The organism is Lacrimispora sp. (assembly GCF_031982545.1).
Lineage (GTDB): Bacteria > Bacillota > Clostridia > Lachnospirales > Lachnospiraceae > Lacrimispora.
The window spans coordinates 634,387-692,057 of record NZ_DALYXB010000001.1 but is presented as its reverse complement, the minus strand read 5'-3'; the positions used below and the strand labels follow the sequence as shown (position 1 = coordinate 692,057).

54 protein-coding genes (2 of these 54 only partly in view) are annotated in these 57,671 nt (G+C 37.9%); 46 read left to right on the top strand and 8 right to left on the bottom strand.

From position 1 onward, the window contains the following. From ABS301_RS03340 to ABS301_RS03330, 3 genes are all read left to right on the top strand, one after another. A protein-coding gene (locus tag ABS301_RS03340) for a TetR/AcrR family transcriptional regulator (RefSeq protein ID WP_349670850.1) crosses the window boundary here: on the top strand, nucleotides 1-26 show its end. Its footprint begins 535 nt before the window's first position; the window shows 26 of its 561 coding nt (coding positions 536-561); the start codon falls outside the window, past its left edge; the stop codon is at nucleotides 24-26. 128 nt (nucleotides 27-154) lie between these two features. Further along, on the top strand, nucleotides 155-769 hold the full coding sequence (locus ABS301_RS03335; protein WP_349670849.1) for a TetR/AcrR family transcriptional regulator: 615 nt from the start codon (nucleotides 155-157) through the stop codon (nucleotides 767-769). 13 nt (nucleotides 770-782) lie between these two features. Beyond that, a complete protein-coding gene (locus ABS301_RS03330) occupies nucleotides 783-2,111 on the top strand; it encodes a WS/DGAT domain-containing protein (RefSeq protein WP_349670848.1) in 1,329 nt (442 codons plus the stop codon). On the opposite strand, the gene ABS301_RS03325 is transcribed toward ABS301_RS03330, so the two are convergent. Then, the gene (locus ABS301_RS03325; protein ID WP_349670847.1) at nucleotides 2,094-3,026 is read right to left on the bottom strand and encodes a ketopantoate reductase family protein; all 933 of its coding nucleotides are present in this window, start codon (nucleotides 3,024-3,026) and stop codon (nucleotides 2,094-2,096) included. The genes ABS301_RS03330 and ABS301_RS03325 overlap by 18 nt on opposite strands. Before the next feature lie 158 nt (nucleotides 3,027-3,184). Here ABS301_RS03325 and ABS301_RS03320 point away from each other — a divergent pair, with 158 nt between their 5' ends. The 22 genes from ABS301_RS03320 to ABS301_RS03215 all read left to right on the top strand — a co-directional run bounded on the left by ABS301_RS03320 (nucleotide 3,185) and on the right by ABS301_RS03215 (nucleotide 29,631). Next, on the top strand, nucleotides 3,185-3,739 hold the full coding sequence (locus tag ABS301_RS03320) for a TetR/AcrR family transcriptional regulator (RefSeq protein ID WP_349670846.1): 555 nt from the start codon (nucleotides 3,185-3,187) through the stop codon (nucleotides 3,737-3,739). Nucleotides 3,740-4,123: 384 nt separating this feature from the next. Further along, entirely contained in the window at nucleotides 4,124-6,136 is a 2,013-nt protein-coding gene (gene abc-f, locus ABS301_RS03315) for a ribosomal protection-like ABC-F family protein (RefSeq protein WP_349670845.1), read from the top strand. 134 nt (nucleotides 6,137-6,270) lie between these two features. Next, a complete protein-coding gene (locus ABS301_RS03310; RefSeq protein ID WP_349670844.1) occupies nucleotides 6,271-7,155 on the top strand; it encodes a fructose bisphosphate aldolase in 885 nt (294 codons plus the stop codon). A gap of 12 nt (nucleotides 7,156-7,167) precedes the next feature. After that, the gene (gpmA, locus tag ABS301_RS03305) at nucleotides 7,168-7,932 is read left to right on the top strand and encodes a 2,3-diphosphoglycerate-dependent phosphoglycerate mutase (protein WP_349670843.1); all 765 of its coding nucleotides are present in this window, start codon (nucleotides 7,168-7,170) and stop codon (nucleotides 7,930-7,932) included. Between the two features lie 179 nt (nucleotides 7,933-8,111). Continuing rightward, entirely contained in the window at nucleotides 8,112-8,732 is a 621-nt protein-coding gene (locus ABS301_RS03300; RefSeq protein ID WP_349670842.1) for a TetR/AcrR family transcriptional regulator, read from the top strand. Nucleotides 8,733-8,813: 81 nt separating this feature from the next. Further along, on the top strand, nucleotides 8,814-10,565 hold the full coding sequence (locus tag ABS301_RS03295; protein WP_349670841.1) for an ABC transporter ATP-binding protein: 1,752 nt from the start codon (nucleotides 8,814-8,816) through the stop codon (nucleotides 10,563-10,565). Next, on the top strand, nucleotides 10,562-12,292 hold the full coding sequence (locus ABS301_RS03290) for an ABC transporter ATP-binding protein (RefSeq protein ID WP_349670840.1): 1,731 nt from the start codon (nucleotides 10,562-10,564) through the stop codon (nucleotides 12,290-12,292). The genes ABS301_RS03295 and ABS301_RS03290 overlap by 4 nt, the downstream gene beginning before the upstream one ends. Before the next feature lie 39 nt (nucleotides 12,293-12,331). After that, on the top strand, nucleotides 12,332-12,709 hold the full coding sequence (locus tag ABS301_RS03285; protein ID WP_349670839.1) for a metal-dependent transcriptional regulator: 378 nt from the start codon (nucleotides 12,332-12,334) through the stop codon (nucleotides 12,707-12,709). Nucleotides 12,710-12,773: 64 nt separating this feature from the next. Next, the gene (locus tag ABS301_RS03280) at nucleotides 12,774-13,745 is read left to right on the top strand and encodes a helix-turn-helix domain-containing protein (protein ID WP_349670838.1); all 972 of its coding nucleotides are present in this window, start codon (nucleotides 12,774-12,776) and stop codon (nucleotides 13,743-13,745) included. Nucleotides 13,746-13,895: 150 nt separating this feature from the next. After that, nucleotides 13,896-14,837 (top strand): ABC transporter permease, encoded by a 942-nt coding sequence (locus tag ABS301_RS03275; RefSeq protein ID WP_349670837.1) that lies wholly within the window; start codon nucleotides 13,896-13,898, stop codon nucleotides 14,835-14,837. Continuing rightward, nucleotides 14,838-15,638, top strand: coding sequence for an ABC transporter permease (locus ABS301_RS03270; RefSeq protein ID WP_349670836.1), 801 nt, complete (start codon nucleotides 14,838-14,840; stop codon nucleotides 15,636-15,638). After that, nucleotides 15,635-16,429 carry an ATP-binding cassette domain-containing protein gene (locus tag ABS301_RS03265; RefSeq protein ID WP_349670835.1) on the top strand — a complete coding sequence of 265 codons (795 nt, stop codon included), beginning with the start codon at nucleotides 15,635-15,637 and terminating at the stop codon, nucleotides 16,427-16,429. The genes ABS301_RS03270 and ABS301_RS03265 overlap by 4 nt, the downstream gene beginning before the upstream one ends. Next, a complete protein-coding gene (locus ABS301_RS03260; RefSeq protein WP_349670834.1) occupies nucleotides 16,408-17,139 on the top strand; it encodes an ATP-binding cassette domain-containing protein in 732 nt (243 codons plus the stop codon). Before ABS301_RS03265 ends, ABS301_RS03260 begins: the two co-directional genes overlap by 22 nt. Nucleotides 17,140-17,146: 7 nt before the next feature. Next, a complete protein-coding gene (locus tag ABS301_RS03255; protein ID WP_349670833.1) occupies nucleotides 17,147-18,760 on the top strand; it encodes a nickel ABC transporter substrate-binding protein in 1,614 nt (537 codons plus the stop codon). Nucleotides 18,761-19,426: 666 nt separating this feature from the next. Next, nucleotides 19,427-20,239 carry a MerR family transcriptional regulator gene (locus tag ABS301_RS03250; RefSeq protein WP_349670832.1) on the top strand — a complete coding sequence of 271 codons (813 nt, stop codon included), beginning with the start codon at nucleotides 19,427-19,429 and terminating at the stop codon, nucleotides 20,237-20,239. Continuing rightward, a complete protein-coding gene (locus tag ABS301_RS03245; protein ID WP_349670831.1) occupies nucleotides 20,232-20,648 on the top strand; it encodes an ATP-binding cassette domain-containing protein in 417 nt (138 codons plus the stop codon). Before ABS301_RS03250 ends, ABS301_RS03245 begins: the two co-directional genes overlap by 8 nt. A 248-nt stretch (nucleotides 20,649-20,896) precedes the next feature. Next, nucleotides 20,897-22,945: a glycosyl hydrolase 115 family protein gene (locus ABS301_RS03240; RefSeq protein ID WP_349670830.1), complete on the top strand. Its 2,049-nt coding sequence runs from the start codon at nucleotides 20,897-20,899 to the stop codon at nucleotides 22,943-22,945. 53 nt (nucleotides 22,946-22,998) lie between these two features. Continuing rightward, complete coding sequence (locus ABS301_RS03235; RefSeq protein ID WP_349670829.1) at nucleotides 22,999-24,762, top strand: sensor histidine kinase; 1,764 nt, start codon at nucleotides 22,999-23,001, stop codon at nucleotides 24,760-24,762. Continuing rightward, entirely contained in the window at nucleotides 24,755-26,275 is a 1,521-nt protein-coding gene (locus ABS301_RS03230; protein WP_349670828.1) for a response regulator transcription factor, read from the top strand. Before ABS301_RS03235 ends, ABS301_RS03230 begins: the two co-directional genes overlap by 8 nt. Before the next feature lie 155 nt (nucleotides 26,276-26,430). Beyond that, nucleotides 26,431-27,801: an ABC transporter substrate-binding protein gene (locus tag ABS301_RS03225; protein ID WP_349670827.1), complete on the top strand. Its 1,371-nt coding sequence runs from the start codon at nucleotides 26,431-26,433 to the stop codon at nucleotides 27,799-27,801. A 141-nt stretch (nucleotides 27,802-27,942) separates the two neighbouring features. Next, nucleotides 27,943-28,776, top strand: coding sequence for a carbohydrate ABC transporter permease (locus tag ABS301_RS03220; RefSeq protein WP_349670826.1), 834 nt, complete (start codon nucleotides 27,943-27,945; stop codon nucleotides 28,774-28,776). A gap of 3 nt (nucleotides 28,777-28,779) precedes the next feature. Further along, complete coding sequence (locus ABS301_RS03215) at nucleotides 28,780-29,631, top strand: carbohydrate ABC transporter permease (RefSeq protein WP_349670825.1); 852 nt, start codon at nucleotides 28,780-28,782, stop codon at nucleotides 29,629-29,631. 226 nt (nucleotides 29,632-29,857) lie between these two features. Here the strand turns inward: ABS301_RS03215 and ABS301_RS03210 are convergent, their stop codons facing one another. Then, on the bottom strand, nucleotides 29,858-31,747 hold the full coding sequence (locus ABS301_RS03210) for an ABC transporter ATP-binding protein (RefSeq protein WP_349670824.1): 1,890 nt from the start codon (nucleotides 31,745-31,747) through the stop codon (nucleotides 29,858-29,860). A 3-nt stretch (nucleotides 31,748-31,750) separates the two neighbouring features. Beyond that, complete coding sequence (locus ABS301_RS03205) at nucleotides 31,751-33,487, bottom strand: ABC transporter ATP-binding protein (RefSeq protein WP_349670823.1); 1,737 nt, start codon at nucleotides 33,485-33,487, stop codon at nucleotides 31,751-31,753. A gap of 166 nt (nucleotides 33,488-33,653) precedes the next feature. Between ABS301_RS03205 and ABS301_RS03200 the strand changes: the two genes are divergently transcribed. Then, complete coding sequence (locus tag ABS301_RS03200; protein WP_349670822.1) at nucleotides 33,654-34,196, top strand: TetR/AcrR family transcriptional regulator; 543 nt, start codon at nucleotides 33,654-33,656, stop codon at nucleotides 34,194-34,196. Nucleotides 34,197-34,277: 81 nt separating this feature from the next. Here ABS301_RS03200 and ABS301_RS03195 read toward each other — a convergent pair whose 3' ends face one another. Together ABS301_RS03195 and ABS301_RS03190 are read right to left on the bottom strand one after the other, a co-directional pair. After that, nucleotides 34,278-34,820, bottom strand: a complete 543-nt coding sequence (locus ABS301_RS03195; RefSeq protein WP_349670821.1) for a ClbS/DfsB family four-helix bundle protein — start codon at nucleotides 34,818-34,820, stop codon at nucleotides 34,278-34,280. A gap of 73 nt (nucleotides 34,821-34,893) precedes the next feature. Continuing rightward, nucleotides 34,894-35,790, bottom strand: a complete 897-nt coding sequence (locus ABS301_RS03190; RefSeq protein WP_349670820.1) for a helix-turn-helix transcriptional regulator — start codon at nucleotides 35,788-35,790, stop codon at nucleotides 34,894-34,896. Nucleotides 35,791-35,962: 172 nt separating this feature from the next. On the opposite strand from ABS301_RS03190, the gene ABS301_RS03185 reads away from it, so the two are divergent. From ABS301_RS03185 to ABS301_RS03135, 11 genes are all read left to right on the top strand, one after another. Continuing rightward, nucleotides 35,963-36,307, top strand: coding sequence for a hypothetical protein (locus ABS301_RS03185; RefSeq protein WP_349670819.1), 345 nt, complete (start codon nucleotides 35,963-35,965; stop codon nucleotides 36,305-36,307). Nucleotide 36,308: 1 nt separating this feature from the next. Continuing rightward, the gene (locus ABS301_RS03180) at nucleotides 36,309-37,469 is read left to right on the top strand and encodes a YhgE/Pip domain-containing protein (protein WP_349670818.1); all 1,161 of its coding nucleotides are present in this window, start codon (nucleotides 36,309-36,311) and stop codon (nucleotides 37,467-37,469) included. A 218-nt stretch (nucleotides 37,470-37,687) separates the two neighbouring features. Continuing rightward, nucleotides 37,688-38,383 carry a response regulator transcription factor gene (locus tag ABS301_RS03175; RefSeq protein WP_349670817.1) on the top strand — a complete coding sequence of 232 codons (696 nt, stop codon included), beginning with the start codon at nucleotides 37,688-37,690 and terminating at the stop codon, nucleotides 38,381-38,383. A 4-nt stretch (nucleotides 38,384-38,387) separates the two neighbouring features. Then, complete coding sequence (locus tag ABS301_RS03170; RefSeq protein ID WP_349670816.1) at nucleotides 38,388-39,257, top strand: sensor histidine kinase; 870 nt, start codon at nucleotides 38,388-38,390, stop codon at nucleotides 39,255-39,257. Between the two features lie 84 nt (nucleotides 39,258-39,341). Next, nucleotides 39,342-40,268 carry an ABC transporter ATP-binding protein gene (locus ABS301_RS03165; protein WP_349670815.1) on the top strand — a complete coding sequence of 309 codons (927 nt, stop codon included), beginning with the start codon at nucleotides 39,342-39,344 and terminating at the stop codon, nucleotides 40,266-40,268. Continuing rightward, nucleotides 40,256-40,954 (top strand): ABC transporter permease, encoded by a 699-nt coding sequence (locus ABS301_RS03160; RefSeq protein WP_349670814.1) that lies wholly within the window; start codon nucleotides 40,256-40,258, stop codon nucleotides 40,952-40,954. Before ABS301_RS03165 ends, ABS301_RS03160 begins: the two co-directional genes overlap by 13 nt. 293 nt (nucleotides 40,955-41,247) lie before the next feature. Further along, nucleotides 41,248-42,636: a PTS transporter subunit EIIC gene (locus tag ABS301_RS03155; protein WP_349670813.1), complete on the top strand. Its 1,389-nt coding sequence runs from the start codon at nucleotides 41,248-41,250 to the stop codon at nucleotides 42,634-42,636. A 15-nt stretch (nucleotides 42,637-42,651) separates the two neighbouring features. After that, nucleotides 42,652-44,097: a glycoside hydrolase family 1 protein gene (locus ABS301_RS03150; protein ID WP_349670812.1), complete on the top strand. Its 1,446-nt coding sequence runs from the start codon at nucleotides 42,652-42,654 to the stop codon at nucleotides 44,095-44,097. Nucleotides 44,098-44,328: 231 nt separating this feature from the next. Beyond that, complete coding sequence (locus tag ABS301_RS03145; protein WP_349670811.1) at nucleotides 44,329-44,769, top strand: Lrp/AsnC family transcriptional regulator; 441 nt, start codon at nucleotides 44,329-44,331, stop codon at nucleotides 44,767-44,769. Nucleotides 44,770-44,781: 12 nt separating this feature from the next. Continuing rightward, nucleotides 44,782-45,402, top strand: a complete 621-nt coding sequence (locus ABS301_RS03140) for a LysE family translocator (RefSeq protein ID WP_349670810.1) — start codon at nucleotides 44,782-44,784, stop codon at nucleotides 45,400-45,402. 56 nt (nucleotides 45,403-45,458) lie between these two features. Further along, nucleotides 45,459-46,505, top strand: a complete 1,047-nt coding sequence (locus tag ABS301_RS03135) for a lysylphosphatidylglycerol synthase transmembrane domain-containing protein (RefSeq protein ID WP_349670809.1) — start codon at nucleotides 45,459-45,461, stop codon at nucleotides 46,503-46,505. 41 nt (nucleotides 46,506-46,546) lie between these two features. Here the strand turns inward: ABS301_RS03135 and ABS301_RS03130 are convergent, their stop codons facing one another. After that, the gene (locus ABS301_RS03130) at nucleotides 46,547-47,209 is read right to left on the bottom strand and encodes a helix-turn-helix domain-containing protein (protein WP_349670808.1); all 663 of its coding nucleotides are present in this window, start codon (nucleotides 47,207-47,209) and stop codon (nucleotides 46,547-46,549) included. Between the two features lie 246 nt (nucleotides 47,210-47,455). Here ABS301_RS03130 and ABS301_RS03125 point away from each other — a divergent pair, with 246 nt between their 5' ends. From ABS301_RS03125 to ABS301_RS03100, 6 genes are all read left to right on the top strand, one after another. Continuing rightward, nucleotides 47,456-47,758 carry a hypothetical protein gene (locus tag ABS301_RS03125; RefSeq protein WP_349670807.1) on the top strand — a complete coding sequence of 101 codons (303 nt, stop codon included), beginning with the start codon at nucleotides 47,456-47,458 and terminating at the stop codon, nucleotides 47,756-47,758. 335 nt (nucleotides 47,759-48,093) lie between these two features. Further along, a complete protein-coding gene (locus tag ABS301_RS03120; RefSeq protein ID WP_349670806.1) occupies nucleotides 48,094-48,648 on the top strand; it encodes a PadR family transcriptional regulator in 555 nt (184 codons plus the stop codon). Beyond that, nucleotides 48,648-49,892: a flavodoxin family protein gene (locus ABS301_RS03115; RefSeq protein ID WP_349670805.1), complete on the top strand. Its 1,245-nt coding sequence runs from the start codon at nucleotides 48,648-48,650 to the stop codon at nucleotides 49,890-49,892. Before ABS301_RS03120 ends, ABS301_RS03115 begins: the two co-directional genes overlap by 1 nt. A gap of 184 nt (nucleotides 49,893-50,076) precedes the next feature. Then, on the top strand, nucleotides 50,077-51,711 hold the full coding sequence (locus ABS301_RS03110) for an O-antigen ligase family protein (RefSeq protein WP_349670804.1): 1,635 nt from the start codon (nucleotides 50,077-50,079) through the stop codon (nucleotides 51,709-51,711). Nucleotides 51,712-51,744: 33 nt separating this feature from the next. After that, nucleotides 51,745-52,044 carry an MGMT family protein gene (locus ABS301_RS03105; RefSeq protein ID WP_349670803.1) on the top strand — a complete coding sequence of 100 codons (300 nt, stop codon included), beginning with the start codon at nucleotides 51,745-51,747 and terminating at the stop codon, nucleotides 52,042-52,044. A gap of 32 nt (nucleotides 52,045-52,076) precedes the next feature. Next, a complete protein-coding gene (locus ABS301_RS03100; protein WP_349670802.1) occupies nucleotides 52,077-52,376 on the top strand; it encodes a hypothetical protein in 300 nt (99 codons plus the stop codon). Between the two features lie 60 nt (nucleotides 52,377-52,436). Here ABS301_RS03100 and ABS301_RS03095 read toward each other — a convergent pair whose 3' ends face one another. Continuing rightward, entirely contained in the window at nucleotides 52,437-53,159 is a 723-nt protein-coding gene (locus ABS301_RS03095) for a DUF5131 family protein (protein ID WP_349670801.1), read from the bottom strand. Between the two features lie 349 nt (nucleotides 53,160-53,508). Here ABS301_RS03095 and ABS301_RS03090 point away from each other — a divergent pair, with 349 nt between their 5' ends. Continuing rightward, nucleotides 53,509-53,736 (top strand): hypothetical protein, encoded by a 228-nt coding sequence (locus tag ABS301_RS03090; RefSeq protein ID WP_349670800.1) that lies wholly within the window; start codon nucleotides 53,509-53,511, stop codon nucleotides 53,734-53,736. Nucleotides 53,737-53,819: 83 nt separating this feature from the next. Here ABS301_RS03090 and ABS301_RS03085 read toward each other — a convergent pair whose 3' ends face one another. Continuing rightward, entirely contained in the window at nucleotides 53,820-54,713 is an 894-nt protein-coding gene (locus ABS301_RS03085; RefSeq protein WP_349670799.1) for a polysaccharide deacetylase family protein, read from the bottom strand. 210 nt (nucleotides 54,714-54,923) lie between these two features. On the opposite strand from ABS301_RS03085, the gene ABS301_RS03080 reads away from it, so the two are divergent. Next, the gene (locus ABS301_RS03080; protein WP_349670798.1) at nucleotides 54,924-56,663 is read left to right on the top strand and encodes an ABC transporter ATP-binding protein; all 1,740 of its coding nucleotides are present in this window, start codon (nucleotides 54,924-54,926) and stop codon (nucleotides 56,661-56,663) included. Then, a protein-coding gene (locus ABS301_RS03075) for an ABC transporter ATP-binding protein (RefSeq protein WP_349670797.1) crosses the window boundary here: on the top strand, nucleotides 56,663-57,671 show its 5' portion. It continues 704 nt past the right edge of the window; the window shows 1,009 of its 1,713 coding nt (coding positions 1-1,009); its start codon is at nucleotides 56,663-56,665; its stop codon lies beyond the right edge, outside the window. Before ABS301_RS03080 ends, ABS301_RS03075 begins: the two co-directional genes overlap by 1 nt.

Genomic DNA, 57,671 nt, shown 5'->3' with positions numbered 1-57,671 from the left:
CGACAGAAGCAGTACCGAAAAATTAATTAATAACCATTGATTGTGAAAAAAACTGTATTAAGTTGTCTAAGTATCGTGTTGACAAGCTAACAGTTGTTAGTTATACTAAAAACTAACAACTGTTAGCTTTGATTTTTATTAATGAGGTAGAGGAATGGGTAGAAAGATCAATACAAAAGAGATTATTTTAGAAGTTGCACTTAGTTTATTTTCGAAGAAAGGATATAGTGGGGTTTCTATTCGGGATATATCTAAGGAGGTAGGAATTAAGGAAAGTTCTGTATATAATCATTTTAAAAATAAACAGGAAATTTTTCAAACGTTATGTCAGTATTTTATTAACGTAACAAATGAAATGGCTTTGTCATATTATAAGCGAATATCTGAGTCAGCCACAGTAACAGAGAAAGAGTTTCTATCTTTTTGTAAAAGCTATGTAAATGATTATCTTATGGAGAATAAGATTAATAAATTTATTTGTATGCTTGTTATAGAGCAAAGCGTAAATGAAGAGGTGGCGAAGATTTACCATGAGATTTTATTTGACAAGGCGCTGGAAGGGCAAAGGCAGTTGTTTGAGTGGATGATTAAAATCGATTTTCTGAAAGAAATGGATCTGGACGAGTTGGTAATGGAGTATTACGCACCAATTGTGTATTGGTTTCATCGTTATCTTGTAATAAACACCATTTCTCAGGACATAAAAGATATCATAAATCAAAAAATCACAAATCATGTGGAACGCTTTTTAGCTAAATATAAGAAATAAAGGAGGGATCAGATTGAGTCATCAAATACAATTAGAAATGCCTGTGAATGGGCAAGATAAGGCTAATTATATCGGACATTTGTGGAATAAAAATGGACAGATACAGATGGTGCTGAGCTTTGCAGAAAGATTAGATTTTGAGTGCTTGAAAAGAGCCGTTCGATTAACGATCGACGCAGAACCTATCTTAGGCTGCGAATTTGTTATTAATGATAACAAACCTATATGGAGACGTTACAAAGACCTGGATCGGATTGCCTGGTGTAAGTTGATTGAAACGGAAGAACCAGATGATATGTTGCATATTATTTTATGTAAGCCTTTTGAAGTGGAGAAATACCAACTGGAAGTATATTTATTACGTTCTGCAAAAAATGATTTGCTTTGTATAAAAATAAATCATTCTTGCAGTGATGGAGGAGGTGCAAAGGATTACCTGCATTTACTTAAGGAAACATATACACAACTTACTAAAGATGCAAATTATTATCCGAAGATCAATCATAATTTAAATCGTAGTACAAGACAAATCTTTCAAAACCTCGGCGTTATAAATCCAGCTACACTGATAAATCCCCATTTGGCTGAGCTAAAACCAACCTGGGCATTTCCATACCGAAAAAGCGATGTCAAAAACTTTAACTATTTGATTCTTCATCTTACCAGTAGTGAAACGAATCAACTTTTCTTATATGCGAAGGAAAAAAAGGTGACAATCAATGATTTAATACTATCCGCATATTATAGAGCATTATTTACAATCATTGATCCAGCTTTTGATCAACCGATGGAGATATGTGTTACGATGGATTTACGGAGCTATCTGGAAGGGGGTAGAGCAGCAATCTGCAATCTGTCAGGAGTCCTAAATCACAGAATATTCAGGAAAAAGGAAAATAGTGAGGCTACTCTGTCTCGTGTTGCAGATGGGATGAAGGAATTAAAGGAAGATAAGCCGGGACTGCACAGTGCAGCCCTAATCGAGATGCTGTCTGGTATGGATTTCAAAGCAGCCACTGCATCAATTAAAAATGCTTGGGATGAGTCGGTTCATTCTGGAAAGTCGACCATCAATTTATCTAATTTTGGAATTATTTCATCTGAACCACTTTATTTTGGTGAGATCCCCGCAGAGGCTGCCTATATGGTAACCCCTGTTTTTAAAGCACCAAGTTTTATGCTGGGTGCCAGCACGTATCAAAGTAAACTTACTTTTACCGTTGGTTTTTGTGAACCTGAGGTTCGTGAAGAGGATGTGAAGCAGTTCCTTTCAGACCTTAAGAAAGAACTACATAGTTATTATCCTACGACAGGAGATCCTTGTTTATTGTTCCGTAATTAAGTTTTCTACTTCGTAAAGCCGTGGTACCTTTATTCCGTACTTTCTCGCAGCTGTAATAATTTCCTGTACAGCATGGCCAACTTTAAAGTGGTTATGCACCATAAGCGCATAGGCCATGCTTTTTGGAGAAAAAACAACATGAGTCATAATAAAACCTACAGCTTTTGGCGGCAGACTGCTTAACACGAGCGTCAAAGGGTCAAGTTTTGATCCCCTTGCTTTTAAAACAGGGGTTATTTCTTTCAAGTTACGGCCTACTCCATCCAGCGCTTCTCTTGAAGAAATTACTTTTTTAAAACTGCCGCTTTTTAATACTTCAGCTTCCATTGCAGCGTTGAACGCGAAGTGATTCCAGAGCCAGCTTTTTAGATCCTTTTGAACCATGATCTTGAAGCCTGCCTGAGAAAAAAGCTTACGAACCTCTAAATCCCTTTTGGTGGGCTGGGATTCAAAAGTTCCAAACTGAACTGTTTTGTAAAACCCGCCGTACAACGTGTTCCCTTCAAAACCGCCGCCTGCACCCGGGAAGCCGTAAACAATCTGATTGCGCGGAATCGGCGAAACAGCCAATTGGGGGTCTTGCCAAAAGTTGCTGAAAAAAAGGACTGTTGCATTTCCAACTCGCGGTGCCAGGTACTTAACCACACCTGATATCTGTTCGGGATTGACGCTTACAAAAATCAGGTCATAGTCGTGATGTTCCTTTAACTCTTCGTGCATGACAATATCCCATTTTTCTTTAACGATGCGGTCTTTTTTGCTTTTTCTTGTATCCCATAGTTCCAAATTTACATAGGAACCGTATTGTGCCTTCCTGCCTTCCCGAACATAGAACTCAACGGTATGGCCTGCGTTTTCCAATGCCCAGGCATACTGTGTTCCGATAACGCCGCGGCCCCAAATTAGTATTTTCATAAAACAACCTCCTGAATAATCATATGTTGACTTTTCAACACGTGTTTGGTACTGTTAGTGTACTGATTTGTGACTGGAGTTTCAATGGTTATGTTTATTCCAATTGTTGAAAACTCAACATAATATACTGATTTGTTGAATGACTGAAGGAGAACGCTGTGGATAGAAGAATTAAAAAAACAAGGCAGTTGATTATGGATACCTTTATCGACCTGCTATCCGAAAAAGAATTTGAGAAAATTACCATCAATGACATTGCAGAACGCGCAGATATAAACCGTGGAACTGTTTATCTGCATTATATGGATAAATACGACCTACTTGACAAGTGTATTGAAAAATATATTGAGCTGTTGCTAAATCACTGTGCCAATAGTTCCAATACCACTTTGGAGGCCGGTGCAATTCAAAGTGTTTTTGAATATTTGGAGAAAAATTTTACGATCTACAAGTTGCTACTTAACAACGAGGGGTTTGGTTTTTTCCGTAGTCGCTTATATGTAATTATTGCACAAACAGTAACCGAGGTTATAGGGAAAAAGTCAGAAAACAACAAATTTTCAAATGGTATCACCACTCATTTTTTGGCCTCCGGGTTTATTGGAGTATTGGAATGGTGGATCAATAATTCCATGCCTTGCAGTGTACAGGAAGTTACTACGCAGCTCTTGTTCCTGCTGGAACCATACACCAGGCACCTTGCATCACACTGACCTACGGCTTTACTATAGTAATCCCATATCTGCTAAAATCCTCAAAACACTTGACGGGATATATTTTCTGGCTTATTATAAAAGAAATATAGTATTTTTAAACGAGGAAAGGTAATAACAAATATGAACTCCATACTTAAATGGGCAAAATTGGAATCTATTATGATCGCATTATTTCAGGTTAAGGCTAGAAGTGCGTCCAAATTTAATAGATTTAAAGTTAACCATATAAGATTTTTGGAGTATTCAGATTAATTTCATTTGTTATTACGGTGATAATTATAAGAATTGCGACCCAAAGCTTATTGGCTTTGGGTTTTTTTGCGTTTATTTTTAAGAGAAGTCAGAATCAGGTTTTAATTAAAAGAAAGGTCAGGAAGAGTCATGATAGAATTAAGTATTAATAATTTAACGAAATTTTATGGAGCAAACAAGATATTTGAAACAATAAGCTTTGAGGTGAAAACCGGGGAGAGGATTGGGTTAATTGGTAAGAATGGGTGTGGGAAAACCACAATTATGAAGATTGTTATGGGTAAGTTTAAGGAAAGTAATTTAAATTTACAGGGAACGAATGAGAATACGGAGCAGGTGAAGGCTGGAGAAACTTCGTATGTAGAGGAAACCTTTGAAGATCATCAGGCTGGTGAGGTAAATCTTCGTAAAGGGGTTAAGGTAGGGTATTTAAATCAGATCCCTGTTTACAGTGAAGATACCAAAGCCATTGATGTAATTCGCATGGCATTTGAAAAAGTTACTGATTTAAAGAGACGGCTGTCAGAGCTTGAAGAGATGCTTCAGACTTTTTCAGGTGAGAAACTTGAAAAAGCACTGTTAAGTTACGGACGGCTCACGCAGGAGTATGAGATAGCCGGAGGATATGAGCTGGAAACGAAGATAAACAAGATAACAGAAGGACTTAAAATTAATGATAATTTAAAGCAGCTGCCATTTCACAGTTTAAGCGGCGGAGAAAAAACCAGAGTGATTCTGGCAAAGATACTTCTTGAGGAGCCAGATATTCTGCTTCTTGATGAACCGACCAACCATCTGGACTTAGAAACCACAGAATGGCTGGAAAGTTTTTTGGAGGATTATAAAGGTTCTGTCCTGATTATTTCCCATGACAGATATTTTCTAGATCATGTTGCTATGAAAATCGTGGAGTTAGAGTTTAGCCGGGCCAATATTTATCTGGGAAATTATAGCTATTATGTACTGGAAAAAGAGAGGCGGTTCTTAATTGACTACAGGAATTATATCAATCAGCAGAAAAAGATCGAACAGATGGAAAAACAGATTGAGCGCTACCGTATCTGGGGAAATATGAGAGACAGTGAAGCGATGTTTAAGCGGGCAAAAGAATTGGAAAAACGTCTGGAAAAGATTGAAGTATTGGAAAAGCCGGTCCTTGGAAGCAGGAAGGTGCGCCTTAATCAGGATAGTGGAAACCGTTCCGGAAAAATGGTATTGGAAACCCAACACTTAAGCAAGAGTTTTAGTGATACCGTATTACTAAAAGATATTGATATGAAAGTTTATTATCAGGACAGTGCCTGCATTATTGGGAAAAACGGATGCGGCAAATCCACCTTACTTAAGCTGATATTAGGAGAATTAAAACCAGATTACGGAACGGTAAAAATCGGCGCGCAGGTGAAAATCGGTTATCTGCCCCAACAGGTTGTTTTTGAAGATGAGGACCAGACCATACTTGAGTACTTTTCAGGTTTTCACAATATTACTTATGAAGCTGCAAGAAACCAGCTGGCAAGAGTTTTATTCTTTAAGGACGATGTTCATAAGAAAATAAGATTTTTATCCGGTGGGGAGAAGAGCCGATTAAGATTATGTTCTTTAACCTTTGAAAAAGTGAATTTTATGATTCTGGATGAGCCTACCAATCACTTGGATATTGATTCCAGAGAAGTGCTGGAGGAAACTTTATCCGCATTTGAAGGTACCCTGTTATTTGTATCCCATGACCGGTATTTTATCAATAAAGTCGCAGGTAAAATCATGTCATTTGAAAATAACCGTCTTATCACTTATCCGGGAGACTATACTTATTATCAGGAAGAATTGCAAAAGGCGGGAAGATGTGAGGACCTGTCAAATGATAAAACCAGAGCTCTCTCTAATGAAAAAAAGCCGTCCATTGGGACGGTAGTGAATCAATACAGCGGAATGGAAAACAGATCAAGAAAGTTGAATACGAAAAAGTCAGATATTCTTGAGAGTGAAATTGAAGCCATAGAAGCTGCATTAAAAGAGCTGGAACAAGAGATAAATGATAATAGTACCAATTTCTCATATTTACAGGAACTATTCTTGAAAAAAGAAACTATGGAAAAAGAACTGAATTGTGTATATGATAAATGGGAGAACTGTCAGTAATACAATTTATATCAACTGTATTCTTGACATACAAATAAAAAAGATGCATACTTGATATATATAATTGGTTAGCAATGGCTAACAGTTTAAACGAAGTTAAATAGATTTAGAAGATAAAGGAGGTTATGTATAACATGAAAATAGAACAATTAGAACGAATGAAGTATGGTGCAGGATTCATTGCAGCGTTGGATCAGAGTGGAGGAAGCACGCCGAAAGCTTTGAGAGACTATGGAATTGAGACGTCTAAATACCATACAGAGGATGAAATGTATGATCTGATTCAGCAGATGAGAAGCCGGATTATCGTAAGCAAGGCATTTTCGTCCAACCATATTTTAGGGGCGATCCTGTTTGAAAAAACAATGGAGCGTAAAATTGACAACCTTTATACTGCGGATTATCTATGGGAGAAAAAAGGGATTGTCCCATTTCTGAAAATTGACAATGGACTGGATGAACAAAAGGACGGGGTTCAGTTGATGAAGCCCATTCCTAAGCTGAATGAGCTTTTAAGCAGAGCGGCCGCCAAAAACATTTTTGGAACAAAGATGCGTTCCGTTATTCATGAAGCGAACAGGACCGGTATTCATGCGATTGTAGAACAGCAGTTTGAATTAGGACAGAAAATCTGTGATGCCGGATTTGTACCAATCGTGGAACCAGAGGTAGATATTCATAGCAGCAATAAACAAGAAGCAGAGGAAATGCTGGTTGCAGAAATTAAAAGCCATCTGAAAAAACTGGATGATTCAATGAACATTATGCTTAAGGTGTCTATTCCTTCTGTGGCTGGAACGTACAATGATCTAATGAATGATCCAAGAATTGTGCGGATTGTGGCACTATCCGGTGGTTACAGCCGTAAAGAGGCAGATGAATTGTTGAAGCAGAATCCAAAACTGATAGCCAGCTTTTCCAGAGCACTTCTGTCTGACCTTTCTGTAAAGCAGACACAGCAGGAATTTGATGCGGCATTATTGAATTCAATTATTGAGATTTACGAAGCATCCTTATAGGAGGGATTGAATATGAGTCATCAATTAGTATTACTACGTCATGGAGAAAGCATTTGGAATTTAGAAAATCTGTTTACTGGTTGGACGGATGTTGACTTATCAGAAGCCGGCAAAGAGGAAGCAAGAGAAGCTGGCCGGTTGTTTAAGGAGCAGGGATATGAATTTGACCTCTGCTATACCTCCTATCTGAAACGTGCAATCCATACGCAGAATTTCGCCTTGGAGGAAATGGATGCAGAATGGCTCCCTGTAATAAAGGCATGGCAGCTTAATGAGCGCCATTATGGGGCATTACAGGGATTAAATAAGTCTCAGACGGCTGAAAAATATGGAGAAGAACAGGTGAAAATCTGGCGGCGTTCTTTTGATGTACAGCCACCGTCTTTAGAACCCCAGGATCAAAGAAATCCGGCGCATCAGAAAGCATATCATAATGTAGCAGAAAACGAATTACCGTTAGCAGAAAGTCTGAAAGATACCATTGCACGGGTTATTCCCTACTTCGAAACGCAGATCAGACCACAGCTTATAGCAGGAAAAAGAGTACTGATTACGGCTCATGGAAATTCCCTGAGGGCACTGGTAATGTATCTGGAGCATCTTTCCCAGGAGGAAATCGTGGAGCTTAATCTGGCTACGGGCATCCCATTGGTATATGAGCTGGATGATACACTTTCGGTTATAAAAAAGCAGTTTTTAGGAAATCCTGATGTGATTGCCACAAAGATGAAGAAGGTAGCAAATCAGGGAAAAACAAAAACAATAGAAAGACATTGAATGTTGTTAAATGAAAACTTAACATAATAGATCCCCAAACCAAGTATCAGTGGGTTTGGGGATTTTATTTTGCGTATAGTAAAATCAGAATATACAGAATTTACTTGACAATTTAAAATAAAAGCACTATATTTAAAACGGTGTTATGAAACACTGTTTTGAATGCAGGAGGATAATTAATGGCAAAGCAAATCGAAGGCGTTTATGAAAAAGTGTATGAATGTGCGAGGAAGGAATTCTTAAGCAAAGGATTCAAGGATGCCTCTCTTCGGACCATTGCACAGGAGGCGGGTACCAGTACAGGGTCCATATATACACGTTTTCATAATAAAGAAGGATTGTTCCACGCCATCGTATTTACGGTTGTGGATGAATTAAAATTATGGTTCTTAGATGTTCAGGAGTCATTTCACAATAAGGATTCCCAGTATCAGAAGAATAATATGTTCCATTATAGTAGTATGGAAGCTGAAACATTCGTTGCTTATATTTATGACCACTATTATGAATTTAAACTATTATTAGAATGTGCGGAAGGAACAGAATTTTCTAATTTTTTAAATGAACTGGTGGAGATTGAAATGGAGTATACCGTCAAATACATGGAAGCCACTAAGGATGATGCACTTAAAAATGAGATGGTTACATCAGAATTTCTCCATATTGTAACAAGTGCATATTTTTCTGGAATATTTGAAATGGTGCGTCATGATATGAAACGAGAAGATGGCATGCGGTATGCAAAACAGCTAAGAGAATTTTATTATGCCGGGTTTGCTAAAATTTACAATTGGAAATAAGTGAATCCATGCCTGAAATGCGGGGTTACCCGCAATTTTTTAAAACATAAGGTTAGATAAAACTAACCAAAAGGAGGACATATGGAACAAAAAAATCAAAGCCCGCTAAGACGAATATGGGCATTGGCAAAAACAGAACATAAAAAACTGGAGTTTGCAATTTTCATGGCAATTTTAGGGGTATTGTCCGGTTTTATTCCTTATTTTTGTGCTGGAATAATTATTATCAAGTTACTTAATCAGACTGCCAATTTGTCTGACTGCATTCCCTGGCTTGCCCTCGCCTTAGTTGGCAGCATAGGAAAAGTACTGCTTACTACATTTTCAACTGCCTTGTCTCATAAGGCGACTTTTGCAGTACTGGCAGAAGTACGAAATAATTGCGTACATAAACTGGCAAAACTGTCCATGGGAACATTGCAGAATCAATCGGTTGGAAGATGGAAAAGTATTTTGGTTGACCAGATTGAGAGCATGGAAACAACACTGGCACATCTGTTTCCAGAAATGACTTCAAATATTATATCACCGTTACTGCTGATAATTGCACTGTTCTTTCTTGATTGGAGACTGGCATTACTATCCATGGTAACGATCCCAATTGGCATGATATTTATGATGACTACGATGAAAACTTATCCGGCAAAATATAGGGAATCAGTTCAGATTGGTAAGAAAATGAATGACTCCATTGTAGAGTATATCAATGGAATAGAGGTAATCAAGGCTTATAATCAGGGGAATGAAGCGTATGCCGGTTATGAGGAAGCTGTGAATGCCAATGCGTCATTTTTTTATAACTGGATGAAAAGTACACAGTTTGGTATGGCGTGCTATCGGAACTTCAGTCCTGCTGTTTTGATAGGGGTATTGCCTGCGGGATTAGCGTTTTACTTAAGAGGAAACATTACCTCTACTGATTTAATCATGGTTATAATATTGTCCATGGGAATTGTTGGACCGATTATTGCTGCTACAAATTTTATCGACTCCCTGGCACAGGCCGGTACTATAATCGAGTCCATTGAAACTATTTTGAATGCACCAGAACAACATCATCCCAAGGAACCTGCTGTACTTGCAGGAATGGATATTGAAATGAATCATGTTTCTTTTGCTTACGAAAAAGAACAGGGAAATATATTAACTGATATTACATTAAAAATACGCGAAGGAACGGTTAATGCTTTTGTAGGGCCCAGCGGAAGTGGAAAATCAACGATTACAAAGCTGATTGCGGGTTTCTGGGATATTGAAACAGGTAGTATTCAAATTGGTGGAAAAGAAATCAGTGAAATTCCACTGACACAGATTGCAGATCAGATTGCATATGTATCTCAGGATAATTTCCTGTTTGATGATACCATTCGGGAAAATATCAGAATGGGTAAAGAACATGCAACAGATAAAGAAGTGGAAGCGGTGGCAAAAAAAGCAGGCTGCGATGCTTTTATACGAGGGCTTGAACATGGGTATGAAACAAGAGTTGGTGGAGGAGGCACGCATCTTTCCGGTGGCGAACGGCAAAGAATTGCCATTGCGAGGGCTATGTTAAAAGACGCTCCAATTGTCATACTGGATGAAGCGACTGCTTATATTGACCCGGAAAATGAAGCGGTTCTTCAGAAAGCAATCTCAAAATTGGTAAAAGGAAAAACATTGATCATGATTGCACATCGATTATCGACAATTGTTGATGCAGATCAGATTCTTCTGGTGGATCAGGGACAAATACAAGATACGGGAACCCACCAACAATTATTACAAAAATCAGAATTATATCAGAAGATGTGGAATGCACATATAGGAGCAAAGGATGGTGAATTGGTATGATAGAAATTTTTCGTAAAATATGGCTGTTTGCTGGCGAAGAGCAAAAAAATATCCGCAACTCTATCCTTGTGGGATTTTTAAATGCAATCTTTCATATGTTACAGATTGGAGCGATTTTTTTAACCATTCAGGCACTGGTTGAAAAAGATACAAAGAATACTATCATATGGTATGTGCTGGGACTTATGATTGTTAGTATTGCAGGTAAAATTGTCACAAATTATTTTTCCCAGCTTCAACAGACACATGCAGGATATTTTATGGCCGCTAATAAAAGGATATTTATTGGAAACAAAATGAAATTAATACCAATGGGTATTTTTAACCAAAGTAGTCTTGGGATTATTACAGGAATCAGTACAACGGTCTTGGGAGACGTGGAAACGACTGCACCAATGGTCATGGTTCTGACTTTAGGTGGGTTTATCACTACCATTGTATTTACCATTTACATGCTGGTCTTTGACTGGAGAATGGGAATGATTGTAGCGGCGGGTATTCTTTTGTTCTGCATGATTACTTCTGCTATGGAAAAAAAATCAAGAGATACAGCTCCAAAAAGACAAAAAGCCCAGGCGGTACTTGTAGAAAACATATTAGAAACGATTCAGGGAATGGGAATCGTAAAATCCTTTAATCTTAGTAAAATCGATGATAAGAAGGTAGATAAAGCAATAGAAAACAGTAAAAACACCAATCTGGCTATGGAACAGCTGATTACACCTTATACCATTATGCAGGAAGGAATATTACGGATATTCAGCGTGATCATGATGGCAGCAGCATTGTATTTTTACTTTGATGGAACCATGCAGCTTACTTATTCCCTGATGTTTATCGTTGTTTCTTTTATTATTTTTGAACAGATAGAATCAGCAGGACATGGTGTGTCAATTCTACGTGTTTGCGGCAGTTCTATCGAGCAGGCAAATCAGATGGATGAGGTACCATTAATGGACGAAATAGGGGGAATCATAAAGCCGGAAAATCATGAAATTACATTTGAACATGTAGATTTTTCCTATGAGAAGAGGCAGATTTTAAAAGATATGAATCTTCAGATTAAGAACAAAACAATGACTGCCATCATTGGGCCAAGTGGCTCTGGAAAATCCACAATCTGTAATTTAATTGCAAGATTTTGGGATGTAGATAATGGAAAAATCATGATTGGTGGAAAAAACATAAAGGATTATACTCTGGAGTCCTTAATGGACCAAATCAGCATGGTGTTTCAAAATGTATATCTTTTTGGTGATACCATTGAAAATAATATTCGCTTTGGAAGGCCAGATGCAACCAGGGAAGAGGTCATAAAGGCAGCAAAAAAAGCGTGCTGTCATGAATTCATTAGCAGTCTTCCCAAAGGGTATGATACGTTAGTCGGAGATAAGGGTTTTGCACTTTCCGGAGGAGAAAAGCAGAGAATATCTATAGCAAGAGCTATTTTAAAGGATGCCCCAATTATCATTTTTGATGAGGCGACAGCCAATGTAGACCCGGAGAATGAAGCGCATTTACAAAGAGCTTTTGAAGAACTGACCAGAAATAAAACAATCATTATGATCGCACACCGATTAAAAACAGTCCGGCATGCAGATCAGATTCTTGTAGTAGATGGAGGGAAAATTGTACAAAAAGGAAAACATGCGGAACTAATGAAACAGAATGGAATATACAGACGCTTTGTTGGGGAAAGACAAGAAGCTGTTTCCTGGAGTGTTTAAAGATCTACATTTAGATAAATATAAAGATATGAGGTGATGATGGCGGAGTTAGGCAGATCACAAGAGGACTATTTAGAAGCTATCCTGATTTTAAAAATGAGAAAAGGCGAAGTTCATTGCGCTGATATAGCAGATTTTATGAAGTTTTCCAGACCAAGTGTATCCTATGCTATAAAAGAGCTTCGTAAGAAGGAGTTCGTGCAAATGAATAGGGATGCAAGTCTTGAATTGTCAGAAAAAGGAAGAGTGCTGGCAGAAAAGATTTATGAACGTCATGAATTCTTTAAAAAAGTACTCATCGAAGCAGGGGTGCAACAAGATATCGCTGAAAAAGAAGGCTGCTTTATGGAACATGTTTTATGTGATGATAGCTTTCAAAAATTGAAAAAGCATTGGAACGAAAAAAGTAGGAAATAAATTTGCAGGTGCATACGTCGCTATGGACGGGTGCACCTACTTGTAGAGATGGATAAGGCAACGGATGAATGACAGACAAATAACGGATTTTTTTAATTCAGAGGTACAAAAGACAGTGAGTGAAGACGGCTGTTCTGTATATAAGATGCAAAATGAAACAGGAGAGGGCGTTATTACAAGATACGAAATATTGCATGGAATTGAACTATTCTATAATGATTTTCATATGAAAGATGGACAGAATGAAAATAAACTTCCACACCCTGATGTGCTTGAAATCAATCATTGCAGAGAAGGGAGGTTTGAGTGTGTTTTTAGTAATGGTGATTGTCAATATATTGGAGCAGGTGACCTTGCAATCAATCGACTAACAAATGAAACCATATCTACCACATTTCCATTATCCCATTATCACGGAATTTCTATTACGATTGATTTGAATAAAGCAGTAACCACATTAAAGCAGGTTGAAAATGTGCTGGGTGGACTGCACATTGATTTGTGTCAGATCGCGGAGCGCCTTTGCAGAAAAAATACTTGTATGGTTCTGCGAAGTCATAACTATATTGAACATATTTTTTCTGAGTTGTATCGAGTTACTCCAAAAATGATAGCCCACTATTTGAAAGTCAAAGTATTAGAGCTGCTTATGTTTTTGAATGATGTCCAGGTTTGTGAATATGAGGAGGAACGTCGATATTTTTCAAAGAATCAGGTACAAGTGATAAAACAAATGCAAGCATGCATGATTTCGGACTTAAATAGGCATTATACATTGAAAGAACTTTCCAATAGATTTGATATTTCTCTTACTTCCATGAAAGTGTGTTTTAAAGGTGTTTATGGGTGTTCTATCTACTCTTATATGAAATCATATCGTATGCAGGCGAGCATACTTTTATTGCGCAGCACTACACAAAGCATTACAGAAATTGCCATGAAAATGGGCTATGATAACCCAAGTAAGTTTTCAGAGGCGTTTAAAAAAGAATTTGGAGAATTGCCGTCCGAATATAGAAAGAAGTTGTCTAAATAGTTGGATAATGGTCCGTTCAGAGTGGCAAATTAACCTTTAATTGTATAAACTTTTATCTGCGAGAGCGGATGACTTTCGAGCGCTATAATGCGCTCCTTTTTTTGAGTGCAGGTTAGCTCAACCTAACTAAAGCTGAGGAGGTGAATGTACATGAAACAGAGTATGAAAAAGTATATTCTAAAAAAACTGATTGAGTTGATATTTACATTATTTTTTGTGACGCTGCTTTCGTTTCTATTGATGCGCCTCTCAGCCGTTGATCCAGCAACTGCATATGCGAAGCGAATGATAGGAAGTCCAACAACAGAACAAATCGAAGCAATACGGATACAGTTGGGATTTGATAAACCTTTACTGATTCAATACGGATCCTGGGTAATTGATTTACTTCACTTTGATCTTGGAACATCACTGGCAAATGGACATGAGGTTTGGAAGGATATTGCAACAGCTTTTCCCAAAACACTTGGAATTGTTTTCCTGGCATCAGTATTTCAAATTATTACTATTATTGTGTTGAGCTGTACCACATTTTTGTTACCCTGGAAGATTCCTAAAAACGCCCTGCAGATCATTTGTATTTTAGGTGTGTCTATCCCTTCTTTTTACTTGGCAACGGTATATTTAGATTTCTTTGCAGTAAAAAAATCACTGATTTCTGTGACAGGGAATACCAGTTTTCTCAGTTACATATCGCCGGCACTTTGCATTGGGGTATTTGGTGCTTCCTTCTATATCCCGATGTTAATGGATGCACTGGACCATGAAAGTAATGAAGACTATGCATTCTATGCCCGTTGCCGTGGGCTGTCGGAAAGCAGACTTTTATTTTACCATTTTCTCCCCAGAGCCGCAGTTGGGCTGATTCCTAACTTTCTGCAGAGTATAGGTCTGGCGCTGGCAAATGCAACTGTAATTGAGCAGATTTTTTCCATACCGGGATTTGGTTATTTGATTGTCAATCATGTATTGGATCGAGATACGCCTATGATTCATGCAGAGGTGTTCTTCCTTGCTCTGGCTATTGCCCTATGCAATATTGCTGCAGATTTGATTCAGTGGGCAATTCAAATAAAAAAGGAGGTGGCATAAGTGAAAAAGAAGAGAGCAGCACACAGTCTTTCCATTTTAATTACCATGCTTGTGCTTGTGTTATTTTTAATCGGATATCTATTTGCACCTAATAATCCGATGGAATCTAATCTTTTGACAAGATTTCAAAAACCGTCCATTACGTACCCGTTTGGTACCGATCAATTAGGCCGATGTATTTTCTCACGAATTCTTTATGGAGGCTGGACAACACTTGGAATCGTGCTGGGCGGATCGATGATCGTCTTTTTGCTGGGGACAATCATCGGTATGGCAACAAGCCGTGCAGTAATGAAAGGCAATACTTTAATTGACGGACTCATCAATGCAGTCACAGCAATACCGCCTATTGCATACCTGATCGTATTTATAGGCGCATGGGGGAGTGGAGCGAAAACCACGTTATTTGCGCTGACCGTATCCTATATTCTTCGCTATATTAAACTGGTGCGAACCCGCATTGATATGGAAACAGGAAAAGCCTATGTTATGTGTGCAATTGCTTCAGGAGCTTCAAAATTACGAATATTGATGATTCATATCCTCCCTAATTTAATTGCGGAAATGATACGCTTTCTCTGTTTATCTTGTGCAGACATGATACTGGCAATTACTGCTTTCTCCTTCATTGGATTAGGATTGGGAGATAGTGTTGTAGATTGGGGCAGCATGATTCTGGATGCGCGTGGTGCAATGGTTCTCCATCCTGCCATGATTCTGTACCCGATTGGTGCCGTTATTTTATCGACGATTTGTTTTAATATTCTGGGCAGGCGATTGACAGAAATGGAGGTGACATGATGTTGAAAATCAACCAACTAAGTGTAAAGGAAAAAACAGGCCGTCTCCTGTTGGATCAAGTGTCATTGGAAATACCTTCCGGGGCAATCATTGGACTTACCGGCCATAGTGGTTCAGGAAAAACCACATTACTGCGAAGTATATTTGGAATGCTGCACTCGGACTGTCAAATTAAAGATGGTAAAATTTCCATGGATGACACAGATTTACTCTGCCTGTCCCGCAGGGAGCATCGTGGCGTGTGTGGGAAAAAGATTGGTTTTATACCCCAGAACCCAATGACTGCTTTTGACAGCCGATTGAAAATAGGCTATCAAATTCAAGAGACTTTTCGAAGACGGTTAAAGTTGAATCAAACCGATGCAATTGCACTGGCAATTGAAAAACTGGATTTGGTCAATTTAAAGGATACACAAAGAGTGCTGAATGCATATCCTGATGAACTTTCAGGAGGGATGCTGCAACGAGTGGCTGCAGCCATTTTATTAGGAATGTCACCCGATTATATCCTTGCGGACGAGCCAACGGCTGCACTGGATGAAGAAAACCGTAATCTGCTGTTAGATGTGTTGGGAAAGAAAATGCAGGATAAGGGCATTCTGTTTGTTTCCCATGATGTGGACGCACTCCAAAATTTTTGTGATAATGTTTATGTGCTTGGAGCAGGAAGGGTAATTGAACAAGGCAGTATGGATCAACTATTAACGAAACCGCAAACGGATTGGATGAACCGATTCGCTAGTTTAAGCAGGATTGAAAGTAGAGGTAGATGGGAGTGGGAGAAATTGTAATACAAAATGTCAATCAGATTTATCGTAGTGAAAAACAAGGTACATTTCATGCGCTCTGTGATATTAACATCCACTTGGAGAAAGGTGAAAATCTGGCGATAGAGGGGGAAAGTGGTTCTGGTAAAAGTACGTTGGCAAGATTGCTGGTTGGTATGGAAAAACCCACATCCGGAACTATTTTGTTAGATGGTGAAGATATTACACAGTGGAATTATCGTACTTGGAAAAGCCATCGCAGAAAGATACAAGCCGTATTTCAAGATTCTTCCGGTACACTAAATCCAGCAAGATCAGCATTTTCTAATGTTGAAGAAGCGCTGATTAATTTGACTTCCTATAACCGAAAAGAACGAAAACAACGTATCTATGATTTGATGGATGCTGTCCACATGGATCATAAGCTGCTGGATACCCCAGTGCGACGTCTCTCAGGCGGAGAACAGCGCCGCCTATCGTTGCTTCGGGCCATGGCTATAGAGCCTGATTATTTAATCATGGACGAAGTGACAAGCGGTCTCGATTTGATTTCAACCGATGCCGTACTTACCTTAGTAGAGAACGCTTCAAAACTGCACCGCTATTCCTGCATTTTTGTAACGCATAGCCGGAAAGATGCTATGAGAATTTCTGATAAAATTGCAATTATGCAAAAAGGAAGGATTGTGGAGCAAGGGCATCTGATAAAAGAAACCTCAACACAGAAAGGATAGAAATAACATGAAAAATATTTGGAAAAAAACACTTTCGACACTCTTAAGCGGCGTTCTCCTCACATTTTGCCTGGCTGGCTGCGGGCAAAATACAAAAACGCCTGACACAAGTCAGTCATTATCTACAAAGATATTAACTATTTGTACCGCAAAGGAGCTGGATAACCTTACAACTCTGACCATGAATAAAGAAAATAATATTGCCTGCGGTTTGGTATATGAAACGCTGGTGGCCTACGAAAACGGTAAAATTGTTCCAAATCTGGCAAAAGACTGGAGTTGGGACAAGACCAATACGGTACTCACATTCAATCTGCAACAGGGAGTTACATTTACCGATGGTACAGAATTTAATGCTGATAGTGTAGAAGCAATTTTGGAATTTGATCGTTCAAACTCCAATTTTAGTGGCATTAAAGGTATTTATAATATCCAGAGTGTTGAGCCAATTGATAAATACACGGTTGCTGTTCATTATGAGGCTCCATGCTTCTCCTATTTAAATGATTTCTGTTTTCAGAATGTTGCTGGCATGATGTCACCAAATGCTTTCGAAGCTGGTAATTTCCAGACATTCAAGGATGTTGTAGGAACTGGTCCTTATATAAGAAAAGAGATAATTTCTGGAGACTGCACCCGCTTTGTTCGCAACGAAAAATATTGGGGGAAAGCACCGTATTATGATGAGGTCATTGTAAAATATATTCCGGAGGCTTCTTCACGGCTACAGGCGTTACAGACCGGAGAAGTAGATATGATTTATGGCGCAGAGCTGATTACATACGATGATTACAATCAGGCAATTACTTTGGAGGGGATTCGTGGTGAAATAAATGAAGGCAATACGCTGACCCGCAATTTGGTGCTAAATGCCGCCCGCCAGGTATTGGGTGATGTTAAGGTTCGTGAAGCAATTGCGTATGCAATTAATAAGCAGGAAATCACGGAGGGGCTGACCTATGGTTATGAAACTCCGGCCACCACCTTGTTCAGTAAAGACGCACCTTATACAGATATTAGTTACAACACCATACGAAAATTTGATTTAGACAAGACCAATACACTGCTTGATGAAGCAGGCTGGGTATTAAATGAAAAAACAGGGTTCCGTGAGAAAGATGGGAAGGCGCTGACGCTTAATTATACTTATTGGGCAGATATCTCTCTGGCTCAGGAAATGGCATTGGCAATCAAAACCCAGCTTGCTAAAATAGGTATCAATGTTGTGACCACCGGACAAGATCAGATGACCTGGTGGACAGAAGGTGTTGCTGGCAACTATGATATTACTACCTGGAACACGGAAGGTTCATATACAGAGCCCCACAAATTCCTTCAGGAAACTCTGGGTGCTGATCCTCATGCAGTTTCTCTTCAAGCATTAGATGACTTTGCGGATTACTCCGCTGCAGTTAAGCAGTTTTCTACAACTGCGGATATTAACGCAGTTAAGGACGCCATTGCGACTGCATTAAACATATCAAATGACAACGTGATTGACTTGCCTATTTCTTATTCAAAAGATTTGGTAGTGTATAATAGCGCTAAAATTGCAGGATACACTTTTTCTAGCGTTCCGCAGTTTTTTGATATTAATAATGTTCAGCCTGTTCAGAAATAGTAAAAATCCTTCCAGAAATTGAAAAATGAAATTACTAAAGTTTGGTGCGGCATTGATTGAAGCAGTTGGGGAAGCAGCGGTGGAGCAGGAAGAAACAAATAAACTTAAAAGATCCATGGCAGACAGGAGGAGATAATAAGTATTGAATTTGGTATGCCCACATTAATCGAACTGGCCAGTTTGGAGGAAAATGCAAGACTTAAATTTCAGAGTGTTTCAGGATATATCAAAATATTTCCATAGAAAATACAGGAGGTTTTACAGAATTTCAAAAAGAAGCAATTGAAATTTTACTTGATAGTTCCATATTTACACTTACCTGGGATATTGGGCATTCTTATTCTGCCGGTAATGTTGATGAACCGTATATTATGCAAAATGAAACTAAGTTAAAACATTTTCATATACACGATGCTATGGGACACAAAATCATATGACTCTCGGTAAAGGAAATATTAATTTACTTGAAAAGCTTAATATTGCCAGATTTATTTAAAGGTTAAATAGAATAATGGTACACCATATGTAAAGTGTAAGAGCATACCAATGGACAATAAAGTCAGGAGGTATGCTCCTTTTCCATTAGCAAGTAAATGTTCATAAAACACTTGCATGTGACGTTACGTAATGTGGTAAACTGAAATGCGTAAGGAGGGGAGGTATGACATGAATAATCAAAAAATGAAGTTTTTTACAATTGGTGATCTGGCTGAAAAAGCCGGGGTTTCCGTCAGAACACTGCAATACTACGATAAAACAGATCTGCTGAAACCAGTTCTCAGCGAAGGTGGACGTAGAATGTACACACGTGACGATATTTTCAAGCTGCAACAGATTTTGTTCTTTAAGTCCTGTGGATTCTCTCTTGGGCAAATAAGAGAAAGAATATTGAAGTTTAAATCAGCTTCAGATCTTGAAGATGCATTTGTGGAACAGCGTGATATTCTGTCAGGGCAAATTGAGAATCTGAATAATATCGCTAAAATACTCGATTCAGTGATCTGTGAAACCAGGAAAGGCAAGGAAATCAGCCTGGATAAGCTCATGGCCATCATGTACCTGATGAGGCAGGAAAGTCCATATGCTTTCATGCTGAGTTATTTTGGCTCCGAACAATTGAAAAATATATCAGAGAAATTCCAGAAAACTGATTCACAGGATAAAAGCAAGGTTATTATTGAAAATACAAAAGAACTCCTTGCTGAGCTGAATTTACTGTACCCAAAAGGCGCTGATCCTGCATCACGTGAAGGACAGGAGTTGGCAAAACGCTGGTGGGAGATGGTTACGAATTTCACAGATGGTGATCTGGGACTACTGAAAACGCTTGTTAGTGCTGGGATGGATATTAGGAATTGGCCTGATGAAACAAATGATTTCCGGGAAGCAATTGAACGCTTCCTGGGGCCGGCACTCAGAATATACTTAGGCGGCGAAAATATAAATCTATTGGAATTGGGGGGTGATATGAATGAGTGAATTTGCTGTAAGTGTAAAAGGGTTAATAAAACGCTACGGATCGATTACGGCAATAAAAGAAATTTATTTAGATATTAAAAAAGGTGAAGTGTTCGGCCTTTTAGGGCCAAACGGAGCAGGAAAAACAACTACGCTTGAATGCCTCGAAGGAATCAGAAAATTTGATGGGGGAAGCCTCCGTGTGGCAGATTGTGATCCACGTGCAGGTGGCGGATCTCTCCGACGGAAACTTGGTGTTCAGCTACAGTCATCATCACTGCCAGATAATATTCGAGTAGATGAAGCACTGCAACTTGTTTGCGCATTCAGCAGGGTTCCTGTGCAACAAGAACTGGTTACAAAGTTTGGTATCAGACCTTTGCTGAGGTGGTTTTATTATTATGTATATAGAAAAAGATTAGAGAGATAGGTAAAAAACAGGATGATAAGACGACTTTTTTACCTCCTTAAAATATGAATGAGAAGTAGATTGTAGATGCTTCCAAGCGGATTTTAGAATCTGGGTATATAGCAGACGTTTGTTTCTTGTGCTGACATCATAATATCCCAAAGTCGGTTTTTTTCATAACAAATATAGGATAATTACATTTCCTTATTTTATAATTGCGTATAAAATTAAGGTATAACAGGCAAATGCCGGAAAGGAACTGTATTGTGATGGCTGGATTTATATTGGATCAGGGAACAACGATACACTCAAACTATGAAAGTGAACCTGTGAAACGTGGGATAGAACGTTTTTACCGGGATATGGATATGGTTTTTATGCCCCTTCAGAAAGGTGCGGAAACTTTATCAGGAAAAATAATTTTAGAAAAGAAACCGTTTGAGGCTGAGAAATATTTCATACGGGTGAAAAGCTGCCATGAAATTGTAATTGAGGCTGCCGATGATTTGGGTTTTGTTTACGCTCTATTCTACATCAGTGAGTGTTATATGAAAATTCAACCGTTCTGGTTTTGGAATGACCAAAAGTTTGTCAAAAAAGAGAGGGTTGTCATCCCATTGTCCGAGTTGAACTCCTCCTCAAAATGTGTGGATTTCAGAGGCTGGTTTATCAATGATGAAGTTTTACTCAGCCACTGGGATGGAGGGAAGAATAAAGAATATCCCTGGGAGATGGCATTTGAAGCACTCCTGCGCTGTGGAGGTAATGTCGTAATCCCTGGTACGGATTCAAATTCCAAACGATATGCATCTTTAGCGTCTGCTATGGGGCTGTGGATTACTCATCATCATGCAGAACCTCTGGGAGCCGAGATGTTCCTGCGAGCCTATCCAGATAAAAACCCCTCGTTTAGAGAGCATCCAGATCTGTTCCGCTGCCTCTGGAAAGAGGGGATTGAAAGGCAGAAAAAGGAACGGATTATCTGGAATCTGGGATTTCGGGGGCAGGGAGATACGCCCTTCTGGGAACAGGATCCATTATATGATACTCCGAGAAAAAGAGGGGATTTAATTAGCAGCATTATGCAGGAACAGGTTGAACTTGTAAAGGAATATGTAGAGAATCCGGTATTTTGCACCAACCTTTATGGAGAAACCATGGAATTATACCAGCAGGGATTTTTGACTCTTCCGGATGATGTAATCATGATTTGGGCGGATAATGGATATGGAAAAATGGTATCCAGAAGACAGGGAAACCACAATCCAAGAGTTCCGGCGCTTCCTGGTGAAAATTTAAAGGGTCAGAGCCACGGTGTATATTATCATGTTTCTTTTTATGATCTGCAGGCGGCCAATGTACTTACCATGATTCCCAATTCCATGGAATTTGTTGAAAGGGAATTAAAAAATGCTTACAGCTGTGGAGTAAAAAATATGTGGTTGATTAACTGTTCCAATATAAAGCCTCATGTGTATCCTTTGGACTTTATTTCCTCACTCTGGAATGGAAGTATGGATTCACCGGACAAACATCTGGAAAAATATCTAACCGCTTATTATCTAACTGAAAATCACTTGAAAGACCAGAAACAACGGTTATTAAAAGAAATGAAGGCTTGCTTTCAAGGGTATTTTCATACGACGCTTCCTTATGGAATACTGGAAGATGAGCGTGCCGGTGAACAATTTTACAACTACGTTACCAGAGTCCTGATACATGGTTTTATGAAAAACGGAGGTACAAAGCCCTGTGAGGAGCTAGACTGGTGTATACCAGCCAAGCATTTTTCAGATCAGATTAAATGGTATCAGGAAAAATGCAAAAAAGCATATCCCCAATTTAATGAACTTTTGAAATCTTGTATCAGTATAAGCGAGAATGCAGGAACTCTGTGGGCGGATTCTATTTTGCTTCAGATAAAGATCCACGCATGGTGTCTGTCCGGTGTTATTCACTTTACTAATGCGTTTGATGCCTATGCGGAAGAAAATTATATGAAAGCTTTTTATGAACTGGGACAGGCAGCCGATTTGTTTATAGCGGCGGATGAAGCAATGAAGAGCTGCTGTCACGATAAATGGGAGGGCTTTTATGATAACGACTGTCAGACCGATATTAAAGAGACGGCTTATCTATTACGGCAGCTTATGGGATATGTGAGGAATGTGGGAGATGGGCCTTATTTCTATCAGTGGCAGCGGCTGGTTATTTATCCAGAGAAAGACAGAAAGATACTTCTTTTATTAAATGAAGAAAACCATATGACAGATGAAGAATTGTATGGAGCAATGAAAGAAAAAGAAGTCAGGTTGTAACAGAGGATTTAATTATGGTATAATACCATAAATTTTGGAAGGATCCGGCGCTCATGAAGTTAAAACGTGGTTACTGGTATAAAAAATATTGTAATTTAAAATTAGCAGAGAAAATGATCATTGTTTATGTCCTCATGGTTGGAATCTGCTGTGTCTTAAGTATCACAGCACTCCAATACAGTTTTAACATTTATGACGGAAAACTGTATGAAAAATCGCTTCAGGAACTTGACTATTTTACACAGCAGGTAAACAGAAACTTAGATGAGGTGGAGAACCTCTCGTTTAATATTGCAATTGATGTAAAAATCCAGGAGCAACTTGAAAAGATCAAAGGTTTAAAGCATTTCACAGCGGAATATTCATATGAAGTATATCAGCTAAAAATGCTTATAATCAATGAACTGGCCAATTCCAATATTATTTCTAACATTTTATATACGGATGGGGATACGACCCGGTTCTTGATAGGGACAGCAACGGGCACTCTTGGTGAAGAGGAGTATGAATCGGTGATGGGTCGGATTCATGAAGCCAAAGGTGCTTATGTTGTACAGGAACCGGGGAAAGAGTATCCCTTCCTCTTAACAGGGCGGGATATCCGCAAACATATTGATGCCAGTCTTGAGTATCTGGGAAGCTTATTGATTACCAGTGATGTGGCAGGGGTGATTGAGAAGAATATCGATGAATTAGAAGCGGAGAGTTCAGCGCTTTGTGTTTATTCTGATAATGGGATTATTTATGAAAATCAGGTTAATATGATGGACAGCATTCCGGAGCTTCAAGGTGATAAAGGCTATCAGATTATAAAAATCCACGGGCAGCGGTATTTTATGTGCTATTTAAAATCTTCTAAAACTGGTTGGACATATGTAAATATGTTCCCTTATACGGAAATTTACGGACAGAACCAGAATCTGAGATATCTGATATTGGGAGGATTTCTCACACTGTTTATCGTCGTTGCACTGATTTTAAAAAAGATAGCTTATATCATTACAAAACCTCTTGAAAATCTTACAAAAAGTATGAAAATTGTGGAGGATGGAAATTTTAATGGTGCGAAAAATTATCTGGAAATCAATGGTCGCCAGGATGAGATAGGCCTGCTGACACAAGAGTTTAAAGTCATGCTGGATAAGATTGATAACCTGATTCGTGAAGATTATAAGAAGCAGATTCTAATTAAAGATACAAAATATAAGATGCTTCAGGCACAAATAAACCCACATTTTCTTTATAATACACTTAACAGCATCAACTGGATGATACAGGCAAAAAGGAATGACGAAGCAGCTAAAATGACGGTTGCGTTGGGAATGATTTTACGCTCGGCTCTCAGTAAAGAACAGTTCTTTACGATGGAAGAAGAGACTAATATATTGAAACGATATATTACGATACAGGAGTTCCGATACAGGAAACGAGTTGTATTCATTATAGATTCCGATGTTTCCGGTGCCTATCTGATTCCTCACATGACAATACAGCCGCTTGTAGAGAATTCCATCTATCATGGGGTGGAAAAAATGCTGACACCATGTACCATAACTGTTTCCATAAGAGAAGAAATGGAGCGTATACAAATACAGGTCTCAGATGATGGTCCAGGAATGACAGAAAAAGAACTGAGAGCAGTGCGTTCATTCTCGGCAGAAACCCACGGACATGGATATGGGCTGAAAAATATTTATGAACGGCTGATGATGGCATTTGATGTGAAAGCAGAGTTTGAAATAAGCAGCACTCCTGGTGGAGGAACAACCGTAACCATTAGAATTCCGAAAGTAGAGGCAGAAAAAAAGAATGTATAAGGTAATGCTTGTAGATGATGAAGATATTGAAAGAGAGGCTATGGCAGATATTATCCCATGGGAAAAGATAGGGATGCAATTAGTAGATATGGCTTGGAATGGGATCGAAGGTCTGGAAAAAATACAGACTAATTTGCCTGATATCGTCATTACGGATATTAAAATGCCTGTTATGGATGGAATTGAACTAATAAAAAGGACCCACGAATTATATCCAAATATATTTTTTGTGGTCTTGTCCGGTTATGGGGAATATGAATACACCAGCAAAGCCATGGAGTTGGAAATAAGACATTATATTTTAAAACCCTGTGATGTGAATAAAATCGTGGAGGTTCTTTTAAATGTTAAAAAGGAGCTTTTGAACAGAGAAGAAAAATTAAAATCAGAACGGCAATATCTAAACAGTATCGAGCGGATGGTTCCTCAAATCAAGGAACGCATTTTTTATGAATTGATAAGAAAAGAGGAACTCTCAGTATCGGATAAGATACTTCTTTCAACTTTTAAAGAGAGTTTTTCAGATGATGTAATTCTTCTATCCGTTCGTGGTCCCAAGGAATTTGACCAGTTGGACCGATTTGCATTAACGAATATTATAACAGAGTTTATAGGGGAAGATCAGGTATATATGAATGCGGGATTAAATAAGGAGATTGTATACCTTCTGCCTGCTGCGCTTTCATCCCAATTATGTTCTGTGATGCTGAAGGTTTACAGCGAATATAATAAGTACAAAAAAGTCAGGCTTCGTTCGGCGGTAAGCAAAAGAGGAAGGTTAAAAGAATGTTTTCGACTTTATTGCCAGATTCAGGAACTGTTTGATTTTGGAGGGGTGGAGGAAAAACAGGAATTTTTACATTTTGGAATGTACCATGATAAAGCGGAGGATTCTTTCTTAATGGTGGATTATACCAAAATTCGGAATGCGAAAAATATTCAGGACTTGATATTTGAAATTTACTGTTCCTGCGTTAAAATGCAAATGCAGAAAATATCATTGGACAGGATGTCAGAGGTATACGGATTCGTTTTGAGGATCCTGTTTGGTGAGAATGAGAAGAAATTAAAAAAATGCGAACAAGTGTCTCAACTTTTGGAGCAAGTGATCGAGAAGTGTGCATTTCATATGAATCTTTCATTTCCCAATACGAAAGATGGAAATCGTATGAGAAAAATTTTGTACATGGTTTACTGGAATATAAAAAATCCAGATTTAAATCTTCAGTACATGGCCCAAAATGAGTTATTTATGAATGAGGATTATTTAGGACGTTTCTTTGCCAAGAATATGAATGAGCGGTTCTCAGCATTTCTTGTTAGAGTCCGTATTTTACTGATTCAAAGACTTCTGTTGTACCAGACAGATATTAAAGTTTCTGATCTGGCTGAGCAGACAGGTTATCCGTCTGATGGGCAATATCTTACAAAAGTATTTAAAAAGCATACTGGTATGGTCCTGTCAGAGTACCGCAGGATGATAAAAAATAACAATGAGGAGAGGGCAGAATGAATTTTATCTGTGCCTTTCTTTTTTTACAATTAATTATTTGCTTTAGTCGGATTTTTACAAAAACCTAGTCTGTTTATTCCATTTCGTTTTCAAAATTAAGTCTTATAATATAGTATATCAGCGCGATAAAACAACTGAAAAGGAGAGGTGTTATTATGAGAAAAACATTAAAAAGGCTTGCGGCTCTGGGGATGGCGGCCGCCATGGTATTTTCAATGACTGGCTGTAGCTCAGGGAATAAGAAAACCAGTACAACAGGAAGTTCAAAAGAAGCTACAGCAGGAAGCACAGGAGACACAAAGACAGCAAGCGGCGAGTCTGTTACGCTTAAGATTACCTGGTGGGGTGGCCAAGGGCGGCATGATTATACACAAAAGCTTTTGGATCTTTATACAAAGTCTCACCCAAATGTGAAATTTGAGGCGATTCCCTCTGGTTGGGATGGATATTTTGACAAGCTGGCCACCCAGGCGGCATCGGGTTCCATGCCAGATTTGGTCCAGATGGATTATCTTTATATAACTACATATGCAAAGAACAATTCACTGGCAGATTTACAGCCGTTTATTGATGATGGAACTATTAATATTTCAAAAGTAGATGAAAAGCTTCTTAATACCGGTAAAATCGATGGAAAGATGACAGGACTTGTACTCGCCAGTTCCTACCTTTCCATGGGATATAATCCAGATGTGCTGGCAGCTGCTGGAGTGGCTGAACCAGACAGTACCTGGACCTGGGAAGATTTTATTACCATGTCAAAAACAATTAAAGAGAAGACTGGAAAATACGGACTGTCCAATGGACCAGTGGATGATACAAATTTCTTTAATTACTGGGTAAGACAACGGGGAGAAAGTCTGTTTAGTGAAGACAAAAAATCCATAGGGTATGCGGATGATAAGATATTCTCTGATTATATCCAGATGTGGGCTGATCAGATGAAAGAAGGCATTATTCCAAATCCTGATGAGTATGCAGCAATCCAAGCGCTGGGGCAGGAAGCAGGTCCTGTAGTGACAGGCGATGGAGCCATGTTGTCTGAATGGAACAATTATGCATCAAAGGTAAGCAGTGTTAATGACAAAATCAAGATGGTTACTCCTCCGTTACTGGCAGACTCTCAGGTCAAAGGGCTTTGGCTGAAGCCGGGAATGTTTTTCTCTGTAGCGGAAACCTCCAAGGTAAAGAAGGAAGCGGCAGAATTTATTAATTGGTTTGTAAATTCTGAAGAGGCAAATGATCTTATTATGGCTGAAAGAGGAACTCCGGTATCTTCTGATATCCGGGAACACATGATTAGTTCAGGTAAGCTCACGGTACAGCAGAAAGCAATGTTTGAAGATTTGGAAAAGGCACTGGTGCTTTGCGGAGAGACGCCAGACCCGGACCCAGTTGGAATGTCAGAAGTTAATGAGGCATTTAAGAATTCGGCATACAGCGCATTTTATGGGCAGATCACTCCAGAGGAGGCAGCTGCAAAATTCAGAAAAGATGCGGATGCAATCTTATCAAGAGGTAACTGATTAAGCTAAATCAGAGAGGATCACGCCATGCGTGCCTCTCTGCTGTTAAATAAGGAGATATTATGAAGCAAAAAAAAGAAAAAAGCTGCTTACAGCCTCTCGGATAATCTGGTCGCTTACCTGCTGTTAGGGCCTTGGATTGTGGGATTTATTGGTATGTGGCTGATTCCTGCAGTTATTTCACTTTACTATTCATTTACAGATTTTAACCTGCTAAATACCCCAAAAATCATCGGATTCACTAATTATACACGGGCATTCACTCAAGATGATACGTTTGTGCAGGCTTTAAAGGTCACGTTTAGTTATGTTCTTGTTCTGGTTCCTTTGCGCTTGGCCTTTGCTCTTTTTGTCGCTATGCTGTTGAATAAAAAACATAAATTCCTTGGACTTTACCGCACCCTTTACTATGTTCCGTCTATTATAGGTGGAAGCATTGCGGTATCCGTCGTTTGGAAGCAGATTTTCGGAAATAAAGGGGTGGTAATGACATTATTATCTGTTTTTGGCATTGAACAGGGGATGTCTTTCCTTGGAAATCCAAAGACTGCCTTAAGTGTCATTATCCTAATGGGGGTGTGGCAGTTTGGCTCTTCCATGCTCATCTTTTTATCTGCATTAAAGCAGATACCTCATGCGATTTATGAGTCTGCTATGGTGGATGGAGCAAAACCTCATTATATATTTATTAGAATTACATTGCCAATGCTTACTCCTACTATTTTCTTTAACCTGATATTACAGATCATAAATGGTTTCCGGGTGTTTACGGAAAGTTATGTTATTACAGATGGAGGTCCTCTGGACAGTACCTTGTCTTATGTACTTTATTTGTACCGCAGGGCGTTCACATTCTTTGATATGGGATACAGCTGTGCTTTGGCCTGGATCCTTGTGACAATTATAGCAGTCTTTACAGTGATCCTTTTCAGAACACAAAAGAATTGGGTATACTACGAATCAGAGGAGGAATAAATCATGGGAATGCATACAAAGAAAAAGTTAAATTCTATTAAGTTTCATGTTGTAGCATGCATGCTTGGTTTTTTAATGATTTATCCACTGCTTTGGCTGTTAGCCAGTTCTTTTAAAAGTAATGATACAATGTTTTTAGATACTTATTCCCTTATTCCCAAAGTGTGGGATGCGGTGACCAACTACCGCAGCGGATTTGGCGGTGTGAGTGGCGTAGGATTTGTTACATTTTTCATAAACTCTTTGTTCGTAACGGTAATAGGAACTGCTGGCTGCGTGTTGACTTCCCTTTTAGCTGCCTACGCTTTAGCGAGATTAAAATTCAAATTTTCTGGATTCTGGTTTGGTTGTGTAATGCTCACCATGATGATTCCTCCTCAGGTAATGGTGGTACCCCAGTATATTATTTTAAAAAAGCTGAATCTGATTGATACCTGGATGGCCCTTGTTCTTCCTTGGCTTTTTGGAGGTGCATTTTTTATCTTCCTTATGGTACAGTTCTTCAGGGGAATACCAAGGGAACTTGATGAAGCAGCAGAGATTGATGGTTGCGGGAGGATTGGAATTCTGTTCCGTATTTTGGTGCCTGTGGTGAAGCCGGCTATTATTAACGCTTCCATCTTTGCATTCTACTGGATCTGGCAGGATTTCTTCCAGCCGTTGATATTTATGAACAGCGCACGCAAATTCACCATACCTTTGGCATTGAATATGTACCTGGATCCCAATTCGTATAATAATTATGGCGGGTTGTTTGCGATGTCAGTGATATCATTGCTGCCGGTTATTATATTTTTTATAGTTTTTCAGAGATACCTGGTAGATGGAATAGCAACGGATGGGATCAAAGGATAATCAACAAAGGAGAGCAGAATAATGATTAATTCGTTATGTAATAGAAGCTGCTACTATGGATATGAAACTCTGGCCAGAAATTGAATATTAATAAAAATAGAGGTTGGTTAATTTAATTAATCACCTCTATTTTAGTAGTAAAGTCTGGTGCAGCAATGATTGAACCTTAGGGTATCTATGCTTTTCTGCATATAAGTTCGTAATTCTTTTACACATCAATTGCTCTTTATTCCAGTTCAAACGCACCTGTATAAAGCTGATAATAGGTACCTTTTTGTTCAATCAGGCTTTCATGGGAACCTCTTTCAATTATTTTCCCATGATCCAAAACCATAATCGCGTCACTATTTTTTACAGTTGAAAGCCTGTGTGCAATGACAAATACAGTTCTTCCTTTCATCAGGTTATCCATACCTGCCTGAACCAGGGCTTCTGTTCTTGTATCAATGGATGAAGTGGCTTCATCTAAGATCATGGCCGGGGGATCGGCAACGGCTGCACGGGCAATTGAAATCAGCTGCCTCTGTCCCTGGGAGAGACTGGAACCATTCCCTGTCAGAATTGTTTCATAGCCGTCCGGAAGTCTTGTTATAAAATCATCCGCATTTGCTAATTTTGCAGCAGCAATACATTCTTCATCTGTGGCATCCAGGCGGCCATAACGGATATTATCCATAACAGAACCGGTAAATAAATTCACATCTTGTAATACTACGCCCAGCGAACTTCTAAGAGCTGGTTTTTTGATTTTAGAAATATTAATTCCGTCGTAACGAATCTTACCTTCTGAAATATCGTAGAAACGATTGATCAGATTTGTAATGGTAGTTTTTCCAGCACCGGTTGCACCCACGAATGCAATTTTTTGCCCCGGTTTAGCAAACAGGGATACATGATTAAGCACCAGTTTATCAGGTATATAGCCAAAGTCAACATCTTCCAGTCTGACGTCTCCAGTAAGCTCAGTAAGGGTGACTGTTCCATTCTGATGAGGATGTTTCCAAGCCCACATTTCTGTGTTTTCTTTCGTCTCTATTAAGCTGCCTTCGGCATCCTTTTTCACATTTACCAGAGTCACATAACCATGGTCCTCCTCAGGCTGTTCATCCATTAACTCAAATACACGGGTTGCACCGGCAAGTCCCATTGCAATCATAGAGACCTGCATAGATGCCTGACCAATGGTCTGGGAAAGCTGTCTTGACATGCCTAAAAACGAAACAATAATACCGATTGAAACAATGCTGACACCAGTAAGACTAATGTTCGGTGCCTTTAAATAGACCATAATTCCTCCAATGACTGCAAGAAGAACATACATAAGATTTCCTACATTACCCAGAATCGGCATCAGAACATTCCCGTTCTGGTTAGCTTTTTCTCCGTCATTAAAAAGCTGTTCATTCAGTTTTTTAAATGCTTCTTTATTCTCTTCTTCATGGCAGAACACTTTAACAACTTTCTGCCCCTGCATCATTTCTTCGATAAAGCCTTCTTCTTTTGCTAAAGATTTTTGTTGCTGAATCATGAAGGCTGCAGTGATACTACCCAGTTTTTTTGTAATCTTCAGCATCAGGAAGATTACGATCATCACTACGAGGGTAAGCCAGATACTGTAGTATAACATGGTTAGGAACATTACCGTGATAGTTAAAGCAGACTGAAAAAGTGTTGGAAGGCTCTGTCCGATGAGCTGTCTTATGGCATCGGTATCATTGGTATAAGTACTCATGATATCTCCATGTACATGCGTATCAAAATACTTAACTGGAAGTGTTTGCATTTTATCAAACATATCATTTCTTAAATTTCTAAGCGTTCCCTGTGTGACAATTGCCATGATCTGATTATAGATGATTGATGCAATGGTGCCGCAGATATAGATAAAACCCATGGTTAACAGTATTGATGTAAATTTGCCTGCTATCGCTTCAAATCCCTGACTCATGCCAGGAGTGATACATTCATCAATTAATCTTTGAATAAAAATCGTTGCAATTGAAGAGGAAAATGAACTGATCACAATACAGATTAAAGTTACAATTAACTGGAATTTGTAATGTGAAAATAAATAGCGGACCAGGCGCCCGAAACTGTGTTGTTTATTCTGATTCATGGGTTAGTCCTCCTTCTTTCCATTAGTCTGTGACTGATAAACTTCCTGATAGATTCCGTTGTAAGCCAGCAATTCTTCATGAGTTCCCTGCTCCGTGATCCTACCGCCATCCATTACAATGATCTGATCTGCATCTTCCAAAGATGATGTTCTCTGTGCAATAATGATTTTAGTTGTATCTGGAATCTCCTCACGAAGAGCCTTTCGAATCATGGCATCTGTCTTTGTATCCACTGCAGAGGTAGAATCATCCAGAATCAGAATCTTAGGTTTTTTCAGCAGGGCTCTGGCAATACAGAGCCTCTGTTTTTGCCCTCCCGAAACATTGGTTCCGCCCTGCTCTATATAGGTATCATATTTTTCAGGGAACTGCTCAATGAATTCATCTGCCTGAGCCAGCTTGCATATTCTCACAAGCTCTTCATCACTGGCGTCTTTTTTCCCCCAGCGCAGATTTTCCTTAATTGTTCCGGAGAATAAGACATTTTTCTGTAATACGACTGCAACTTCATCACGGAGGGATTCCAGATCATAATTTCTCACATCAATTCCACTGACAGAGACCTTTCCCTCTGTGACATCGTAAAGTCTGGAGATCAGCTGGATTAACGATGTTTTCGAGGAGCCTGTTCCACCAAGAACACCTATGGTTTGCCCCGATTTTATGTCCAGATTGATATTCATCAAAGCGGGTTTCTTACTTTTGTCTGAGTATCTAAATGAAACGTTTTCAAACTGAATGTTTCCGTTCTTTACTTCCGCCACCCCATTTTCAGGGGAGGTTAGCGTACTTTCATGATTTAATACCTCATAGATACGATTGGCAGATTCTGTAGCCATGGAGCAGATAACAAAAACCATGGACAACATCATAAGAGAGGAAAGAATCTGTACCCCGTAGTTAATCAGTGAAGATAGCTGTCCCGTAGTTAATTCGGTTGCATTGCTGTTAATAATTGTCTTTGCTCCAATAAAACATACAAGAAAGATGGCAAGCGAAATACAAAACATCAGGATCGGATTGTTCAGAGCAATAATTCTTTCTGCTTTTGTGAATTCTTTGCACACATCAGCGGCCGATTTGTGAAAGTTCTCCTGTTCATAGTCCTCTCTTACGAAAGATTTCACTACACGGATTCCCTGTATATTTTCCTGAACAGAATTGTTCATAGCATCATATTTCTCAAAAATCCGTTTAAATATAGGGAATACTATAAATACAATTGAGAATAATGCAGCTGCTACAATTGGAATCATAATTAGAAAGATAAGGGACATTTTCACACTGATGGTCAGACTGATAATGACTGAGAAAATAAGCATAAGTGGTGTTCTTACTGCGATTCTGATAATCATTTGATATGCATTCTGCACATTGGTCACATCCGTTGTCATTCTTGTCACCAGAGATGATGTGGAGAATTTGTCGATATCAGCAAAAGAAAAGTCTTGTATCTTATAAAAAACATCCTGTCTTAAGTTCTTGGCGAACCCGCAGGATGCGGTAGCACCAATCCTTCCTGACATGTATCCAAAGAACAGGGATAGCATTGCCATAATAATTAATATAACCCCATAACGTATAATTGGTATTAATGATGAACCGGTCATTTTGTCAATTAAATTAGCCATCACCAACGGTAATAAGCATTCTAATATTATTTCCAGAGTTATATATAATGGTGTTAAAATTGAGGCTCTTTTATATTCTCTAATACTCTTCATCAGCGTTTTTATCATATTACTTTCTCCTTTACTTTTGTTTTGCGAGCGAGTATTATTTTATTGAACTATAGTTGATTAGTCAATCATCAATGACTATATTTGGTTCAATAATAAACGATTTTTTGAATTCGTTGATTAACTCATGGGAAAAGAATCTGTTTGAATAGAAAATGAGGTTTTTATGAAAGAAGATTTGAGAGTAATTAAGACAAAAAGAAATATTAAAAGTGTTATGATGGATTTGTTGAAGAAGAAGCCCATAGAAAAAATCACAGTTACGGAACTTGCTTCCCATGCTTTGATAAACAAGGGAACATTTTACCACCATTACTCCGATATTTATGATCTATATCAGGAACTTGTATCGGATTTTATTGAGAATACGATTGGTTCCCTGAATTATTATGAAGAGTTCTTTACTGAACCTGAAAGTTTCTTACAAAAATTTCTTCATGATTTCAGGGTAAATGATATCAAGAAAACATTTCCTTTTTTTCATGAAGGAACTCATAGTCTTTTTTTACCATATTATGTAACTGAATTACTTTTAGACAGACTTATGTCTGTTAACTGTGTGGAAAATACCATTGAAAATCGTGTAAGAGTGCAATGCTGTATTACGGCCGTTACAGCCTCAAAGTCTCATTTTGATGAGTCATATAATAACATTATTATACAAGTTGCAAGTAAGATAATTCATTCAACATTTCCTCAATTAAAGTAAATCAATTAAAACAACTATATTCACAAAAAATGCACTCGTGTGAGCAACCGTTTGCTGTCACGAAGTGCATTTACGTTTCCCCTACATATTTAGACACCTTTTTTTGTGCGCCTTTAGTTTTTTTACGGCCCAATCGTAATGACTTGCTGTAGTGCTGACAAAATACGAACCTAAAGTGCTTCCGCCAACCCATTTATAAATATCTTTCGAAAAAAGCTCTTCATTAGAAAACTTTTCCGCTAACTTTATCACATCGGCATGTGATTTTTCATACAAGTTCTTTGCATCGTCTAATGATGTGTTTTGATGCTTTTTCCAAAACTCTACATTCATAGCTCCATAAGTTTTCCAGTTATAAGGCTCTGGAATAAATGGTTTGTCTTCTCCATTTATATTTGTCTGAACCCAATTAAGCAGCAGCTGATGCCATTCATAGAGATGTATCAGAACATCTCGTAGATTTTTATCCCTGCCCCAATGCGCTTCTTTCTTATTAATGTCTGCTGTAAAATCAAATGGAGCTGACAATTCTTTCTCTGTCAATCCGGAAATAAGCATATTCAGTTTTTCAAAATTGCTATTTGCCGATGCTATCAGATCTGACTTTGTTGCTGCTCTGCCCATGTAATAATCCTCCTAATATTATAGTTTGTATCGCTATAATAAAATAATAACACATAAACTCTGACATCATCTGTCAAGGTTTATATTTTTCGTAAATTTTCTTTGCTTCATCAGACAAAACCTTACGTAAATAAGCAGGCTCAATCACTTCTACATACACACCATAAGAAAGAAGATATCCAATCAGCCATGTATCCTCCGGCATATAGGCAGCCGCAATAAAATCGCCGTTTTCCTGTTTAGTAATTTCATCCTCAGTAAACTCGTCATAGACACGGTAAGCCATTTCCTTCGGGAAGCGAAGTACAATTTTGTTATAGCCATTCTGCTCTGCATCTTGTAACTCAGGAAATTCAACAGGAATAAAATCCTCATCCAAAATTTCACAATCGATAATACGATTTATTTTAAAAAGACGAAAATCATTTTTTTCTGTACAATAGGCTTTTACATACCATTCTTTTGATTTGTAATAAAGTTTCAGAGGCTGGATGTTTCTCTTTGTTTTTTTGAAGTAGGAACTTACATAAACAATCGTCACGACTTTGTGGTTGATAGTTGCATTTTTTAATTGCTCAAACTTAGCATTATCCTGTGTTTTGCTGCTCCAGCGGCTAAAATCTACTTCAATCCAGTTTTCTGGCTGTGTGTTAAAAAGTGCAGAGAGTTTTGTTAACAGCTCTCGTTCATAGGTGTTATCGATAACGGACAAACTTTGCAAGGCGGATAGGATATCGTGCTTTTCTTTATCCGAAAAAAAGGCTTTATCCAAAACATAGTTGTCAAGAATTTGTATTCCACCACTTCTGCCGGTTGTAACGTAAATGGGAATACCAGCGCTACTAATCACATCTACATCACGATAAATTGTTCTGACGGAAACTTCGAATTTTTCTGCCAGTTCTGGAGCAGTAACCCGTCCTTTTTCTAAAATAAAGTAGATAATCTTAAACAGTCGACTTTCTTTCAAACAACCACCTCCTGTGTCATAATTATAGTATAGGAACCATGACAATATATGTCAAGGTTTATGTATATGCACCTCAGTCTGAATTTTTATAAAATGTTTAAAAAAAATACTTGCTGACGACGTAACGTCACGTGATAGTATGAAAATATAAAAGAGAGGAAAGGTGATCTATATGGAAAATAGCATGGATAAAAGTTTGTCTGAATCGAAAAGAAATATAAGAATTAGAACACAACAGGGAGAAGTGGAAGTTAACGGCGCCCGTCATAACCGGCCTGGTGTGTGTCCGCACTGCCATAAAGCGATTCCGTTGTCGTCAGTGGTCTTCAAAAAAACAGACGTCAATAAAGGTGTGGCTGCATTTACAGGCAGGCAATTAGCAGCAGAGTATGGAGTTGCAATAAGCCAGCAAGATGAGTCTTTTGCCGATACACAAGAAAGTAAATCTGGAGAATGCCCCTATTGTCACGAGCAGATTCCCATAAACGAGATAATATTCAGGGACGGGAGAGGTTAAAATGAAGCTTACTAAGTTTTTGTTAAGTAAAGGTGTTGTCTATGCCATTATTCTGGCAGTTTTTTATCAGATTGCCATGGTGGGACTTTATATTTACGGCTATCACGTTCTGCCAAATGGGGTGAATCAACTTGCGATTAATGTAGTAAATCAAGATGGTGATAAAGGGGAAGCAATCGAAAAACAACTTGTGCCCACTTTGTCCAAATCATTCAGTAAAGTGATTACTGATAAGGAGTTAACCGAGAGCAAAGAGGAACTGGATAGCCGGCGAATACAAATGATTATTGTTATTCCTGAAAATTTTGTGAGTAACCTGGAAACAGGAAAATCCACAATTGATTTTTATATTGATGAATCAAATACGACTACGGTTATAAATACTATGGAGGCGGTTGCCAAATCTGTAACAGATAATTTTAACCAGGCCATCAATCAGGGTAAATTAACGAACATACTGAAATCACTCAATGTCACGATTACGGAGCAGGAGCAGATTACGGAACAATTGAATAATTCCGTAGTACAGAATAATGTTTATATCAACAAAGCACCCGGCAGTATGGATTATGTAATGACACCTTCATTTTTGTCTATTGCAGCTTACGCGTCTTCTATGGTTGTAGCGATTGTACTGATGAATATTTTCCTCGCTTTTATCCCTATTATAGGAACGTGGAAGGCTTTTCAATATGTTGAAATCACAGGATGTGTTATCGCCGTTGTTGCGCCTTTGTTTGGAGTAATTATGGCAAGAATCTTAATTTCAATTTCTATGCAAAAGTTGATAATCATTTATTTACAGCAGGTTTTTATGCAGATAACAGCGTTCCAGTTTACTTTAATATTCTCATTATTCTTTGGGCAAAACGGTATCTTTATCAATATACCACTGATGCTTGCCCAGACAATCGCCGGAGGTGGAACCATGCCACTGCAGATCATGCCGGATCCATTTAAAGTGATCAGCTATTTTACCCCTATGTACCCCAATACTCAAATCAACTTTGGCATATTGTATGGAGGACCCATGTTTCTTTTTGAGATTCGATTACTGGCAATACTGATCACATCCTCCCTTGTACTCGTATTAATTGTATGGCGTAAATGGTCTGAGATGAAAAACAGCAGGGTTTCAGTATCAAATAACGTTATGGGGTAAACCTCAAATTCTCCTCCAATCTGGCTCATTTTCTTTCTTATATTTTTGAGCTATATTTTTATAAAATTAATATATCTTTCTATTAGAGTTATGATAAGATGTTGGTGTAGAGGACAATATAGTCTGAAATTATGATTATACCGTTATAATATAAAGGTGTTCTCAGAATAATATTGGGAACACCTTTTTTTGCTCTATGAAGAGAGGAAAATTGAAAGATGAAGATATTATTGGTAGAAGATGACAGGGAAATCAGTGAGATGCTGATTGATTTTCTCCAGATGGAGGGCTTTGAAGTCCAGGGCACCTTTGATGGAGAACAGGCGGTAAAGACATTTTTCAGCGGTTCCTATGACCTGGTGATTTTAGATCTGATGCTGCCTAAAATCAGCGGACTGGAGGTTATGAAACGGATTAGAAAGGAAAGTGTGGTTCCAATTATAATTCTGTCCGCTAAAGACACCGAATCGGATAAGATTTTTGGATTGGGACTGGGAGCGGATGATTATATTACAAAACCATTTTCCCTTACCGAGGTGCTTGCCAGAGTAAAGGCAAATCTGCGGCGTACTACCCAGTATTCATCCGGAATGGAAACCCCTGAGGTTTGTTTGGGTTTGGGAGATCTGGAAATGAATCTGGAAAATCATACGGTGCATAAAAACGGGCTGGCCGTGGAACTGACGGCAAAGGAATATGAAATCCTTCGTCTTCTTCTTTCCAATCCCAAAAAGGTTTATACCAAGGCGCAGCTTTATTCTTTTATATGGCAGGATGATTATTTAGGTGATGAAAACGCAGTCAATGTTCATATCAGCCGCCTTCGTACAAAGATTGAGGATGATCCCAGGAAGCCGCAGTATATCCTGACCGTTTGGGGAATCGGGTACAAGCTGGGAAGTGCAAAGGAGTAAAACCATGTCTCTGTTAAATAGAAGAACGTTAAAACAAATTCAGACTGTCAGTGATGAACTGGAGCGTATTTTAGATGAGGATACCAATGAAAAAGTGATGTTATTTACAGAAGATAAGGAAATCAAACATCTATTGGTACAGATTAACCGTATCCTGGAAGACAGGCAGAATGCAAATGCCGGTTATCGCAGATCAGAACTGAATATCAAACGGATGCTTTCCAATATTTCACATGATCTGAAGACGCCACTGACTGTTATTATCGGTTATCTGGAAATGCTTTTAATGCAGGAGACATTTGAAAAGAGTATGATAAAAAAGGTCTCTCATAAAGCCAATGAATTAAAAGAACAGATTGACCAGTTTTTCACACTGGCAAAGCTGGAAGCCGGTGATACAATGCTGACGATGTCTAAAATAGATTTAAATGAATTCTGCCGGGAGATCATTGTTGATTTTTATTATATCTTAACGGAGAAAGATTTTAATGTGAGCATCGATATTCCTCAGTCTCCTGTTTTCGTTTATGCAGACCGGGAAGCGTTGGGACGCATTCTTAATAATCTGATCAGCAATGCAATCCGCTATGGGGATGCAGGGCATTACCTGGGACTGACCCTTCGCAAGGAAGATAACTTTGTGTTTGTGGATGTGGCTGATCATGGGAAGGGAATTGCATATACGGAAATTCCCCGCGTATTTGACCGCCTCTATACGTTGGAAGATTCCAGGAACCGGGAGATCCAGGGCAATGGATTAGGCCTTACCATAGCAAAAAGTCTGGCAGAAAAAATCAATGGTACACTGACATTAAGGAGTATTCAGAACGAGGAAACCGTATTTACTTTAAAACTCCAGCAGCTGGATTATTAGTTCAAGAAAGAAATTCGTAAGATTTATTCAAGAGTTTTGAAGAAATCACTTGCTAGAATTATGGGTATGAAAGGAAGTGACAAAATGCAGACGATTTTAACAACCAATCATTTAACCAAACAAATCGGAGCAGAGACCATTGTATCCGATTTGAACATGCATATTGCCAAAGGAGAAATTTATGGCTTTCTTGGACCCAACGGTGCAGGAAAAACTACGGTGATGAAGATGATCACCAATCAATGGAAACCAACTTCAGGAGATATTGTTTTATTTGGTGAGAAACTGCTCCCTGATTCATATTCATTTTTGAAACGTATGGGCAGCATGATTGAGTTTCCAGTGTTTTACAATGAACTGACGGCGGAAGAGAATTTAAAGCTGCACTGTGAATACATGGGGTATTACAGTCCTGACAGTGTAGAAAAAGCAATGTCCCTGCTGTCTTTGTCAGATAACAGGGGAAAAAAGGTAAAAGAATTTTCACTGGGAATGAAGCAGCGGCTGGGTATTGCAAGAGCTGTTCTTACGAAGCCGGAATTTCTGGTGTTAGATGAACCAACAAATGGCCTGGATCCGGCTGGTATGAAACAGTTCCGCGATCTGTTCCGTATGCTGTGTAAAGAGTATGAGATGACCATTCTTATTTCAAGTCATCTGCTCTCTGAAATTGAAAGCCTTGCACATACCATAGGAATCATTCATAAAGGCAGACTGGTAAAAGAAATTTCGATGAAAGAGCTTACGGATAAGGGGCTTGAGTATCTGGAAATCAAAACATCGGAAATAACCAGGGCTTCCTATGTTTTAACAGAGTGCCTCAATATTTCCAACTTCAAAGTTTTAAATAACAGTCTGATCAGGGTCTATACAAAACAAGCTGCGTCACGGGAGATTATGAAGGCGTTAACGGAAAATCAGATAGAAATTCAGGGATTTCATTCTCAGACAGAGTCTCTGGAGGAGTATTTTCTGAAAGTCACAGGGGGTGAGAGCGAATGTGGAAATTAATCAGGCTGGAATGGAAAAAGTATCCTATGAAAAAATATATAATCAAACAGGCAGTTATAATTGTAGTCCTTGGACTTCTTTTATTTGCAATGTGTTTTAACGTTCCCATTGATGAATTAGGAACATCCGAATCAGTGCCTGAGCTAGAGAATATGGCAGTGCAAATTGATTTGCTTACCAATCTCGTGTTTTTGGTTTTTACTTCTTCCATGTTGTCTTCCTTCATTATCAAAGCGTATAATAATAAAACTCAGAGTCTGATGTTTTGCTATCCCATCTCCAGAAAAAAAATAATACTATCTCAGATGATGGCAGTATGGATTTTCTGTGCGGCGGCTCTTTTCCTTGGGAAACTGTTTATTTGCCTGCTCCTGGACTTATCCTCGGGGGTGGGGACTGGCTTACCTCTCGGCTATGATGTGCTAAGTGTAAATTTTTACTTACAGAACATTTTAAAGACGGTTCTTACTGTGACTCTGGCGTTTATCCCTTTATATATAGGGAAATTGATGAAGTCATCGAGAGCAGTTATTATTACTTCATTTTTATTGTTTTCAGTTATGAATGGAAACATAGGAGATCTGACTTTAAGGGCAAATATGATTCTTCCCGTATTTTTATTTGGTGTTTCCCTGATTTGCGGATTTCTTACTGTGCATAACGTTGAAAAAGAAGATGTGATGTAAATTAAGTTTAGTTTAGCGGCAGTGAAAATTGAATATGAGGATTGTATATATTGTACAAAATAGTATTTGTGATTTTATGAAATATATTACATTGACATAATAACTCTTTTCCCCTATACTAATCACAAGATAGTAACAAGAACACCTGTCGTATTAATAAAATAAGGATTAATCTAAGGATTGTCACTCGTAATGGAGGCATAACCGAGGGTAAACGCACTGATATTGTGCGTTCCCTCGGTTTTTTTATTTCCTCGGAGTTTGAAAAGGAACACAAAAAAAGGAGAACGGATATGTCAAAAAAAGAAAAATATGATGAACTGGCTGTAAACGTGTTAGAGTTAGTTGGTGGAAAGGACAACATCAGCTATTTGGGGCATTGTATGACACGTCTTAGATTTCAATTAAAGGATAAAAGCATTATAAATCTGTCTGAAATACAAAAGCTCCCGGGTATTGTTGGAGCACAGTGGTCCAACGAGCAATTACAAATTATTATCGGACAATCTGTTGGTGAAGTATACAGCATTGTTGCTGCTAAAGCTGGCTTTCAGATGGAAAAAGCCATTGATGAAAATTTAGATAAAGGGAAGAAGAAAAAAATCAGCTTTGCTGCAATAATCGATGGAATTACAGGCAGTTTAATTCCTCTGCTTCCTGCCATCATTGGTGCAGGTATGCTGAAAGTTGTGATTATCTTAGGTGAGCTGACTGGATTATTAACTCCGGATATGCCGACTCATGCAGTACTTACTTTTGCATCAGATGCAGGATTTTATTTCCTTCCCATATTTTTAGGTGCAACATCTGCTAATAAATTCAAAGCAAATATGGGCCTTGGTATGCTACTTGGAGCAATTATGATCCATCCTACCATGGTAGCAAATGTGGCAGGTTCTGTACCTATGAGTATTTTTGGAATTCCTGTATACGCAGCAAGCTATACGAATACTATTTTTCCTATTATTATGACAGTCTATGTGATGTCCCATGTAGAACGGTTTTTCAAAAAAATAGCACCAGAATCAATAAAGGCAATTGTAGTACCTCTTGGAACCATATTAGTTATGCTTCCATTAACCTTAGGATTAATAGGCCCCGCAGGTGCTTTCCTTGGAAATTATTTAGCAACAGCAATTATGTGGTTGTATAAAACAACCGGTTTCTTTGGAGTGGCAGTATTGGCAACCATTTATCCACTATTAGTTCTTACTGGTATGCATGGTGCATTATTTCCATATATGTTCCAGTCATTAGTTACCTTTGGTTATGAACCAATTGTTGCCACTGCAAACGTTTTATCAAATATTAATCAAGGTGCCGCAGCTGCAGCAGTCGCATTTAAATGTAAAGATAAAGCAACAAAATCAACCGCGGGATCCAGTGCAATAACTGCCATTTTTGGCGGTGTAACAGAACCGGCTATGTTTGGTATTAATATGAAATTGAAGAAGCCATTATATGCTTCTATGTTTGGTAATTTTTGTTCAGCAGCTTTCGCAGGTTTAATGAAGGTGTATATGTACAGTTTAGGCGGGAGTGCGGGGATCCTTGGTATCACAGGCTTTGTGGGACCCAAAAGTTCTAACTTTATATTTATGGTTATTAGTATTATTCTGGGTATCATTGTAACTTTTGTAACTACTCTGGTTATTTATAAAGGCGAGAGTATATATCAATAATTAGGAGGAATCACAATGAGTTTTCCAAAGAATTTTTTGTGGGGTGGAGCCACGGCGGCCAATCAGTTTGAGGGAGGCTGGCTGGAAGATGGGAAAGGGGATAGCGTTTGCGACCATATTACAGCAGGGACTGTAAGTACACCACGTTATTTTACCAATGAAATTAAGAGCGAAAACAATTATCCTTCTCACGAAGCGATTGATTTTTACCATAGATATAAAGAGGACATCGCATTATTTGCCGAAATGGGCTTCCGGGTATTTCGATTATCTCTTAACTGGACCAGAATTTTTCCAAAAGGTGATGAGGCAGAACCGAACCAAAAAGGTCTGGATTTCTACAGGGAAGTTTTTGAAGAATGCAGAAAATATGGAATAGAGCCATTGGTAACGATTTCACATTACGAAATACCATATTACTTAATGGACAGATATGGTGGCTGGCTAAGCCGTGACTGTATTAATTTTTACCTGAATTTTTGCCAGACAGTATTTAAAGAATATAAGGATCTGGTTACGTACTGGCTTACTTTTAACGAAATAAACTGTATGATGATGGGAGTCGGTGATATTCTGTCCGGGGGAATTCAAAGCGAAGACGGTCCATTACAGGATTTTTCAGCTGTTCCTACAAGAGAACAGAAGCAAAAAAGATTCCAGGCAACCCATCATCAGTTTGTCGCCAGCGCAAAGGCAGTTGTTCTTGGCCATAAAATTAATCCTGCATTCAAAATAGGCTGTATGGTTGCAGGAGGAGCAATCTACCCCTATACCTGTAATCCGGACGATGTTGTATTAGCCCAGAAGGAAATGAGAATGAACTATTTCTGCGGTGATGTGCAGGTAAGAGGCGAATACCCATATTACACGAATCGTATCTTTGAAGAAATGGGAATCTCAATTGTAATAAAAGACAATGATTTAGATGTACTAAAACAGGGAACCGTTGATTTTTACAGCTTTAGTTATTATATGAGTACTTGTACAACAGCAGATGAAGAAGCTAAGAAAACATCAGGCAATGTCGTTATGGGAGTAAAAAATCCATACTTAAAAGCAAGTGACTGGGGTTGGCAAATTGACCCACAGGGTCTCCGTTACCTCCTTAACGATTTATATGGCCGCTATCAGATTCCAATGATGGTAGTTGAAAACGGACTAGGTGCAGTTGATGTATTGGAAGAAGACAACACCATTCATGATTCCTATCGGATCGATTATCTCAGAGAACACATCAAACAGATGGAAGAGGCAATCAGAGACGGCGTTGACTTAATCGGATTCACTCCCTGGGGCTGTATTGATTTAGTTAGTATTTCAACTGGAGAAATGAAGAAAAGATATGGTTTTATCTATGTTGACAAAGATAACGAGGGCAATGGAAGTCTTGGAAGATTGCGGAAAGATTCTTTTTACTGGTATAAAAAAGTAATTGCATCCAATGGAGAAGATATTGAATAGGCTTTCAAAAAAACTATAAAGTTCTTACGAAGAGCGATCACAATAATAGTGGTCGCTTTTTTCTGCAGATGAAAAGCTAAATTGAAGATATGTAAGTGAGCGTATAAAAAGCTGGTGCATTATTTCGTAATTTTAAGTTTATATGTCTGAAACTTAATATTTTATCGTATTTATAACCAATATTTACTAATAGTAAAGAGCATGATAAGATTAACGAAAGGAGGGATGATAATGGATGGGATTGATTATGCCATACTTAATGAGCTTAAAGAAAACGGAAGGGCCACTGCATCTGAAATCAGTAGAAAAGTAAATCTGTCTATTCCAGCAGTTGCCGAACGAATTAGAAAATTGGAACAGGCAGAGGTGATTCAGCAATACACGATTAAAATAAATCGAAACAAAATAGAAAAACGTCTCTTAGCATTCATCTTTGTTAATATAGATGAAACAGAAAATATTGATAGCTTTAGAAATGTCATTGTGCAATATAATTGTGTTTTAGAATGCCATCACGTCGCGGGCAATTATGATTATTTGTTGAAGGTTATCGTCGAAGATACGCAGGCGCTGGAAGAATTTTTATCAAAGATACTAAAAAAAATAAAAGGTGTCTCAGGCTCCAACACTATTATTTCACTTATCACTCTGAAAGAAGAAATAAATTTTTAAAGAGGTAACGATTTGATTCTAAAAGGACTTAGATTTGGTATGTTATTGCAATTAGCCATTGGGCCAATCTGTTTAATGGTGTTTCACACCTCTACAACATACGGGGCTATATACGGCTTGCACCTTGTTCTTGCAATTGCACTTGTTGATGCTTTATATATTGCGTTATCCTGTGTTGGCGTTGCTGCTATTATCAATAAGGGAAAAACAAATGAAGTTATAAAACTGATTGGAGGTCTTGTGCTGGTTTTATTTGGCGCAAACACGATAGCAGGTGTATTTGATCTGTCTTTTATGCCTCATATCCCACTGTTTTCCAACGTATCAGGTGAGAATCTCTTTGTTCAGGGATTGCTGCTTACGGCATCTAATCCTTTGACCATTGTTTTTTGGAGCGGAATGTTTTCCACACAAATGGTAGAAAACCAGTGGAATAAAAAACAACTTTTTTTCTTTGCTTCTGGTTGTATTATGGCTACTATAATTTTCTTAACAGCTGTTGCATTTGTGGGAAGTGCATTAGGCGGCTTTTTACCGCAGATTATCATGCAATTTATGAATATGGTGGTTGGTATTGTTCTGGCGTTTTTTGGAATAAAGCCGTTATTAATCTATTTAAGACATTTAACATAGGATTTGCCTGCTCTGGTAATAATAAAAAGTATCAACTTCAACATGAGGGATTAATTATGCGGGATAAAATAATCAGTAAAAAAAACCAGATAAGAAGCATCTTAGTTATGACCTCTTTAATGGCTGTCACTATTTCAGTTCTTTTAAAAGAGTATTCCATTAAAGAATTAGTGAAAGTGGCTGGAAGTGTGCATTTTTTATATCTTATTACCGGAATTGCATTGATGTTTTATTATGCAGGGTGTCAGGCCATGAATTTCTATATGATTATGCATCGATTAAAACAGGAGGTTTCCTATAAAAATTGTATTGATTATGCGTACATTGGAAATTATTTTAGCGCAATAACTCCTGGAGCGTGCGGAGGGCAGCCTGCCCAGATGTATTACATGAATAAAGATAAAATCTATGTTGATATCTCTGCCATCACAATATTTTTAATGGTTTTTGTCAGCCAGATTGTAATTGTCTTGATGGGGGGAGTATTTGCGTTGCTGAGATTTAATATATTAGCTAAGTCGGCACGCTGGTTTATCTGGCTGTTACTTGCAGGAACAGGTGTTATGCTTTCCCTGACGGCTGTTTTATCAGCATTGATGTTTTCCAGAATTGTTATCCCATTTCTCATTGACCTTGTTTTAAAGCTGGGCAAAAAACTCCATCTGTTTAAAAAACCAGAAGAGATTAAAGAAAAGTTTGATCTTTTAATAATTTCTTACCGTGAAAAGTCCAGATTGATTATAAAAAATCCGGATTTGTTTTTAAAGGTATTTGTGATCACAGTATTTCAATGGATTGCATACTGTCTTGTATCATACCTGGTATACTTAAGCTTCGGCTACAGGAAGAATGATTGCTTTGATCTGATGGCAGGTCAGTCATTTATTAATATTGCAGTTGCCGCAGTCCCCCTTCCAGGTTCAGTAGGAATTGCAGAAAAAGCATATTTAAACGTGTTTGGTCAGTTTTATCAAGGGGATCAGCTCCCCTCTGCTATGGTCTTAAGCAGAATTGTTAATTTTTATTTTCCTCTATTAATCAGCTATGTTGTATATGCTTTTGCACATCATAGAATTATGAAAGAACAAAGGCGTATTGGTTAGTTGTGTCAATGCTGGCATACGAAAATGAAGAAATATTCTGGTCAAGCCATTACCTCTAATTCCTCTATTTTAGAGATCGTGTTAATATCTATTTCTTTTCCAAACTTTAACAGAACATTTGAATCAGTAAAAGACTGGATGACAACATCTTGATAATCATCATTGCGAAAATCAAAAAATCCTTTTATGAAACCTTCTTTTACAGCTAATTCAACGAATACATGCTTACTGCAAAAATAATTTCTATCTATTATCTTACTATCTTTTTGTGAAATATCAGATGGTTTCGACGCTTTTAACGATGTAATATATTTTTTCCCAATCAGTCCGAACACATTTTCCCTTTTTAATGGCTTTTGGTAGAATAAAAAATCTTCATCCTCATTAATAATAAGAATATCTTCAACCCCATCATTCCACCCATTTAGTTCGATATCATAAAAGTTACCTGCATACTCGGAACAATCTGATTTTTTTTCAGCCTTAACATCTGTTTTATCAATCATTTTTGTATCATCCACCAATTCGTCAACACTAACATCGAAAATTCTTGATATCATTATGAGATTACTTACTTCTGGGACACCACTATTTGTTTCCCACTTAGCAATAGCGGAACGAGACACATTAACTTCTTCTGCCAGTGTTTCCTGCGTAATTCCCTTTTCAGTTCTCAAGCGTTTGATTTTTTCTCCTAATGTCATATAATATCCTCTTTTCTAAACGTTTTACAAAAGCATACAACAAAGGACCATATTAGTCCATACACACATCGTAACCCCACTGTTACTTATCGTAACAATGCCGCAACCACAGTTAATAGGCTGCACAATTATGAGAATAATATGATATAAAAGTGATTATGGCTTGTATGCTTATGCCCTTTGAGCTATATTATTAAAGATACGCTTTAATCAGGATATGTATTTAAAGATCAACAGGAGGATTTTATGGGTGAATTTTTAAATTTGGAAGATTTAATAATGGGCTATTCAGAAACTGGCTACGAAGAAGCAGTTGTAAAGCTTTTGAAAGAGAATGGAATCACTGTTGATGACTTTGAACATATGGGAAAGTGTGATTCAGAGTGCCCTAATTGTGGGAAGGAAAATTTCAGTGTTTGGCAAAAAAATATAGGCTTAATTAAAAACAATGAAATGGTTACGTTGGATTTAGATAAAGCTGATGATATTATAGACTATGCGGTCTATTTGTGTAATAATTGCGGAAAGTGGACAACTTATATTGAATGATGTAAGTGGACTGCATACAGTCTTTTACGGATATTTTAGTTTTCCAAGCACTGGATAAATTGGACAATGAGGAATTCTATAAATGACTTTAAATACGAATCAGATAGTCGTTCATTATTATAAATGGAAGAGACTATCTGATTTATTATTTTATAACTCTTATTCACAACGGTTTCTATCCCGTTTTCATAATTTGTATCATCTGGAATCTCATGATCTATTATATTTAAGTAATGATTTAAAACAACTTGACAAAATACAGAAATAAGAGTAGTGTTCAAATAGTAATATGTCTAAACGACATATTATACTTAATCCAACAAAGGAGTAATTACATGATAGAACTGATCATATTAGGATTTTTATCTAATTATCATCCTCTCACCTTATACGACATAAAAAAGGGAATGGAAAGAAGCACCGAATATTTCACAAGCACAAGTCAGGGAGCAATCCATCCGTCCTTAGTGAAACTTGAGAAAAATGGATATATAACTTCAAAGGAAGAAGTCAAAAATAACAGGACAAAAAAATTATATAGCATTACAGATTCTGGAAGAGAACGATTTAGCATGTTAATGAGGCAGGATTGGGGTTCAGATAAGTATAAGTCCACACAATTACTAAAAATGTTTTTCTTTCATGAGTTAACCAAAGAGGAACGGTTGGAATCCATCAAGATTCATATTAATAACTTTAAGGATATGCGTAGAGACCTGGTAAATATAAGAGCTGAGGGGGATTTACGGCTTGAGGGAATGGGGCTAACCATAGAAAACCATAAGCCGTCTAAATATGAAAATGATGCTCTGGAGTTTGGTCTGGCGTATTCTGATTTTGTTACAGAGTGGTTTGAAGATTATATCAAAAGGATTGAGGAGGAGTCATAATGGTGTCTGTATTTGATTTGGGGATCTGTAAGGATAATGAATTACTGGCTCAGGAAATTAAGAAATATTATATGGAAACAAAAAAAGAAACGAAGATAGTTGTCTATGATACTATGGATACCGAAATAATGGATTGCATTGGTTGCTGGAGCTGCTGGTGGAAGACTCCCGGAACATGTGCTTTAAAGGATGGTGCTGATAAATTATATAAAGACTATATAAACAGTGATGAAGTGGTCATTCTTTTTCATACGGTAAATGGTTTTATTGATGGCAAAGGAAAAACATTTCTGGATCGATTAATACAACATTATTTACCCTACATCAAGTTAAGAAATGGTGAATGCGGACACTTAAAAAGATATGATAAATACCCAATTATTAACTTCTATTTTGAAAAAGACGGATTAAGTAATGAGGAAGTAATGGTCATCAATAATTATCTTGCGCGGATGGCATACCATTTTCAAAGCCCCTGTAAAGAATTGTTATATGAAAGCAACAGCATACGGACAGCTGATGTAGAAATTGCAAAACCAACAGATGAAGTTCTGGCAAGGGAAGTTATTGAAAGAAAGCCAACCGGTAAATGGGTGATTTATAATGGCTCTCCAAGAGGGAATCATTCCAACAGTAAGTTAATTATAGAAAAGATAATGACGGGAATGAGAGAACAAGGGGCTGAAAATATCGTGGTAAGGAATCTGATCAATACGAAAGAACATAAAATGTGGGCAGATAATTTCAGCTCTGCTGAAAATAATTTATTTGTTTTTCCGCTCTATGTTCATGCTATGCCAGGCTCGGTAATGAAATTTTTTGAACTGCTGAAGCCATTTCACAACAAAGAAGTACATATGGCATTTTTCGTGCAGTCCGGATTCCCTGAGACCAGTCAGTCGTACTATTTGAGACCCTATCTTGAGTTAATTACAAAAAGGCTGGGGGTATCCTTTGATGGAACAATCATAAAAGGCGGATTGGAAGGCATTCAGATGAAACCCGAAAAAGCCAATAAGAGGTTATTTGATCAGATGGAGCAAATAGGGAGAACGTATGCGGACAAAGGAATTATGGATTTAAGCCTGAAGAAAGAATATGAAAAATCGGAATACCTGTCTAAAAGTACACAAATTTTATATTCTATATTATCATTAACCGGATTAACAAATTTTTATTGGGACTTAAATCTCAAAAAAAATGGTGCTTATAAAAATAGATTTGCAAAACCATATATAGAATAAGAAAAATTACATAGGGATTCGTAAAACTTCAAATAATCTACATAAATATTAAGAAAGAATCACTTGATCTTTTTCATAATCCCCCAATATACTGTAATGGATATATGATATGCTGAGTCAGGTAATGGAATTTGGCATTAATAATGTGGGATAACAGTAGCAATTTTAAAATGGGGGATTTAATATGAGATCAGACTATGAAAAAACAGAAAAGAATAGTGATATCTTCTCTGAGGCTTATGCATCTGTTATAAATGTAGTAATCAGCTTTTTTACAATATTATTAATATTGGTTTTTCCACTGATATATAATAACTCGTATATAGATATCCTGGTGTTTAAATATCAGTTTTATTGGGGTTGCGTAGTGGTCATGTTAGCGCTTTGTCTGTTTTTTTCTATTATTATGCTGGTAATTGACAGTTCAAAGAATGGGTGGGAGCGTACAAAATTGTTTTTTTCCAGACTGCTGCCGAAGAATTGGAGGAAAACATTTTGCGCGGCCGACATATGGATTATTATGTTCTGGATTATTCTTGTTATTTCAACGTTGCAATCAGATTATTTTTATGAGTCATTCTGGGGTAATGAAGGACGGTACTCCGGCCTGTTTTTATTGACACTATATGTAGCAACCTATTTCATGATCAGCCGATTTTGGAAAGCAAAGGTATGGATTCTGGATTTGTTTCTAATTAGTGGAATAGGGGTATGCTATGTTGGAATCACCGATTATTTCAGAATGGATATTTTAAAGTTCCGTTATAATATTGCGCCCGAACATTGGGATATATTTACTTCAACCATTGGAAATATAAATTTTTATACAGCTTATATTGCTATGATTCTGGGTGTTGCAGCAGCGTGGTTTGCCATCACAAAGAGTCAGGTAAGAGCAATCTGGTGTTATCTGTGTATGGTAATTTGCTTTTTTGCAATTATCATGGGAAGGAGTGATAATGCTTATCTGGCATTGGCCGCTTTATTTGGATTCCTGCCTCTGATATTATTTAAAAGTAAAAACGGGATCAGGCGTTATCTGCTGATAATTGCAACATTTGGAACAGTGATACAATGCATTGACTTTATTAAGCGGGCCTATGGGGATACAGTGATTGGTCTGGACAGTTTATTTGAAATATTGACTAATTTTAATGGTCTGATATATGTGGTTGCAGGACTGTGGGGGGCTTATATTGCATTTTGTCTTATGAGTAAATATAGTTGGAATTGGGCGGATCCGGTTGGCCCGGTTTTGGTGTATGTCTGGGCTGGTTTTCTGTTGCTTTCCGTGCTGCTGGCCGTCTTTCTGATGTTTCATGCAAACGTGGGAGGCAATGCAAAAACGTATGGTACATTAGGGAAGTATCTGGTGTTTAATGACAGCTGGGGAACGAACCGGGGCTATATATGGAGAAAATCCTTTGAATTATATAGAGATTTTAAGCCAATGCATAAATTATTCGGGCATGGGGCAGACACATTTGGAATACTTACCGTTAGCAAAATTGGGGCAGAGATGCCAGAGCGTTTTGAAAATGCCCATAATGAATATTTACAGTATTTCATTACGATTGGGCCCATGGGTTTAATCGCTTATGTTACTTTTCTGGGTTCTGCAGTCTCTCGAATGTGGAAAAGTGTAGTAAAAAAGCCTTATATAATAGGCTGCTGCTTTGCCATAATCTGCTATATTACACAGGCAGTGGTTAATATAAGTGTGCCGATTACATCTCCCATTATGTGGCTGCTGCTTAGTATCGGAATGGCAGCTTGTAATCAAAATAATATAGATTCGCCTGACAGAGCAGTATCATAGCGTATAAATTTAGACGTTTTAAGGAGAAGTGATATGACACAGTTCACTGAGGAAGTGCTTGTAATAATAAAGAGAATACCATGCGGGAGAGTCATGAGTTATGGACAGGTTGCAAGGTTTGCAGGAAATAACAGAGGTGCCAGGCAGGTAGCCAGGATACTCCATTCTATGACTGAGAAATATGATCTTCCATGGCACCGGATTATTAACTCCAAGGGCAGGATATCAATCACGGATGCCAGATATGCAGCGATTCAAAGAGAACTTCTTATATCGGAAGGTGTAGAAGTATCGGAAGAGGGATACATAGATATTTCCATATATGGAATATGACTATATTAATAATACAAAAGTGAGGATAAAAAATGGAACTTAAGCCACAAACTGTAATAAAAATGACCGTAGTTAAGAAAAATAATTATTGCCCAGTTTTTAAAAAAGGCGATGAGATCATTATCAAGAAGCATTGTTTTGATACTACGGTCAATAAATTAGACAAATATTGCTATGCCACCTTGGCAGACATATACCCTAAATGCAATAATTTAAGAAAGCAGGCGGTAGGAGATAAGGATTATTTTGTATGCCGTGATAATGGAATTATTGAAATTGAACTGGAGCGTATGGAAGATGAACTTTATAACTTTGAACAGGAAAATCAGTAAATATATTGGTTATGCTTTCAACAGTCTGATCGGCAGGTAATCCACCTGCCGATCAGATGGTTAGAATAATTTTTGACCATTTAAAACATTAATACCAAATTCTTTCGCTTTTGCTGTTTGTTTAAACGGATTTATTTTTTCTACTATGCCCTCACGCTTAAAAAGCGATCCAGTATTTTTGAACCAAAATGTTTTATTTGCTTTCACGCATTGTTCACGGATATTAAGAACCCACTCATAGTCACATTCACGAGCTTCTCGCCCGGATTCACCACCAACGGTCACATGCTCCACTCCATGAAGATACGGGGTTAGATTTATCGGTTCTAAAAGCGGAGCACATGCGATAAAGCGCCGCTTTATGGGATAGGACAAAAATAACGGAAGCCGGTAATCGGCTAATTCCTGATTTTCCACAGTACAACCGATATTCACATTGTCATACCCTGTGCCCCAATCAGATGGAAGAGATACAGGGAAACGGTCAATCCGCTTTGTTAAAATTAAAAATTCTATATCAGTTCTTTCTTTGATGAAAGCCCAAACAGCTTTACGCCATTCATCTGCTTCTGGAAGAAAAAAATCAGTTGCAAAACAGGTTGCAAGGATTTTATTCCCTTTGATGTTATATTCTCCTTTCGCATTTCTTCTTATGGGCCAATCGAATTCATCTGTTTTTTGTATGGTATTTTGACCATAGCGTTTCCCATACGGTCCGTAAAAATAACAATTTGTACAACCCTCACTTGCTTGATAACAACCAGCCCACGGCTCCCAATTCATAAGCTTCCTCCTCTTTTACCCCCTCTTTGAAATTGATATCCACTAGGTAGTATACTTAATATAACATAGTTATAAATCTGTTTATGATTATAGCATAGTAGATAAGTATAAACAATGAGACAGCTTGCATTTCACCGTTGGATAAGCCCCAGCATATAATGGTTATACACCTGAATGAGATCGAAGTCATTTCAAACTTTAATATTATTGAACAAAATAATATCCGGTTCAACCAGAACTATGGGCTGGCGACCGATACTGATGTCAGTTACAATCTGGCACTTCGAAACATCCTGGTGTGCAATAAAACGACGCTATTGATACAATATTAGGAAAGGTGGTCACAAGTATGGATTATATAGCTGATAAGATCAGAAAAGAGATTGAGGCAAAAAAAGATCTGATTGCCCAAGCAGAAGCGGCTATGCATGCTGATCCTGAAAAACAGAAACAGACAGAGGAGCTTGTATTGGGGATATTGAAGGAACAATTATCAAAAATAAAGGAATACCAGCAAGCTCTGGAATCTGTGTTAAATTCATCAGAGGAACAGACCAAAGAGGAGCAGGACTCCTGATCATGGACAAAAGTTTCTGTTCTCCAACACATCGAGATAACATATGACAATGAAAATCCTCCTCTGTTATAGGAGGAGGATTTTTAGTTATGAGAGATTTTCACGGTAGCCATTCCCCCTTTTAACATAGTTCCAATACTTTGATTATGTGCCCTGCGTATTCTTTTCAGACTGAACAACGTATCGGGATTATTATTTATTATATTTACTCCAAATTTACAAGTTACAGTTGCTTTAAAACCAAGTTTTTTAATTATATTTTCCAGATTATCATTATATCTGCCATATGGATATGTAAATGTAGTTGGGCAGCTGCCTGTTACTTCCATTAATTTTTCCTGCAGCATATTCAGATCATTCGCTATAAATTCTTCATAGTGCTCCTGAGTTTCATTTGCCATTTGACTGCATCCATAGCGTTCTTTTGAAATTTTATGCAAACCATAGGAGTGGTTTTGCATTTCAACCAGTCCGGATTCCTGCATTTCTTTTACTTCATCCCATGTAACATGAGAATATTCAATATTTTCATCCGTTACCTTGGAAAACTCATCCACACTTTTTCCAATGATAGATAGAACTATTTTCATATTGTATTCTTTTAACAGGGGATAAACATTTAAATAGGTACTAAGATACCCATCATCAAAGGAAAGAATGACTGGATTTTGGGGTAAATCTTTCTTGTCATAAACATAATCAATTAATTGTGTCATCGTGATAGTATTGTAATTATTATCTTTTAAATACTTTAAGTCACTTTCAAATTCAGAGGGGCTAATGACATCATTGCCAAAACCACTGCCTTTTACCTGATGATACATAATGATCGGAACTATAATTCCATCAACGGTTTGTGCGGAAGAAACCGCGTTGATTTTATAAATGTTTTTGATGATAGAGATAGATAACAAGCTGTAAGTGATGACTAAAAGTAATTTTTTAAGATAATATCTATATTTTTTTGAGGACCCCATATTTGTGCCTTCTACTTATTTATAATAATTGTATGCTCATCAAACTAATGGTATACTATATAGAAATTAAAAACCGGGTAGATTAAGCAGAGAAGAAGTATTGAATGAGGGGTAACAAAATTGAAAAAAAGAGCAGACTGAGTTAAGCGATTTTTTCACATCTCTGCAAAATGTTTAGAAAAAATCCGGAACAGAAATGGGGAGGGGAATATGAATCAGCATAATAAAAAGAGACTGTCAGTCTATCTCTGGGTATTATCATTTTTTAAGCCTTATACAGGGCTTTTACTTTTGTTTATTCTTTCAGGATCGGGTATTATTCTATGTGAGATGTCCATTCCATATTTTATCCAGGTCTTTATTGACAAGGTGGTAATGCAGCAAAATGCGGAGGCATTTACCGGGCAAATCATATATTTAATTACTGCAATCGTAGTTATGCTTCTATTTATTGCCATAAACAATGTAATGCAGAGGGCTCTGCCTGAAAAAACGGCAAGAGATTTGCAGTATTCGGTGTATCGCCATCTGCGGAGGCTTGGTTTTTCCTATTTTGAACGCAAACCTGTGGGTGAGACGTTATCCTTGCTGAATACAGAAGTTCTTGCGGTGCAAAGTATATACAGAGACTTTTTTCCAGGTACGGTTTATATGATTTTATCCATTATTTTTCCATTAGCTGTCATTTCCATTAAGGACTACCGCTTTACCTTGATTATTATGGGAAGCTACCTGCTGTTTTTTACCTATGGTCCTTATATTGATAAAAAAGTAGTGGTATTTTTAAAAAAGCAGACGGATACAAAAACGGCACTGGATAAAAAGACATATGACAGCATAAGTGCCATACAGGAGGTCCGTGCGTATCATGCAAGAGAGTGGGAAACAGGGAGGTTTGTAGAGTCATTCAGGGCTTACAAAGATGCCCGGCTTGGTTCGCTTTTCTTTCGGCTTTTGCGGCCAGCCTTATGCGTAGCTACCACCAGTATTGGTAATATCGGTTTTTTTGTATTTGGCTCTTATCTGGTAAAGCATGGAGAAATGACGGTAGGTGAATTTAGCGCGTACATCTTTTATTTTATGATGGTTATGCGTCAGATCAATGGATTATCCTATGTTTTCACGGAACAGATGCATTTATTGGGACAGGCAGAGAAACTATTTGACTTTATTAAAGTTGAGCCAGATATAGCCGAACCTGCAAAGCCTTGCATTCTTCCGTACATATCAGGAAATTTCTCCTTACAGAATGTATCTTTTCATTATCAAAACCGAACCGATCTGCTAAAGGAGTTTAATCTGGAAATAAAATCTGGAGAGCGTGTCGCTTTTGTGGGAGCGAGCGGAAATGGAAAATCAACGGTATTAAAATTACTGGACCGATTTTATGATCCCCAGGAAGGGGACATCACTCTGGAGGGAGTATCCTTAAAGAATCTATCCTTATCCCAGCTTAGAAACAGCATTGGATATGTTTTTCAGGAGACGTATTTATTTGGGTCTTCCATTAAAGAAAATATTCGGTTTGGAAACCCTGATGCCACGGATGAAGAGGTGATTCAGGCAGCAAAAGCGGCTTACGCCCATGAGTTTATTATGGAAACGGAACAGCAGTATGAAACACTTGTGGGAGAGCGGGGCATTAAATTATCCGGAGGACAAAAACAAAGAATTGCAATTGCAAGGATGTTTATTAAAAATCCTGCCATTCTGCTGCTTGATGAAGCAACTTCTGCACTGGATAATGTAAGTGAAGCCTATATTAAGAAAGCCCTTGATCAGTTAAGCAAAGGCAGGACTACCATAGCCATAGCTCATCGTATTTCTACGATTATGGATTATGATAAAATTGTTTATGTTCAGGATGGAAAAGCAGCTGAGATTGGCACATACGAAGAACTGATACATAAAAAAGGATTATTTTACGAACTCGTAGAAGGAGTCAGCTGATGAATCATATACGTTGGTACTGGAAATTTATTAAGAAAAGCAAGTGGGCATTCCTGGGTGCCTGTATCATCATGATTTTAGAAATCATAGCTCAAATGTCAAAGATCGGACTTCAAAAATGGTTCGTTGACTCTGTTTTTACACAGGGAAATTATCAATTTCTTCCTAAGCTGCTTATATTTATTACAATTGCATTTTTGTCAGGAGCCGTTACCCCTTATTGGTCAGAGTGGATACTTCATAAGATCGGATATGGAGTGAGGGTAGATGTTGGAGCGGCATTAATGAAGGCATTGTACCGAATGCCCATTTCACAGTTCCAGAATGAGAGAATAACAAGATATGTGGATTATTTCACAAATGATGTGGAATCCATTGGCGAGAATGTTTACCGCTTGCCCCTTACCCTTCAGGATCTGATTAAACTAATTGTCTTAATCGGCACTATGGCATATTTAAGTCCTTCGGTACTAATCATACTGACTGTCATGATTATTTTATATTTTATCATAGGGAAAAGCTACAAAGAGCGAATGAAGTCCAAGTCAAAAGAGGTAAAAGAAAGCAGAACCAATCTTCTGGTTCATATTGAGGAGGGCATCTCTTCCACAAGAGAAGTAATTGCATATGACCGAATGGGATGGGAAGAGAAGATTTATCATGGGTTATTTAAAAAGTATTATACAAAAATAATGGAAGAAGTAAAAATTATAAATGAACAGTTGTTTTTGACTGCTCCGCTTCGATGGGGAACCAATCTTGTAGTATTAATATACGGCGGATATCTGGTATTGCATAATCAGATGACTCTTGGTACATATTTGATTTTGTATCAGTATTCATTAAATATGACCACCTCTTTGCAGGCAGTTTATGAATTTCATGTACGCTGGACCTCTTTTGAAGTCAGCATTGAGCGTGTCAGATCGGTAATTGAAAGTGCTGAAGCGGAGATCGGAGAAAAATCTTTGAATCAGATTGATGAAATTGCCTTTGATAAAGTATCCT

Coding starts and splice junctions, on each gene's coding strand:
- ABS301_RS03200 (WP_349670822.1), top strand. CDS start 33,654: ATGAAAGAAGATTTGAGAGTAATTAAGACAAAAAGAAATATTAAAAGT.
- ABS301_RS03145 (WP_349670811.1), top strand. CDS start 44,329: ATGGATGGGATTGATTATGCCATACTTAATGAGCTTAAAGAAAACGGA.
- ABS301_RS03085 (WP_349670799.1), bottom strand. CDS start 54,713: ATGGGGTCCTCAAAAAAATATAGATATTATCTTAAAAAATTACTTTTA.
- ABS301_RS03115 (WP_349670805.1), top strand. CDS start 48,648: ATGGTGTCTGTATTTGATTTGGGGATCTGTAAGGATAATGAATTACTG.
- ABS301_RS03265 (WP_349670835.1), top strand. CDS start 15,635: ATGATGTTGAAAATCAACCAACTAAGTGTAAAGGAAAAAACAGGCCGT.
- ABS301_RS03180 (WP_349670818.1), top strand. CDS start 36,309: ATGAAGCTTACTAAGTTTTTGTTAAGTAAAGGTGTTGTCTATGCCATT.
- ABS301_RS03095 (WP_349670801.1), bottom strand. CDS start 53,159: ATGAATTGGGAGCCGTGGGCTGGTTGTTATCAAGCAAGTGAGGGTTGT.
- ABS301_RS03120 (WP_349670806.1), top strand. CDS start 48,094: ATGATAGAACTGATCATATTAGGATTTTTATCTAATTATCATCCTCTC.
- ABS301_RS03295 (WP_349670841.1), top strand. CDS start 8,814: ATGGAACAAAAAAATCAAAGCCCGCTAAGACGAATATGGGCATTGGCA.
- ABS301_RS03255 (WP_349670833.1), top strand. CDS start 17,147: ATGAAAAATATTTGGAAAAAAACACTTTCGACACTCTTAAGCGGCGTT.
- ABS301_RS03310 (WP_349670844.1), top strand. CDS start 6,271: ATGAAAATAGAACAATTAGAACGAATGAAGTATGGTGCAGGATTCATT.
- ABS301_RS03215 (WP_349670825.1), top strand. CDS start 28,780: ATGGGAATGCATACAAAGAAAAAGTTAAATTCTATTAAGTTTCATGTT.
- ABS301_RS03175 (WP_349670817.1), top strand. CDS start 37,688: ATGAAGATATTATTGGTAGAAGATGACAGGGAAATCAGTGAGATGCTG.
- ABS301_RS03300 (WP_349670842.1), top strand. CDS start 8,112: ATGGCAAAGCAAATCGAAGGCGTTTATGAAAAAGTGTATGAATGTGCG.
- ABS301_RS03245 (WP_349670831.1), top strand. CDS start 20,232: ATGAGTGAATTTGCTGTAAGTGTAAAAGGGTTAATAAAACGCTACGGA.
- ABS301_RS03165 (WP_349670815.1), top strand. CDS start 39,342: ATGCAGACGATTTTAACAACCAATCATTTAACCAAACAAATCGGAGCA.
- ABS301_RS03250 (WP_349670832.1), top strand. CDS start 19,427: ATGAATAATCAAAAAATGAAGTTTTTTACAATTGGTGATCTGGCTGAA.
- gpmA (WP_349670843.1), top strand. CDS start 7,168: ATGAGTCATCAATTAGTATTACTACGTCATGGAGAAAGCATTTGGAAT.
- ABS301_RS03325 (WP_349670847.1), bottom strand. CDS start 3,026: ATGAAAATACTAATTTGGGGCCGCGGCGTTATCGGAACACAGTATGCC.
- ABS301_RS03185 (WP_349670819.1), top strand. CDS start 35,963: ATGGAAAATAGCATGGATAAAAGTTTGTCTGAATCGAAAAGAAATATA.
- ABS301_RS03230 (WP_349670828.1), top strand. CDS start 24,755: ATGTATAAGGTAATGCTTGTAGATGATGAAGATATTGAAAGAGAGGCT.
- ABS301_RS03225 (WP_349670827.1), top strand. CDS start 26,431: ATGAGAAAAACATTAAAAAGGCTTGCGGCTCTGGGGATGGCGGCCGCC.
- ABS301_RS03235 (WP_349670829.1), top strand. CDS start 22,999: ATGAAGTTAAAACGTGGTTACTGGTATAAAAAATATTGTAATTTAAAA.
- ABS301_RS03125 (WP_349670807.1), top strand. CDS start 47,456: ATGGGTGAATTTTTAAATTTGGAAGATTTAATAATGGGCTATTCAGAA.
- abc-f (WP_349670845.1), top strand. CDS start 4,124: ATGATAGAATTAAGTATTAATAATTTAACGAAATTTTATGGAGCAAAC.
- ABS301_RS03130 (WP_349670808.1), bottom strand. CDS start 47,209: ATGACATTAGGAGAAAAAATCAAACGCTTGAGAACTGAAAAGGGAATT.
- ABS301_RS03150 (WP_349670812.1), top strand. CDS start 42,652: ATGAGTTTTCCAAAGAATTTTTTGTGGGGTGGAGCCACGGCGGCCAAT.
- ABS301_RS03285 (WP_349670839.1), top strand. CDS start 12,332: ATGGCGGAGTTAGGCAGATCACAAGAGGACTATTTAGAAGCTATCCTG.
- ABS301_RS03290 (WP_349670840.1), top strand. CDS start 10,562: ATGATAGAAATTTTTCGTAAAATATGGCTGTTTGCTGGCGAAGAGCAA.
- ABS301_RS03090 (WP_349670800.1), top strand. CDS start 53,509: ATGGATTATATAGCTGATAAGATCAGAAAAGAGATTGAGGCAAAAAAA.
- ABS301_RS03170 (WP_349670816.1), top strand. CDS start 38,388: ATGTCTCTGTTAAATAGAAGAACGTTAAAACAAATTCAGACTGTCAGT.
- ABS301_RS03110 (WP_349670804.1), top strand. CDS start 50,077: ATGAGATCAGACTATGAAAAAACAGAAAAGAATAGTGATATCTTCTCT.
- ABS301_RS03135 (WP_349670809.1), top strand. CDS start 45,459: ATGCGGGATAAAATAATCAGTAAAAAAAACCAGATAAGAAGCATCTTA.
- ABS301_RS03100 (WP_349670802.1), top strand. CDS start 52,077: ATGGAACTTAAGCCACAAACTGTAATAAAAATGACCGTAGTTAAGAAA.
- ABS301_RS03160 (WP_349670814.1), top strand. CDS start 40,256: ATGTGGAAATTAATCAGGCTGGAATGGAAAAAGTATCCTATGAAAAAA.
- ABS301_RS03240 (WP_349670830.1), top strand. CDS start 20,897: ATGGCTGGATTTATATTGGATCAGGGAACAACGATACACTCAAACTAT.
- ABS301_RS03275 (WP_349670837.1), top strand. CDS start 13,896: ATGAAACAGAGTATGAAAAAGTATATTCTAAAAAAACTGATTGAGTTG.
- ABS301_RS03335 (WP_349670849.1), top strand. CDS start 155: ATGGGTAGAAAGATCAATACAAAAGAGATTATTTTAGAAGTTGCACTT.
- ABS301_RS03260 (WP_349670834.1), top strand. CDS start 16,408: ATGGGAGTGGGAGAAATTGTAATACAAAATGTCAATCAGATTTATCGT.
- ABS301_RS03210 (WP_349670824.1), bottom strand. CDS start 31,747: ATGAATCAGAATAAACAACACAGTTTCGGGCGCCTGGTCCGCTATTTA.
- ABS301_RS03105 (WP_349670803.1), top strand. CDS start 51,745: ATGACACAGTTCACTGAGGAAGTGCTTGTAATAATAAAGAGAATACCA.
- ABS301_RS03080 (WP_349670798.1), top strand. CDS start 54,924: ATGAATCAGCATAATAAAAAGAGACTGTCAGTCTATCTCTGGGTATTA.
- ABS301_RS03205 (WP_349670823.1), bottom strand. CDS start 33,487: ATGATAAAAACGCTGATGAAGAGTATTAGAGAATATAAAAGAGCCTCA.
- ABS301_RS03155 (WP_349670813.1), top strand. CDS start 41,248: ATGTCAAAAAAAGAAAAATATGATGAACTGGCTGTAAACGTGTTAGAG.
- ABS301_RS03195 (WP_349670821.1), bottom strand. CDS start 34,820: ATGGGCAGAGCAGCAACAAAGTCAGATCTGATAGCATCGGCAAATAGC.
- ABS301_RS03280 (WP_349670838.1), top strand. CDS start 12,774: ATGAATGACAGACAAATAACGGATTTTTTTAATTCAGAGGTACAAAAG.